General features: G+C 65.3%; 50 protein-coding genes and 1 other RNA gene (1 of these 51 cut by a window edge). 28 read left to right on the forward strand and 23 right to left on the reverse strand.

Features of this window, described 5'->3' with window-relative positions; genetic code table 11:
- A partial coding sequence (locus tag EYW47_RS18140) for a YadA family autotransporter adhesin (RefSeq protein ID WP_205710098.1) occupies window positions 1-2,845 on the forward strand: 2,845 nt, incomplete at its 5' end.
- 164 nt (window positions 2,846-3,009) lie between these two features.
- Here the strand turns inward: EYW47_RS18140 and EYW47_RS18145 are convergent.
- The gene (locus tag EYW47_RS18145; protein ID WP_133196215.1) at window positions 3,010-3,867 is read right to left on the reverse strand and encodes a MurR/RpiR family transcriptional regulator; all 858 of its coding nucleotides are present in this window, start codon (window positions 3,865-3,867) and stop codon (window positions 3,010-3,012) included.
- 276 nt (window positions 3,868-4,143) lie between these two features.
- On the opposite strand from EYW47_RS18145, the gene edd reads away from it, so the two are divergent.
- From edd to EYW47_RS18165, 4 genes are all read left to right on the forward strand, one after another.
- Complete coding sequence (edd, locus tag EYW47_RS18150; RefSeq protein ID WP_133196216.1) at window positions 4,144-6,045, forward strand: phosphogluconate dehydratase; 1,902 nt, start codon at window positions 4,144-4,146, stop codon at window positions 6,043-6,045.
- Window positions 6,046-6,080: 35 nt separating this feature from the next.
- Window positions 6,081-6,722, forward strand: a complete 642-nt coding sequence (gene eda / locus EYW47_RS18155; protein ID WP_133196217.1) for a bifunctional 4-hydroxy-2-oxoglutarate aldolase/2-dehydro-3-deoxy-phosphogluconate aldolase — start codon at window positions 6,081-6,083, stop codon at window positions 6,720-6,722.
- Window positions 6,723-7,149: 427 nt separating this feature from the next.
- Window positions 7,150-8,511: a GntT/GntP/DsdX family permease gene (locus EYW47_RS18160; RefSeq protein WP_133196326.1), complete on the forward strand. Its 1,362-nt coding sequence runs from the start codon at window positions 7,150-7,152 to the stop codon at window positions 8,509-8,511.
- A gap of 80 nt (window positions 8,512-8,591) precedes the next feature.
- Window positions 8,592-9,095: a gluconokinase gene (locus EYW47_RS18165; RefSeq protein ID WP_133196218.1), complete on the forward strand. Its 504-nt coding sequence runs from the start codon at window positions 8,592-8,594 to the stop codon at window positions 9,093-9,095.
- Window positions 9,096-9,219: 124 nt separating this feature from the next.
- Here the strand turns inward: EYW47_RS18165 and purB are convergent, their stop codons facing one another.
- Window positions 9,220-10,608: an adenylosuccinate lyase gene (purB, locus tag EYW47_RS18170; RefSeq protein WP_133196219.1), complete on the reverse strand. Its 1,389-nt coding sequence runs from the start codon at window positions 10,606-10,608 to the stop codon at window positions 9,220-9,222.
- 280 nt (window positions 10,609-10,888) lie between these two features.
- Between purB and EYW47_RS18175 the strand changes: the two genes are divergently transcribed.
- From EYW47_RS18175 to EYW47_RS18205, 7 genes are all read left to right on the forward strand, one after another.
- Window positions 10,889-12,703: a tetratricopeptide repeat protein gene (locus EYW47_RS18175; RefSeq protein ID WP_165976605.1), complete on the forward strand. Its 1,815-nt coding sequence runs from the start codon at window positions 10,889-10,891 to the stop codon at window positions 12,701-12,703.
- Window positions 12,704-12,854: 151 nt separating this feature from the next.
- On the forward strand, window positions 12,855-13,805 hold the full coding sequence (locus tag EYW47_RS18180; protein WP_133196221.1) for a LysR family transcriptional regulator: 951 nt from the start codon (window positions 12,855-12,857) through the stop codon (window positions 13,803-13,805).
- A gap of 187 nt (window positions 13,806-13,992) precedes the next feature.
- Window positions 13,993-15,291 (forward strand): Glu/Leu/Phe/Val family dehydrogenase, encoded by a 1,299-nt coding sequence (locus tag EYW47_RS18185; protein WP_133196222.1) that lies wholly within the window; start codon window positions 13,993-13,995, stop codon window positions 15,289-15,291.
- A 207-nt stretch (window positions 15,292-15,498) separates the two neighbouring features.
- Window positions 15,499-16,392 (forward strand): glutamate/aspartate ABC transporter substrate-binding protein, encoded by an 894-nt coding sequence (locus EYW47_RS18190; protein ID WP_133196223.1) that lies wholly within the window; start codon window positions 15,499-15,501, stop codon window positions 16,390-16,392.
- Window positions 16,393-16,474: 82 nt separating this feature from the next.
- A complete protein-coding gene (locus tag EYW47_RS18195; protein WP_133196224.1) occupies window positions 16,475-17,215 on the forward strand; it encodes an amino acid ABC transporter permease in 741 nt (246 codons plus the stop codon).
- The gene (gltK, locus tag EYW47_RS18200) at window positions 17,215-17,892 is read left to right on the forward strand and encodes a glutamate/aspartate ABC transporter permease GltK (RefSeq protein ID WP_133196225.1); all 678 of its coding nucleotides are present in this window, start codon (window positions 17,215-17,217) and stop codon (window positions 17,890-17,892) included. The genes EYW47_RS18195 and gltK overlap by 1 nt, the downstream gene beginning before the upstream one ends.
- Window positions 17,889-18,614: an amino acid ABC transporter ATP-binding protein gene (locus EYW47_RS18205; protein ID WP_028216182.1), complete on the forward strand. Its 726-nt coding sequence runs from the start codon at window positions 17,889-17,891 to the stop codon at window positions 18,612-18,614. The genes gltK and EYW47_RS18205 overlap by 4 nt, the downstream gene beginning before the upstream one ends.
- Before the next feature lie 128 nt (window positions 18,615-18,742).
- Here the strand turns inward: EYW47_RS18205 and EYW47_RS18210 are convergent, their stop codons facing one another.
- Window positions 18,743-19,651 carry a class II glutamine amidotransferase gene (locus EYW47_RS18210; RefSeq protein WP_133196226.1) on the reverse strand — a complete coding sequence of 303 codons (909 nt, stop codon included), beginning with the start codon at window positions 19,649-19,651 and terminating at the stop codon, window positions 18,743-18,745.
- Between the two features lie 303 nt (window positions 19,652-19,954).
- On the opposite strand from EYW47_RS18210, the gene pyrC reads away from it, so the two are divergent.
- The 3 genes from pyrC to rnpB all read left to right on the forward strand — a co-directional run bounded on the left by pyrC (window position 19,955) and on the right by rnpB (window position 22,651).
- Window positions 19,955-21,010, forward strand: coding sequence for a dihydroorotase (pyrC, locus tag EYW47_RS18215; protein WP_133196227.1), 1,056 nt, complete (start codon window positions 19,955-19,957; stop codon window positions 21,008-21,010).
- A gap of 248 nt (window positions 21,011-21,258) precedes the next feature.
- The gene (locus tag EYW47_RS18225) at window positions 21,259-22,161 is read left to right on the forward strand and encodes a DUF3025 domain-containing protein (protein WP_240763775.1); all 903 of its coding nucleotides are present in this window, start codon (window positions 21,259-21,261) and stop codon (window positions 22,159-22,161) included.
- A gap of 79 nt (window positions 22,162-22,240) precedes the next feature.
- Window positions 22,241-22,651, forward strand: an RNA gene (gene rnpB, locus EYW47_RS18230) — RNase P RNA component class A.
- Window positions 22,652-22,761: 110 nt separating this feature from the next.
- Here the strand turns inward: rnpB and EYW47_RS18235 are convergent.
- The 5 genes from EYW47_RS18235 to EYW47_RS18255 all read right to left on the reverse strand — a co-directional run bounded on the left by EYW47_RS18235 (window position 22,762) and on the right by EYW47_RS18255 (window position 30,627).
- Window positions 22,762-23,184, reverse strand: a complete 423-nt coding sequence (locus tag EYW47_RS18235; protein WP_133196230.1) for an OsmC family protein — start codon at window positions 23,182-23,184, stop codon at window positions 22,762-22,764.
- A gap of 479 nt (window positions 23,185-23,663) precedes the next feature.
- On the reverse strand, window positions 23,664-25,880 hold the full coding sequence (locus EYW47_RS18240) for a fimbria/pilus outer membrane usher protein (protein ID WP_133196231.1): 2,217 nt from the start codon (window positions 25,878-25,880) through the stop codon (window positions 23,664-23,666).
- Between the two features lie 256 nt (window positions 25,881-26,136).
- Window positions 26,137-26,565: a DUF1090 domain-containing protein gene (locus EYW47_RS40925; RefSeq protein WP_165976606.1), complete on the reverse strand. Its 429-nt coding sequence runs from the start codon at window positions 26,563-26,565 to the stop codon at window positions 26,137-26,139.
- A gap of 149 nt (window positions 26,566-26,714) precedes the next feature.
- Window positions 26,715-29,915, reverse strand: coding sequence for an ATP-binding protein (locus tag EYW47_RS18250; protein WP_165976607.1), 3,201 nt, complete (start codon window positions 29,913-29,915; stop codon window positions 26,715-26,717).
- A gap of 58 nt (window positions 29,916-29,973) precedes the next feature.
- The gene (locus EYW47_RS18255) at window positions 29,974-30,627 is read right to left on the reverse strand and encodes a LuxR C-terminal-related transcriptional regulator (protein WP_165976608.1); all 654 of its coding nucleotides are present in this window, start codon (window positions 30,625-30,627) and stop codon (window positions 29,974-29,976) included.
- Window positions 30,628-30,949: 322 nt separating this feature from the next.
- On the opposite strand from EYW47_RS18255, the gene rplM reads away from it, so the two are divergent.
- The 3 genes from rplM (at window position 30,950) to erpA (ending at window position 32,387) form a co-directional block, all read left to right on the forward strand.
- Window positions 30,950-31,378, forward strand: a complete 429-nt coding sequence (gene rplM / locus EYW47_RS18260; RefSeq protein ID WP_027795838.1) for a 50S ribosomal protein L13 — start codon at window positions 30,950-30,952, stop codon at window positions 31,376-31,378.
- Window positions 31,379-31,389: 11 nt separating this feature from the next.
- Window positions 31,390-31,782 (forward strand): 30S ribosomal protein S9, encoded by a 393-nt coding sequence (rpsI, locus tag EYW47_RS18265; protein ID WP_133196235.1) that lies wholly within the window; start codon window positions 31,390-31,392, stop codon window positions 31,780-31,782.
- A gap of 239 nt (window positions 31,783-32,021) precedes the next feature.
- A complete protein-coding gene (gene erpA, locus EYW47_RS18270) occupies window positions 32,022-32,387 on the forward strand; it encodes an iron-sulfur cluster insertion protein ErpA (protein WP_133196236.1) in 366 nt (121 codons plus the stop codon).
- An 80-nt stretch (window positions 32,388-32,467) separates the two neighbouring features.
- On the opposite strand, the gene EYW47_RS18275 is transcribed toward erpA, so the two are convergent.
- A complete protein-coding gene (locus EYW47_RS18275) occupies window positions 32,468-33,622 on the reverse strand; it encodes an anhydro-N-acetylmuramic acid kinase (RefSeq protein ID WP_133196237.1) in 1,155 nt (384 codons plus the stop codon).
- 291 nt (window positions 33,623-33,913) lie between these two features.
- Between EYW47_RS18275 and EYW47_RS18280 the strand changes: the two genes are divergently transcribed.
- The 6 genes from EYW47_RS18280 to EYW47_RS18305 all read left to right on the forward strand — a co-directional run bounded on the left by EYW47_RS18280 (window position 33,914) and on the right by EYW47_RS18305 (window position 38,661).
- Window positions 33,914-34,192: a type II toxin-antitoxin system RelE/ParE family toxin gene (locus EYW47_RS18280; RefSeq protein ID WP_133196238.1), complete on the forward strand. Its 279-nt coding sequence runs from the start codon at window positions 33,914-33,916 to the stop codon at window positions 34,190-34,192.
- Window positions 34,193-34,213: 21 nt separating this feature from the next.
- Window positions 34,214-34,516 (forward strand): HigA family addiction module antitoxin, encoded by a 303-nt coding sequence (locus EYW47_RS18285; protein WP_133196327.1) that lies wholly within the window; start codon window positions 34,214-34,216, stop codon window positions 34,514-34,516.
- Window positions 34,517-34,665: 149 nt separating this feature from the next.
- The gene (gene tyrS / locus EYW47_RS18290) at window positions 34,666-35,919 is read left to right on the forward strand and encodes a tyrosine--tRNA ligase (RefSeq protein ID WP_133196239.1); all 1,254 of its coding nucleotides are present in this window, start codon (window positions 34,666-34,668) and stop codon (window positions 35,917-35,919) included.
- 64 nt (window positions 35,920-35,983) lie between these two features.
- Window positions 35,984-36,454 (forward strand): D-aminoacyl-tRNA deacylase, encoded by a 471-nt coding sequence (gene dtd, locus EYW47_RS18295; protein ID WP_133196240.1) that lies wholly within the window; start codon window positions 35,984-35,986, stop codon window positions 36,452-36,454.
- Window positions 36,455-36,457: 3 nt separating this feature from the next.
- Complete coding sequence (locus tag EYW47_RS18300; protein WP_133196241.1) at window positions 36,458-37,177, forward strand: histidine phosphatase family protein; 720 nt, start codon at window positions 36,458-36,460, stop codon at window positions 37,175-37,177.
- Window positions 37,178-37,515: 338 nt separating this feature from the next.
- A complete protein-coding gene (locus EYW47_RS18305) occupies window positions 37,516-38,661 on the forward strand; it encodes a branched-chain amino acid ABC transporter substrate-binding protein (protein ID WP_133196242.1) in 1,146 nt (381 codons plus the stop codon).
- Between the two features lie 105 nt (window positions 38,662-38,766).
- Here EYW47_RS18305 and EYW47_RS18310 read toward each other — a convergent pair whose 3' ends face one another.
- The 11 genes from EYW47_RS18310 to EYW47_RS18360 all read right to left on the reverse strand — a co-directional run bounded on the left by EYW47_RS18310 (window position 38,767) and on the right by EYW47_RS18360 (window position 49,284).
- Complete coding sequence (locus EYW47_RS18310) at window positions 38,767-39,633, reverse strand: oxygenase MpaB family protein (RefSeq protein ID WP_240763779.1); 867 nt, start codon at window positions 39,631-39,633, stop codon at window positions 38,767-38,769.
- A gap of 116 nt (window positions 39,634-39,749) precedes the next feature.
- On the reverse strand, window positions 39,750-40,826 hold the full coding sequence (gene ruvB / locus EYW47_RS18315; protein ID WP_133196244.1) for a Holliday junction branch migration DNA helicase RuvB: 1,077 nt from the start codon (window positions 40,824-40,826) through the stop codon (window positions 39,750-39,752).
- Between the two features lie 43 nt (window positions 40,827-40,869).
- A complete protein-coding gene (gene ruvA, locus EYW47_RS18320) occupies window positions 40,870-41,451 on the reverse strand; it encodes a Holliday junction branch migration protein RuvA (protein WP_133196245.1) in 582 nt (193 codons plus the stop codon).
- A gap of 153 nt (window positions 41,452-41,604) precedes the next feature.
- Window positions 41,605-42,147: a crossover junction endodeoxyribonuclease RuvC gene (ruvC, locus tag EYW47_RS18325; protein WP_133196246.1), complete on the reverse strand. Its 543-nt coding sequence runs from the start codon at window positions 42,145-42,147 to the stop codon at window positions 41,605-41,607.
- Between the two features lie 175 nt (window positions 42,148-42,322).
- A complete protein-coding gene (gene purH / locus EYW47_RS18330) occupies window positions 42,323-43,888 on the reverse strand; it encodes a bifunctional phosphoribosylaminoimidazolecarboxamide formyltransferase/IMP cyclohydrolase (RefSeq protein WP_133196247.1) in 1,566 nt (521 codons plus the stop codon).
- 82 nt (window positions 43,889-43,970) lie between these two features.
- Window positions 43,971-44,204 carry a Fis family transcriptional regulator gene (locus EYW47_RS18335; RefSeq protein WP_028216158.1) on the reverse strand — a complete coding sequence of 78 codons (234 nt, stop codon included), beginning with the start codon at window positions 44,202-44,204 and terminating at the stop codon, window positions 43,971-43,973.
- Window positions 44,201-45,265, reverse strand: a complete 1,065-nt coding sequence (dusB, locus tag EYW47_RS18340; protein WP_133196248.1) for a tRNA dihydrouridine synthase DusB — start codon at window positions 45,263-45,265, stop codon at window positions 44,201-44,203. Before dusB ends, EYW47_RS18335 begins: the two co-directional genes overlap by 4 nt.
- A gap of 252 nt (window positions 45,266-45,517) precedes the next feature.
- A complete protein-coding gene (locus tag EYW47_RS18345; RefSeq protein WP_133196249.1) occupies window positions 45,518-45,916 on the reverse strand; it encodes a type II toxin-antitoxin system VapC family toxin in 399 nt (132 codons plus the stop codon).
- The gene (locus tag EYW47_RS18350) at window positions 45,913-46,155 is read right to left on the reverse strand and encodes an antitoxin (RefSeq protein ID WP_133196250.1); all 243 of its coding nucleotides are present in this window, start codon (window positions 46,153-46,155) and stop codon (window positions 45,913-45,915) included. The genes EYW47_RS18345 and EYW47_RS18350 overlap by 4 nt, the downstream gene beginning before the upstream one ends.
- Window positions 46,156-46,253: 98 nt before the next feature.
- Window positions 46,254-47,657 carry a UbiH/UbiF/VisC/COQ6 family ubiquinone biosynthesis hydroxylase gene (locus EYW47_RS18355; RefSeq protein WP_133196251.1) on the reverse strand — a complete coding sequence of 468 codons (1,404 nt, stop codon included), beginning with the start codon at window positions 47,655-47,657 and terminating at the stop codon, window positions 46,254-46,256.
- Between the two features lie 106 nt (window positions 47,658-47,763).
- On the reverse strand, window positions 47,764-49,284 hold the full coding sequence (locus EYW47_RS18360; RefSeq protein WP_205710099.1) for an aminopeptidase P N-terminal domain-containing protein: 1,521 nt from the start codon (window positions 49,282-49,284) through the stop codon (window positions 47,764-47,766).
- A gap of 161 nt (window positions 49,285-49,445) precedes the next feature.
- Between EYW47_RS18360 and EYW47_RS18365 the strand changes: the two genes are divergently transcribed.
- Window positions 49,446-50,057 (forward strand): glutathione S-transferase, encoded by a 612-nt coding sequence (locus EYW47_RS18365; RefSeq protein ID WP_133196253.1) that lies wholly within the window; start codon window positions 49,446-49,448, stop codon window positions 50,055-50,057.
- 132 nt (window positions 50,058-50,189) lie between these two features.
- Here EYW47_RS18365 and EYW47_RS18370 read toward each other — a convergent pair whose 3' ends face one another.
- From EYW47_RS18370 to EYW47_RS18380, 3 genes are all read right to left on the reverse strand, one after another.
- Window positions 50,190-51,797, reverse strand: a complete 1,608-nt coding sequence (locus EYW47_RS18370; RefSeq protein WP_133196254.1) for an FMN-binding glutamate synthase family protein — start codon at window positions 51,795-51,797, stop codon at window positions 50,190-50,192.
- Between the two features lie 374 nt (window positions 51,798-52,171).
- Window positions 52,172-53,404: a tRNA 2-thiouridine(34) synthase MnmA gene (gene mnmA, locus EYW47_RS18375; protein WP_133196255.1), complete on the reverse strand. Its 1,233-nt coding sequence runs from the start codon at window positions 53,402-53,404 to the stop codon at window positions 52,172-52,174.
- Window positions 53,405-53,428: 24 nt separating this feature from the next.
- Window positions 53,429-53,932 (reverse strand): NUDIX hydrolase, encoded by a 504-nt coding sequence (locus EYW47_RS18380; RefSeq protein WP_133196256.1) that lies wholly within the window; start codon window positions 53,930-53,932, stop codon window positions 53,429-53,431.
- Between the two features lie 311 nt (window positions 53,933-54,243).
- Between EYW47_RS18380 and EYW47_RS18385 the strand changes: the two genes are divergently transcribed.
- The 3 genes in view from EYW47_RS18385 to EYW47_RS18395 are tightly spaced (at most 14 nt apart) and all read left to right on the forward strand, a layout consistent with a single transcriptional unit that may run on beyond the window.
- Entirely contained in the window at window positions 54,244-55,395 is a 1,152-nt protein-coding gene (locus EYW47_RS18385) for a Re/Si-specific NAD(P)(+) transhydrogenase subunit alpha (RefSeq protein WP_133196257.1), read from the forward strand.
- Between the two features lie 14 nt (window positions 55,396-55,409).
- Entirely contained in the window at window positions 55,410-55,730 is a 321-nt protein-coding gene (locus EYW47_RS18390) for an NAD(P) transhydrogenase subunit alpha part 2 (RefSeq protein ID WP_133196258.1), read from the forward strand.
- A 14-nt stretch (window positions 55,731-55,744) separates the two neighbouring features.
- Window positions 55,745-56,830: the 5' portion of an NAD(P)(+) transhydrogenase (Re/Si-specific) subunit beta gene (locus EYW47_RS18395; RefSeq protein ID WP_133196328.1), read on the forward strand. Its footprint extends 369 nt past the window's final position; the window shows 1,086 of its 1,455 coding nt (coding positions 1-1,086); the start codon lies at window positions 55,745-55,747; the stop codon falls past the right edge of the window.

A 56,830-nucleotide genomic window follows, 5' to 3' on the forward strand; every position in this document is an offset into this window, starting at 1 on the left:
CGACTCGTCTGCGCACGACAAGATCACGCTGGGTGGCCAAAACTCCACCGTTCCTGTGCAAGTGACGAACCTCGCGAACGCCACGCAGGCAAGCGACGCCGTGAACCTCGCACAGCTCCAGGCGATGGGCATGAACGTCGACACCTCGGGCAACGTGACGAACGCGTTCGTTGCGTACGACGACACGTCGAAGAGCAAGATCACGCTGGGTGCCGATGGCGCGACCACGCCGACGGCGCTGACCAATGTTGCCAATGGCACGCTGGACGCATCGAGCACGGATGCAGTGAACGGTGCACAGCTGTTCGCAACGAACCAGAACGTGTCGAACCTCGCGGGCGATGTGACCAGCATCGCGGGCGATGTGACAAACCTGTACGGCAAGGTGGCGGATGCGGTGCTGTACGACTCGTCGTCGCACGACTCCGTGACCTTCGGCGGCAAGGGCTCGACCACGCCGGTGGCGCTGCACAACGTCGCAAACGGCGCGGTGAGCGTAGCGAGCCTGGATGCGGTGAACGGCTCGCAGCTTTACGGTCTGGCATCGAGCACGGCAACGGCATTGGGCGGCTCGACCGTCGTGAATCCGAATGGCTCGATCAGTGCGCCGACCTATGCTCTTTCGGGCTCGACTTACCACGACGTTGGGTCGGCACTGGATGCCATCGACGCGAAGGCCGGCACGGGTTCGCCGGACGGCGTGAAGTACGACACGTCGGCGCACAACAAGGTGACGTTTGGCGGCACGAATGCTACGGACCCCGTTGCCTTGACGAATGTGGCGAATGGCACGCTGGACGCGTCGAGTTCCGACGCGGTGAACGGTGCGCAACTGTTCGCAACGAACCAGAACGTGTCGAACCTCGCGGGTGATGTGACCAACATCGCGGGCGATGTAACGAACCTGTATGGCAAGGTGGCGGACGCGGTGCAGTACGACTCGTCGGCACACGACTCCGTGACCTTCGGCGGCAAGGGTTCGACCACGCCGGTGGCACTGCATAACGTGGCAAACGGTGTGGTGAGCCCGACGAGCCTGGACGCGGTGAACGGCTCGCAGCTCTTCGGCCTGGCCGACTCGACGGCCGCCGCGCTTGGCGGCCAGACGAAGGCTAATCCTGACGGCACGATCAGTACCCCGACCTATGTCGTTCAAGGCAGTTCGTTCCACGACGTCGGCTCGGCGCTTAGTGCAGTCGAAGCGTACGCAGGCGGCGGTTCTGTTGACGCGGTGATGTATGACACGTCGGCACACGACAAGATCACGCTCGGCGGCAGCAGTGCCTCCAAGGCGGTCAAGCTGACGAACCTCGCGAACGCCACGCAGGCAAGCGACGCCGTGAACCTCGCACAGCTTCAGGCGATGGGCATGAACGTCGACACTTCGGGCAACGTGACGAACGCGTTCGTCGCCTACGACGACACGTCGAAGAGCTCGGTGACGTTCGGTGGCGCGGGAGCGACCGCAGGTGTGGCGCTGCATAACGTTGCGGCCGGCGCGCAGGATCTGGACGCCGTCAACGTTGCACAGTTGAAGGCCGCAGGCCTGAACGTCGATACCTCGGGCAATGTCCTGAACGCCTTCGTGGCCTATGACGACACGTCGAAGTCGTCGATCACGCTGGGTGGCGCTGGTTCGACCACGCCGGTTGCCATCCATAATGTGGCGAACGGAGCGGCAGCCAACGACGCGGTGAACGTCTCGCAACTCCAGGCAATGGGTGCGATCGTGGACAGCTCGGGCAACGTGACGAACTCGTTCGTTGCTTACGACGACTCCACGAAGGGCTCCGTCACGTTCGGCGGCCTTGGCTCGACCACGCCGGTCAAGCTGCACAACGTCGCGGCGGGTGCCGTTACGGCAAACAGCACCGACGCAGTCAACGGCGCACAGCTGTACAACGTCGCGTCGAGCACGGCCGACTCGCTGGGCGGTGGTTCGACGGTCAACTCGGACGGTTCGATCTCCGCACCGACCTACAACATTGGCGGCAATAGCTACAACAATGTTGGTGGTGCGCTTACGAACCTCGATGGCCGCGTGACGAACATCGAGAACACGGTGACCAACATCGCGGGCACGGTGGCCAATGCGGTTCAGTACGACACGTCGGCACACGACAAGATCACGCTGGGCGGCACGGACGCGTCTACGGCGGTGAAGCTGACCAACCTGCAGGACGGTGAGCTCTCGGCCAGCAGCACGGACGCGGTCACGGGCGCGCAGTTGTACGCGACGAACGTGGAGGTCTCGAACCTGAACCAGGCAATTCAGAACATCAACATCAACGGTTCTGAATACATGTCGACCAACTCGACGAGCGGCCCGGCTTCGGCCACGGGCACCAACTCGATCGCGGCGGGCGGCGGTGCAACGGCTTCGGGTGCGAACTCGACGGCGATGGGCGACAAGGCCTCGGCTTCGGGCAATAACTCGGTCGCGCTGGGTGCGAACTCGGTGGCGGACCAGGACAACACCGTGTCCGTGGGCTCGGCGGGTAACGAACGCCGGATCACGAACGTTGCGAGCGGTGTCAACCCGACCGATGCGGTGAACGTGGGTCAGCTCCAGAGCGGCTTGAACTCGCTCCAGGGCAACGTCAACTCCGTGGCGCGTAACGCTTACGGCGGCGTCGCGGCGGCAACCGCGCTGACGATGATTCCGGATGTCGATCAGGGCAAGACCATCGCGGTTGGTGTGGGCACGGCCAACTTCCAGGGCTACCAGGCCGTGGCGCTCGGCGCATCGGCTCGCATCACCCAGAACCTCAAGGTGAAGTTGGGCGGTGGTTATGCCTCGGGTGGCGGTGCTACGTACGGCGGCGGTATGGCGTACCAGTGGTAAGCGTCTGATGGCAATCCAGGAGCGGCGCGGCCGCTTCTGGTGAGCCCAGATCCTTATCATTGCCCGGCTGCGTAGTTCAGGCCGAAACGCAAAGCGGGCTCCTTCGGGAGCCCGCTTTTTTATTTTGGCGCGAGATCTTCGACACGCCCTGCCATGCGACGCGTTCAGCCGTTCGAGTCCAGCCTCCGCCGCGCGATGATGTCCTTCGCGCTGGCGAGCTTTTCCGCAAGCTCAGGCCCACACTGCAGCGCCACGCCCACCGCAAGAATGTCGCCTATCGCGAGATGTGACGTACGGGACGTCATCGGCGAGAAAATGTCGGTGTCTTCGTCGACGTTCGCGTGCAGCCCCACGCTCGCAAGGCGTGCGAGCGGCGAAGTGCCGTGCGTGATGGCGATTACCTTCGCGCCCCGGTCGAGCGCCGTTTGCGCTGCATCCACCACGTCGCGTGTACGCCCCGTATTCGAGATGGCGACGACCACGTCGCCTGGCCCGAGCAGCGCCGCTGACATCAGGAAAGTGTGCGGGTCCGAATAGGCGACGCTCGGCATGCCGAGCCGAAAGAACTTGTGCTGCATATCCTGCGCCGCGATGCCCGAGCCGCCCGCTCCATAGAACTCGATGCGCGAAGCCTTGGCGAGCAAGTCGATGGCGGCGCCGAGCGCGTCCGTGGACAAATTGTTGCGCACCTGCACGAGTGCGCCGATCGTCCGGTCGAGCACCTTTGCGGCGACGCCGGACACCGCTTCGTCCGGGCGCACGTCGCGGTAGACGGCGGGCATCTCCGTGGGCAGATCGCCGGCCACGGCCTGCGCGAGCCGGATCTTGAACTCGCGAAAGCCCGAGAACCCGAGCGCGTGGCAGAAGCGCGCGATGGTCGGCTGGCTCACGCCGGCGCGCTGGGCGACCTCGGTCATCGAAAGGTCGAGCAGCTCGCGCGGCGCCTCGACGATGTAATCGGCGAGCTTGCGCTCGGAGGGGCGCAATTGCTCGCGCATGGCCTTCACCTGGGACAGCAGCATCGGGAAACTCGCACTATGCTGAAAGATCCGTGGACTATAGCGGATCGATGGATATGTACAAAAACTACAAGAATCAATGTGCAGATGCAAGGGGGAGGTGACTGCGGCGAGAAAAATCCCGGTAAACATGGGAATTTTCAGCGTTCACATGATTCGCCCTCAGGGCAAAACCGGGATTGCGATCTTGTAGTTTTTCTACTAACATCGCCCCATCGCTGACCGGATCGCGTAATGCGTCCCCGAGCGCCCCGCGAGATAAAAAAGGAAGGAGATTCGATGGTTTCCCCGCATTCGCAGTTGATGAAGGTCACGCGACGCGTGATCGAGCGCAGCAAGCCGACGCGCGAGGCCTATCTCGCGCGCATCGCGGCGGCGCAGGACCGTTTCCCGGCGCGCGGCGCGCTTTCGTGCGCGAACCTCGCCCACGGCTTCGCCGGTCTCGAGGGGCGCGACAAGATCGCCATCAAGGCGATCCGCGAACCGAACGTCGGCATCGTCTCGGCCTATAACGAGATGCTTTCGGCCCACGCGCCCTACAAGGATTTCCCCGACATCATCAAGAAAGCGGCCCGTGAAGTCGGCGGCGTCGCGCAGTTCGCGGGTGGCGTGCCCGCGATGTGCGACGGCGTCACGCAAGGCAATGCCGGCATGGAGCTGTCGCTGTTCTCGCGCGAAGTGATCGCGATGAGTACGGCTGTTGCGCTCACGCACAACATGTTCGACGCGGCGCTGTGCCTTGGCGTGTGCGACAAGATCGTGCCGGGGCTTGTGATTGGTGCGCTGCAATTCGGCCATCTGCCCACGATTTTCGTGCCCGCCGGTCCGATGACGAGCGGCATCTCGAACGACGACAAAGCCAAGGTGCGCCAAAAATTTGCGACCGGCCAGTGCGACCGCGAGGCCCTGCTCGAATCCGAGGCAGCCGCATACCACGGCCACGGCACCTGCACGTTCTACGGCACGGCCAACAGTAACCAGATGCTGATGGAGATCATGGGCCTGCATCTGCCGGGTTCGGCCTTCATCCATCCGCACACGCCGCTGCGCGACGAGCTCACTGCGGCCGCGGCGCGCCGTGTGCTCGAGCTTACCGTCGAGCGCGGCAACTACACGCCCATCGGCCATGTGGTCGACGAGAAGGCGGTGATCAACGGCATCGTCGCGCTGATGGCGACGGGCGGCTCGACCAACCATACGCTGCACCTCGTGGCGATGGCGCGCGCGGCGGGCATCCTCATCGACTGGAACGATTTCGACGAGCTGTCGGCCGCGGTGCCGCTGCTCGCGCGCGTCTATCCGAACGGCAAGGCCGATGTGAATCATTTCCACGCGGCGGGCGGCATTGCGTTCCTCGTGCGCGAGCTGCTCGACGGCGGCCTGCTGCACGAAGACGTGAAAACGGTGGCGGGCGAGGGCCTGCGCCACTACACCGAAGAGCCGAAGCTGCTCGACGGCAAGCTCACGTGGGTGCCGGCGGTCGAGAAGAGCGCCGACACGGCCGTGCTGCGCCCGCTTCCCGAGCCGTTCCAGCCGGACGGCGGCCTGCGTCTGATGCAAGGCCGCATTGGCCGTGGCGTCATCAAGATTTCGGCGGTGGCGCCCGATCATCGACTGGTGCGCGCGCCGGCCGTGGTTTTCGATTCGCAGGAAGCCGTGCAGGAAGCGTTCGACCGCGGCGAGCTCGAGCGCGATTTCGTGGCCGTCGTGCGCTTCCAGGGCGCACGCGCCAATGGTATGCCGGAGCTGCACCGCCTCACGCCGCTGCTCGGCGTGCTGCAGGACAAGGGCTTCCACGTCGCGCTCGTGACCGACGGGCGCATGTCGGGCGCCTCGGGCAAGGTGCCGGCCGTGATCCACGTCTCGCCGGAAACGCTGCTGCATGGGCCGATCGGCAAGGTGCGCGACGGCGACATCGTCGTGATCGATGCGGTCGCAGGCGTGCTGGACGTCGAGGTGGACGAGGCGGAATGGAATGCGCGTCCGGTCGCGCAGCCCGCCCATCAGGAAAGCAACGAAGTGGGCTTCGGCCGCGAGCTGTTCGGCGTATTCCGCGCCGCTGCCGCGCCTGCGGAGCTGGGCGCGTCGGTGTTCGGCCCGCTCGTCGGCGAAGTGCCGGCCACGCCGCACGCGAGCGCACCGGCTGCCACGCCGGTGGCCGCCTCACAGACGACGCACTGAGCGACAAACTGAATTCATCATCAAGGAGCCTGATCATGGCAACAAGCACGGTGGCCGACATTGTCCGCCTCGGCCCGGTGATTCCGGTGCTGGCATTCGATACGCCCGAGCAGGGCGAGCACGTTTCGCGCGCGCTGCACGCGGGCGGGGTGAAGGTGCTGGAAATCACGCTGCGCACGGCGGCTGGCCTCGAGGCGATCGAGCGCGCTGCGAAGATCGCGCCGGATATCGTCGTGGGCGTGGGCACGATCACGAAGCCCGAGCACTGCGCGCTCGCGAAAAAAGCCGGCGCACAGTTCGGCGTCTCGCCGGGCCTCACGCGCGACATCCATCAAGCATCGCTCGACGCGGGCCTGCCGCTGCTGCCTGGCGTCATGACGCCGTCCGACATCATCGCGGCAATGGAGTTTGGCTACGAGATCGTCAAGTTCTTCCCGGCGGTGCCCGCGGGCGGCATCAACATGCTGCAGGCTTTCCACGGTCCGTTCCCGACGCTCAAGTTCTGCCCCACGGGCGGCATCACCGCCGAATCCGCGATCAACTTCCTCGCGCTGCCCAATGTGGTCTGCGTGGGCGGTTCGTGGCTCACACCGAAGGCGGCAGTTGCCGCCCAGGACTGGGCCGAGGTGACGCGCCTCGCGCACGCCGCGGGTGAGCTGGCGCGCCCCGTACGCTGAGGTCGCATGCGGCGGACGGTATTCCGGGGCTTCGCGCCCTGAATGCCGTCGCTGCCTGAGTGACTTGAAAGTTTGTCTCAACCCGAGCTAAAGGCAACTAACTGACAAACGTTTGAAGAAGATCGGCGTGTCGCGCAGGATGGGGTGGCCCATCTGGGCTGGCCCATTGGGGCTAACCCATTGGGGCTGGCCCTTTGGATCACGCTTCGTCCTGACGCATCCACGAGCCGCGCAGGCCGCGCCCTTTGGGCGCATGGCTTGCGCGGCTCGCTCGTCTTCCGCTCGTTTTTCAGGCACAGGGCGCCGAAAGCCGCTATAACCTCTACAATCTCGGCCCTTCGACGGCCGGGCCCTTCCGCGTGGCGCGCCAGTGGCGCTCCCAAGTGGCCGCGGAAGGACAATGAACAACTCACTGGAGAAGAGCCTCATGGGAGTGGCCCACGGCAGCACGCTGCTGATTTATGCGCTCATCGCGATTGTGGCGCTGATTTTCATGATCACGCGCTGGAAGGTCTATCCGTTTCTGGTCCTCATCATCGTTTCGCTGCTGCTCGGCCTCGCTGCCGGCATGCCGATGGATCAGATCGTCAAATCGTTCGAAACCGGCAACGGCAACACGCTCGGTCACATCGCCATCGTCGTGGGCCTGGGCACCATGCTCGGCAAGATGATGGCGGAATCGGGCGGCGCCGAGCGCGTCGCCACGACGCTGATCCGCTGGTTCGGCGAGAAGAACATCCACTGGGCGATGATGTTCGTCGCCATCATCGTGGGCTTGCCGGTGTTCTTCGAAGTCGGCTTCGTGCTGCTGATTCCGATTGCGTTCAACGTCGCCAAGCGCACCGGCAAGTCGCTGCTGCTCGTTGGCTTGCCGATGGTGGCGGGGCTTTCCGTCGTCCACGGTCTGATCCCGCCGCACCCGGCCGCGTTGCTCGCGGTGCAGGCCTATCACGCCGACATCGGCAGGACCATCGCCTACGGCCTGATCGTCGGGATTCCGACCGCGATCGTTGCCGGCCCGCTCTTCGCGCTGCTCATTCATCGCGCGATCAAGCTCAACGAGAACAATCCGCTCGCGGCGCAGTTCATTGGCGACATGAAGATCAAGTCCGATAGCGAATTGCCGAGCTTCGGCATTACGCTGTTCACGATCCTGCTGCCAGTGATCCTGATGCTGATCGGCAGCTGGGCCGACCTCGTGTTCACGCCCAAGACCCTGCCGAACAATCTGCTGCGCTTCGTTGGCACTTCCGATGTCGCGCTGCTGATCGCCGTGCTGGTGAGTTTCTGGACTTTCGGCGCGCGACGCGGTTTCAACCGTGCGCAAATCCAGAAGTTCTGCGGCGACTGCCTCGCGCCGATCGCGGGCATTACGCTCATCGTGGGCGCGGGCGGCGGCTTTGGCCGCGTGCTGATGGACAGCGGCATTTCGAAGGAGATCGTCGGCGTGGCGCAGTCGGCGCATCTTTCGCCGCTGCTGTTCGGCTGGTTCGTCGCGGCGCTCATTCGTCTCGCGACCGGCTCGGCCACCGTTGCCATGACGACAGCCTGCGGCATCGTCGCCCCGGTTGCCGCCGCGAGCGGTGCGGCGGTGAGCCCCGAACTGCTCGTGCTCGCGACGGGCTCGGGCTCGCTGATCTTCTCGCACGTCAACGACGGCGGCTTCTGGCTGATCAAGGAATACTTCGGCATGACCGTCGGCCAGACGTTCAAGACCTGGTCGCTCTGCGAGACGATTATTTCGCTGATGGGCCTCGGGCTGACGTTCGCGCTGGCGACCGTGGTGTAAAGCGCAACGATGTTGCGAGCATGTTGCATGGGACCGGGGGCAGTGCTGAAGCAGCCACTCCGGTCGACAAGGAGCAGTCAATGATTTTGATCGCAATGGGTGTGTCGGGTGCGGGCAAGACACGCATCGGCGAGATGCTCGCCGAGCGCCTGCACTGCAGCTTCACCGACGGTGACGCTTTCCACAGCGAAGCCAACAAGAAGAAGATGCACGACGGCATCCCGCTCACCGACGACGACCGCTGGCCGTGGCTGCGCACGATACGCGCGGCCATCGAGGAAAAGCAGCGCGCGCACGAGACGGCCGTGTTCACGTGCTCGTCGCTCAAACGCGCGTATCGCGAGATTCTGCGCGGCAGCGACCGCGACGTGTGCTTCGTGTACCTGATGGGCACGTTCGAGGTGCTGCATGAGCGCCTCGCGTCGCGCACGGGCCACTTCTTCGATCCGTCGCTGCTGCAAAGCCAGCTAGACACGCTCGAAGAGCCGGGCGCGGATGAGGCGATCGTGGTCAGCATCGAGCTCACGCCCGAGCAGATCGTCGATGAAGTGATCAAGCAACTGGCCACGCGCGACGCGATCTGATCGTCGCGCGCGCCGTCCAGCGCGGATGCAAAAAAAGGCGCTTCGTTCGCGATGAACGAAGCGCCTTTTTGCTGCGTGTGATTAGCGCCGATGCGGCAAGCGCCGCCGGCGCAACGCAACGTGCTTACGAAATGCGCTTGGCCAGTTCCGCCGCCTTGCCGACATACGACGCGGGCGTCATTTCGAGCAGACGCTGCTTCGCGTCTTCGGGAATCGCGAGCCCGCCGACGAACGTCTGCAGCGCGTCGCGCGTGATGCCCTTGCCGCGTGTGAGCTCCTTCAACTGCTCGTACGGGTTCTCGATGCCGTAGCGGCGCATGACCGTCTGCACCGGCTCGGCCAGCACTTCCCACGTGGCGTCGAGGTCGTCGTTCAGGCGCTGCGGGTTCACTTCGAGCTTGTCGAGACCTCGGATCAGCGCGTCGTACGCGAGCAGCGAGTAGCCGAACGCGACGCCGATGTTGCGCAGGACCGTCGAGTCGGTGAGGTCGCGCTGCCAGCGCGAAACCGGCAGTTTGTCCGCGAGGTGGCGCAGCGTGGCGTTCGCGAGGCCGAGGTTGCCTTCCGAGTTCTCGAAGTCGATCGGGTTCACCTTGTGCGGCATCGTCGACGAGCCGATTTCGCCGGCCTTGGTCTTCTGCTTGAAGTAGCCGAGCGAGATGTAGCCCCACACGTCGCGATCGAGGTCGAGCAGGATCGTGTTCGCGCGCGCGATGGCGTCGAACAGTTCCGCCATGTAGTCGTGCGGCTCGATCTGGATCGTGTACGGGTTGAAGGTGAGCTTCAGGCGCTGTTCGACGACTTCCTTCGAGAACGCTTCCCAGTCGAATTCCGGATACGCCGAAAGGTGCGCGTTGAAGTTGCCGACCGCGCCGTTCATCTTGCCGAGCAGCTCGACCTTCTCGATGCGCTGGATCGCACGCGCGAGACGCGCGGCGACGTTGGCGATTTCCTTGCCGAGCGTGGTCGGGCTCGCGGGCTGACCATGCGTGCGCGAGAGCATCGGCTGGTCGGCGTGCGCGTGCGCGAGTTTGACGAGACGCTCGTAGACCGAGCGCAGCGCCGGCAGGATCACGTGTTCGCGGGCACCCGCGAGCATCAGGCCGTGCGAGGTGTTGTTGATGTCTTCCGAGGTGCAGGCGAAGTGGATGAATTCGCTCGCGCGCTCGAGTTCCGGCTGGCCCTTCACCGATTCCTTGAGCCAGTACTCGACGGCCTTCACGTCGTGGTTCGTCACGCGCTCGATGTCCTTGATGCGCGCGGCGTCGTGCGCCGTGAAGTTCTCGGCCAGCTTGAGCAGGAACTGCTCCGAGGCTTGCGAGAAGCGCGGCACTTCCGCGAAGCCGGCTTGCGAGAGCGCGATCAGCCAGTGGATTTCGACTTTCACGCGGTGGCGCATGAATGCGGCTTCCGAGAGCCAGTCGCGCAGGGCTTCGGTTTTCGAGGCGTAGCGGCCGTCGAGTGGGGAGAGCGCGGTGAGTGCGAAGAGCGTATCGGGACGGGTGTCGGACATGATGGGGACGTAACGTGTGGCGTTACGATCAGAAAGGAACCGGGGGGAACCGCGTATTTTATCACCACGCTGACAGTGGCCGGAGCGATTGCCCGGGCTGCGCGCGACGAGCCGCGGGCAGCTCAGGCAATCGCTATTCTGCTCCCGGCTGCGTGGAGCCCTTCGGCCCGGGCCACATCGGCCTGGGCCACATCGGCCACTTAATGCGATGGTGATATACAAGACGGGTATAGAGTGGTGCGCTTTGCAGCAACGGCTGCTTCCCGGCCTTTCACGTCGCATGAACCACGATTCCCCTTCGGGGCTTCACAATGAGATCGCCACGCTCCTCGAAACCGGTCTCGCGCATCACCGCGCGGGACGGCTCGACGACGCGCAGGCGTTCTATCGGCGCATTCTCGAGCTGCAGCCCGACCATTCCGCCGCGCTGCACTACTCCGGCGTGCTGGCGCTCGGTGAAGGCGACCACGCGCGGGCCGCGCAATTGATGGATGGCGCCCTTGCGCAGGCGCCCGGCGATGCCGAATTGCTGGGCAACCGCGGCGTGGTCGCGGCGCGGCTAGGCGACCATGCCGCCGCCGCCGCGCTGCAGCGCAAGGCCATCGAGATCGCGCCCGACTTCGCGAACGCGCACAACAATCTCGGCAACGCGCTGATGGAGCTTGGCGATCTCGCCTGCGCGGAACAGCACTACCGGCGCGCGCGCAAGCTCAACCCGCGCTCGGCGCATTTCGCGTTCAACCTGGGCCGCGCGCTCGAAAAGGCCGGCCGTGCGCCGGAGGCGATCGCGCAGTATCAGGACGCGCGCGACCTCGAGCCGGACGACACGCAAACGCTCATGCATCTCGGCAAGCTCCTGCGCGCGGCCGGCGACCATGCGCAGGCAGCCGCCTGCTTCGAGCGGATCGTCGTGCAGGAGCCGGAGAACCCCACCGCGCACTTCGAGCTGGGTTACGTCTATGACGCGATGCACCGGTATGAGGAAGCGATCCCTCTCTACCGGCGCGCGGTGGCGCTCAAGCCCGACGCAGCGGGCGCCGTGAACAATCTCGCGTTCGCGCTTACGGCGCTTGCACGCTACGACGAAGCGCAGGCGTACTATCGCCGCGCGCTCGAACTCAGCCCAGGCCTGCCGGAGCCGCAGTTCCAGCTCGGCATGCTGTTGCTGCGGCGCGGAGAATATGCCGAGGGCTGGCCGCTCTTCGAGAGCCGCAAGACTACGACGATCGGCAAGCCCAACTACCGCAAGCGGGCGTGCGCCGAATGGCAGGGCGAGCCGCTTGCGGGCAAGCGTTTTCTGATTGCGCGCGAGCAGGGCGTGGGCGACCAGATCCAGTTCGTGCGCTACGCGGGTCTGCTTGCCGGGATGGGCGCGCAGGTCGACGCGTGGGTCGCGCCGGAACTGGCCTCGCTCGCCGCGACGGTACCGGGTGTCGCGCGCGTTCTCGACGCCGCGCCCAGCGACGAGAGCATCGCTGCGCGCTACGACTACTGGTGCGACGTGATGAGCCTGCCGCTGAAGTTTCCGGGCCGGCCGATCTATGCACCGGTGCCCTATATGCGTGCCGACGCCACGCAGGCTGCCGCCTGGCGCGATCGGGTAGACACACTGGCGGGCGTCGCGCGGCGCCGCATCGGGCTCGTCTGGGCCGGCAACCCGCGCCACCTTTTCGACGCGTTCCGTTCCGTGCCGCTCACGTCCTTGTTGCCGCTCGCTGCGCTCGAGGGCAATGCGTGGTTCGCAATCCAGAAGGGGCCGGGCGCTACGCAGCTCGCAGACGTGGCGGGGCGCTGGCCCCTGCATGCGCTCGGCGACGATCTCCACGATTTCGCGAGCACGGCTGCGCTCATCGAGAGCCTCGATCTCGTGATCACCGTCGATACCTCGGTCGCCCATCTGGCGGGCGCGCTCGGCAGGCCTGTGTGGGTGCTGCTCGCCGCGCAGCCCGACTGGCGCTGGGGCATGGAGCGTACCGATTCGGTCTGGTACCCGTCGGCGCGGCTGTTCCGGCAGCCTGCGCTCGGCGACTGGAGCGCGGTGGTGAGCGCGCTGGAGGCCGCACTTGCGACCGAACCGGGCGCGGCATCGAACTGACGGATCTCCTCGAAGTTCGACTCCAGCGGCGCCCTGGTCAGCGCGAATGCCATCTCGCCACCGCGCGGATGAAGCCGGGCCAACCGAAAGAGACCCAGGTGGGCGAGCGCGGGCCTAGAATGCGGACTTCTCATCCGCATACTGCCTCCGCATGGAACTCAAATGGCTCGAAGACTTCGTTTCGCTCGCGGAAACGCATAGTTTCAGCCGCTCGGCCGAGCTGCGGCACGTGACGCAGCCGGCATTCTCGCGTCGAATTCAGGCGCTCGAAGCGTGGCTCGGCACCGAACTGATCGATCGTTCGGTCTATCCCACGCGGCTTACCTCGGCGGGCCAGGTTTTTTACGAGCAGGCGCTCGCGATGCTTTCGCAGTTTCACGAGGCGCGCACGCTGCTGCGCGGCCACACGGACACGCCTGCCGCGACGATCGAATTCGCGGTGCCGCACACGCTCTCGCTCACCTATTTCCCGCGCTGGCTGCAGCGCATCGAAGCGAAGCTCGGCCGGATCCACACGCGCTTGCGCGCGCTGAACGTGCACGACGCGGTGCTCTCGCTCGTGGAGGGCGGCTGCGATCTCGTGATGGGCTATCACCATCCGAGCCACCCGGTGACACTCGATCCGGCGCGCTACGACACGCTCACGCTCGGCATCGAACCGATCAGCCCGTACTCCGCGCCGCAGCGCGCGGGCCGCGCGCGCTACACGCTGCCCGGCACGCCCGATGCGCCCACGCCGTATCTCTCCTATACGCCGAACGCCTATCTGGGCCGCATGACCGAGGTGATCGTCGGCAATGCGCCGGCGCGGCTGTACCTCGACCGCGTCTACGAGACCGACATGGCCGAGGGCCTCAAGGCGATGGCGCTAGCGGGGCACGGCATCGCGTTCCTGCCGCACAGCGCCGTGGAGGACGCCGTCGCGCAAGGCAAGCTGATCCGGCTCGATCGCGGCACGCGCGGCGTGCCCGAGGGGCAGTTCACGCTCGACATGGAGATCCGCCTCTACCGCGACAAGTTCGCCTCGCAGGGCGCCGACGCGCGTGAAGCGCTCGTGCGCGCGCTGTGGGACGTCGTGAGCGACGAGGTCGCGCGCGCCTAGTACGCGCTCGGGACGACCCGCCGGCGGGTCCGGGGCTTACTGCGCCGTAAATACGGTCGTCCGCGACACATACTTTCGATTTTGGGAACGTTATGCACGAAAAGCATAACGGGATGAGCAAACGGCATTGGATTTCGTGTGGGCGTTTTCTGACAATGGCACCACTTCATCGATAGCTGGAGCATAAATGTCCTCCCAAATGCAGTCCGCAGTGTCTTCGGTTCCGTCCTACCTTCACGCGGACGATCTCGGTCCGTGGGGCAACTATCTTCGTCAGGTCGACCGCGTAGCGCCGTATCTCGGCTCGCTCTCGCGCTGGCTCGAGACGCTCAAGCGTCCGAAGCGGATTCTGATCGTCGACTGCCCGATCGAACTCGATAACGGCACTGTTGCGCACTTCGAAGGCTATCGCGTGCAGCACAACGTCTCGCGCGGTCCCGGCAAGGGCGGTGTGCGTTACCACCAGGACGTTACGCTCTCCGAAGTGATGGCGCTGTCCGCGTGGATGTCGGTGAAGAACGCAGCGGTGAACGTGCCGTACGGCGGCGCGAAGGGCGGTATCCGCGTCGACCCGCGCACGCTTTCGCGTGGTGAGCTCGAGCGCGTGACGCGCCGCTACACCAGCGAAATCGGCATCATCATCGGACCGAACACCGACATTCCCGCTCCGGACGTGAACACGAACGAGCAGATCATGGCGTGGATGATGGACACGTACTCGATGAACCAGGGCCAAACGGCCACGGGCGTCGTGACGGGCAAGCCCATCTCGCTCGGCGGCTCGCTTGGCCGTCGCGAGGCAACGGGCCGTGGCGTGTTCGTCGTGGGCTGCGAAGCGGCGCGCCGCAAGGGTGTGTCGATCGAAGGCGCACGCATCGCCGTGCAGGGCTTCGGCAACGTGGGCGGCATCGCCGCGCGTCTGTTCCAGGAAGCGGGCTCGAAGATCGTCGCCGTGCAGGACCACACGGGCTCGCTCTACAAGTCGACCGGCCTCGACTCAGCGGCGCTGCTCGAGCACGTCGCGAAGACGGGCGGCGTGGCGGGCTTCTCCGGCGCTGACATGCTCAGCAACGAAGAATTCTGGACCATCGAAACCGATATCCTGATTCCGGCCGCGCTGGAAAACCAGATCACGGAGCACAACGCGGGCAAGATCCGCACGAAGATCATCGTGGAAGGCGCGAACGGCCCGACCACGACGGCTGCCGACGACATCCTGCACGACAAGGGCGTCCTCGTGATTCCGGACGTGGTGGCGAACGCGGGTGGTGTGACCGTTTCGTACTTCGAGTGGGTGCAGGACTTCTCGAGCTTCTTCTGGACCGAGTCCGAGATCAACGAGCGTCTTGAGCGCGTGATGCGCGAAGCGTTCACGGCGGTCTGGCAAGTCGCGAGCGAGCAGGGCGTGTCGATGCGTACCGCGGCGTTCATCGTGGCATGCAAGCGCATCCTGATGGCGCGCGAAATGCGCGGCCTGTACCCCTGATCGACGCGCGAACGCGAAGAGCAAGGCGAACAAGCCATTTAGCAGCGGTAAAAGTTACGCTTTAGACCGTTGCTGAAAGTAAGCGGGCGGCCCCCAAAAGGGGCCGCCCGTTTTTGCATTTCACGCCTGCAACGCCAGGGTCCACCTTAATTCTTTCAATAAAATTACTTTGCTACACTGGCGACGATTCTTGCCAAGGAGATCAAGATGAAAATCAAAAAGGCCGCGCTCGTTCTCGCTACCCTCGGTTTCGTTGCTGCAAGTGCCTATGCACAGGATTCGGGGACGCTCAAGAAGATCAAGGACACGGGCGTGATCGTGCTGGGCCACCGCGAATCGTCGATTCCGTTTTCGTACTATGACGACAAGCAGAACGTGGTCGGCTACTCGCAAGAATTCGCGATGAAGGTCGTCGAGGCGGTCAAGCAGAAGCTCAACATGCCTAACCTCAAGGTCAAGATGGTGCCCATCACCTCGCAGAACCGCATTCCGCTCGTGCAGAACGGCACGATCGACATCGAGTGCGGCTCCACGACCAACAACGCAGAACGTCAGCAGCAGGCCGCCTTCACGGACACGATTTTCGTGATCGGCACGCGCCTCATGACGAAGAAGGATTCGGGCATCAAGGACTTCGCCGATCTCAAGGGCAAGACCGTCGTGACGACAGCCGGCACGACGTCCGAGCGCATCCTGCGCAAGATGAACCAGGACAAGAGCATGGGCATGAGCATCATCAGCGCGAAGGACCACGGCGAGTCGTTCATGACGCTCTCCACGGGCCGCGCGGTGGCGTTCATGATGGACGATGCGCTGCTCGCGGGCGAGCGCGCGAAGTCGAACAATCCCGGCGATTTCGTGATCGTCGGCACGCCGCAATCACGTGAGGCTTACGGCTGCATGCTGCGCAAGAACGACCCCGAGTTCAAGAAGGTCGCCGACGAGGCCATCGCGAAGGTCGAGACCTCGGGCGAAGCCGACGCAATCTACAAGAAGTGGTTCGAATCGCCGATTCCGCCGAAGGGTCTCAACCTGAACTTCCCGGAAAGCGACGACATGAAGGCGCTCTTCAAGAGCCCGAACGACAAGGCAATCGACTGATTCACGGCGAGAAGCCTGATCGGCGTGTAAAACGGAACGGAAGAAGCCGCGCTTCTTCCGTTCTTTTTGTTGGAGGCTCTTCATGTCCTACCACTGGAACTGGGGCATATTGCTCAGCCCCGTCTCGACGGGCGAACCCACCACCTATCTCGGCTGGCTCATCTCGGGTCTCTGGGTGACGGTCTCGGTGTCGCTTTGCGCGTGGGTGATTGCGCTCATCGTCGGCTCGTTCTTCGGCGTGCTGCGCACGCTGCCGAACAAGTACGCCGCCGGTGCGGGCACGGTCTATGTCGCGATCTTCCGCAACATACCGCTCATCGCGCAGTTCTTCATCTGGTACTTCGTGCTGCCGGAAATCGTGCCGCCCTCGCTTGGCAACGCGTTCAAGCAACTGCCGCCCGGCGTGCAGTTCTTCTCCGCGTCGGTCATTTGTCTCGGGCTCTTCACGGCGGCGCGCGTGTGCGAGCAGGTGCGCTCGGGCATCAACGCGCTGCCGCGCGGTCAGCGTGCCGCCGGTTTCGCGATGGGCTTAACGCAGTGGCAGACGTATCGTTACGTACTGCTGCCGGTTGCCTATCGCATCATCGTGCCGCCGCTCACTTCCGAGTTTCTCAACATCTTTAAGAACTCGGCGGTTGCGTCGACCATCGGCCTGCTCGATCTTTCCGCGCAGGCGCGCCAGCTCGTCGATTACACGGCGCAAAGCTATGAGTCGTTCATCTCGGTCACGCTCGCCTACGTGCTGATCAACTTGATCGTCATGACGCTGATGCGCTGGGTCGAGGCGAGATCCCGGCTGCCCGGCTATATCGGAGGCAAGTGATGCATCATTTCGACTGGAGCGGTATTCCGGGCGCGCTGCCGACCTTGTGGACGGGCGCGATCGTTACCTTCAAGATCACGGTCTGCGCGATCGTCGTGGGCATTCTGTGGGGGACGCTGATCGCGCTCATGCGCCTGTCGGGCGTGAAGCTGCTCGCATGGTTCGCTCAGGGCTACGTCACGGTATTCCGCTCGATCCCGCTCGTGATGGTCCTGCTGTGGTTCTTCCTGATCGTGCCGCAGTTGTTGCAGAATCTGCTCGGTCTCTCGCCCGATATCGACATCCGTCTCGCTTCGGCGATGATCGCGTTTTCGCTGTTCGAGGCCGCGTATTATTCGGAGATCATCCGCGCGGGCATTCAGGCGGTGCCGCGCGGGCAGGTGAATGCGTCGTTCGCGCTCGGCATGCGCTATGGCCAGGCCATGCACTACGTGGTGCTGCCGCAGGCGTTTCGCGCGATGGTGCCGCTCTTGCTCACGCAGGCCATCGTGCTCTTTCAGGACACCTCGCTCGTCTATGTGATCAGCCTCGCCGACTTCTTCCGCACCGCCACCAATATCGGCGATCGTGACGGGACGATGGTCGAGATGGTACTGTTCGCGGGCGCATGCTATTTCGTGGTCTGCGTGATCGCATCGGGCCTTGTGAAAGGTCTTCAGAAAAAGGTCGCAAGATGATTTCAATTAAGAACGTTTCGAAGTGGTACGGCCAGTTCCAGGTGCTGACCGACTGCACGACGGAAGTGAAAAAGGGTGAAGTGGTGGTGGTGTGCGGGCCGTCGGGCTCGGGCAAGTCCACGCTCATCAAGACCGTCAACGGGCTCGAGCCGTTCCAGCAGGGTGAGATCCTCGTCAACGGCCAGTCGGTGGGCGACAAGCGCACCAATCTCTCGAAGCTGCGCGCGAAAGTGGGCATGGTGTTCCAGCACTTCGAGCTGTTCCCGCATCTGTCGATCACCGAGAACCTCACGCTCGCGCAGATCAAGGTGCTCGGCCGCGGCAAGGACGAAGCCATGCAGAAGGGCCTGAAGCTGCTCGACCGCGTGGGCCTGCGCGCGCATGCCGATAAATACCCGGGCCAGCTCTCGGGCGGTCAGCAACAACGCGTGGCGATCGCGCGAGCGCTTTCGATGGACCCCATCGCGATGCTGTTCGACGAGCCTACCTCCGCGCTCGACCCCGAGATGATCAACGAGGTGCTCGACGTGATGGTGGAGCTCGCGCAGGAAGGCATGACTATGATGTGCGTGACGCACGAAATGGGCTTTGCGAAGAAGGTCGCGCACCGCGTGATCTTCATGGACAAGGGCTTTATCGTGGAGGACGACCAGAAGGATGCGTTCTTCGCCAGCCCGAAGTCGGACCGCGCTAAGGATTTTCTTGCGAAGATCCTGCACTAAGTGCCGCGCTCGACGCGCGAGGCATGAAAAAACCGCGCAGGCCTTTGGGCCTTGCGCGGTTTTTTTTGTTCGGGCGGCGGGGGGCTTCGCGCGCGTCAGACCGGCGTTAGCCCGGCCTTATCGCGGCGTCATTCGCCCCAGGTCTGCAAGGCGGCAACGGCTTCCGGGTCCACAGCGCCCGGCTCGGCCACGCGCGATGCGCTGGCCGACGCATCGGTCGACGGATTCCTGAGCTTGTCGAGCACCTTCTGGGGCACCGGCACGCTCGTGCGTGCAGCGACGTCGCCGTGCTGGAACATCAATAGTTCGCCAGGGGCGAAGCGGGTCCAGACTTCGTTGTCGGTGAGCGGCGCGGTGGCGATCACGGACACGCGGTCTTCGGGCGTGGTGTACTTCGCGAAGTCGATCGACACGTCCGCATCGACCAGATGCGCCGTGGAAAACGGCCAGCTGCGCACGAGGTAGTAGAGATGCGTCGAGCAATGCGCGAACAACGCCTGGCCGTTCGACATCAGGAAGTTGAACACGCCGAACTGCGTGATCTCGCGCGTGAGCGACTCCAGTGTCGCGAAAAGCTCGTCGAGCGGCGGCTGAGACCCCGGAAACGCCTTGCGCAGACCTTGCAGCAGCGTGCAAAAGGCGAGTTCGCTATCGGTCGTCCCGACCGGCTGGTAGACGCCCGACATGTCCGGATTGAAGTCCTGCAGGTCGCCGTTGTGCGCAAAGATCCAGTGGCGGCCCCACAGCTCGCGCTGGAACGGGTGGCAGTTCTCGAGCGACGTATGCCCCTGCGTGGCCTTGCGGATGTGCGCGATGGTGTTGCGCGACTTGATCGGGTAGCGCTTGACCATCTCGGCGATGGGCGAGCGCGCCGAGGCCTCGTGATCGATGAAGAGGCGGCAGGCCTTGTCCTCGAAGAATGCGATGCCCCAGCCGTCGGCGTGGTGGTCGGTGGCGCCGCCGCGCGCCGCGAATCCTGTAAAGGAGAACGTGACGTCCGTTGGCGCGGCGCAGTTCATTCCGAGAAGTTGGCACATGGTGCTTATAGTACGTAACGCGGGTACCCGGTGCGGCGTATGAGGCATGACGCGCGACCCGGTACAATGATGATTTTCCAAGCATATCACCGGGCTGCGGCGCGCCAATACGAAATTTGTCGGATGCATTCCCGGCTGGCGCGAAAGCGCGCCAGCGGGACATTCGCGCGTGGCGGGTGTCGTGCGCACGCGACGCCGCACCGGCCGTTTCACCGCCTTGCCGCCTCGTTGCCTTGCAGCTCGAGCTTTGCTGGCCCATTTCGCTGTCCGATCATCCGCTGCGCAACACGCCTCACACTAGCCATGAACGCTTCCACTCCCACGACTCTCACGCTCGCCCGCCCCGACGACTGGCATCTGCATGTGCGCGACGGCGCGATGCTCGCGGCGGTGCTGCCGCATACGGCCCGCCAGTTCGGGCGCGCGATCATCATGCCGAACCTGAAGCCGCCGGTCACGACGACCGAGCAGGCCGCGGCGTACCGCGAGCGCATTCTCGCGGCGCTGCCCGAGGGCGCGAAGTTCGAGCCGCTGATGACGCTCTATCTCACCGACAACACGCCGCCCGAGGAAATCCGCCGCGCGAAGGCGAGCGGCTTCGTGCATGGCGTGAAGCTTTACCCGGCGGGCGCGACCACCAACTCGGACGCGGGCGTGACCGACATCCGCAAGTGCGCGCAGACGCTCGAGGCGATGCAGGAAGTGGGTATGCCGCTGCTGGTGCACGGCGAAGTGACGAACGCCGACATCGACCTGTTCGACCGCGAGAAGGTCTTCATCGACCGCGTGATGACGCCGCTGCGCCGCGATTTCCCGGCGCTGAAGGTGGTGTTCGAGCACATCACGACGAAGGACGCTGTCGATTACATTCGCGCCGATCACTCTGCTCCGGGCCTGCTGGGCGCGACGATCACGGCGCATCACCTGCTGTACAACCGCAACGCGATCTTCCAGGGCGGCATCCGCCCGCATTACTACTGCTTGCCGGTACTCAAGCGCGAGACGCATCGCGTGGCGCTGGTCGAGGCGGCGATTTCGGGCGACGCGCGTTTCTTCCTCGGCACCGACAGCGCGCCGCATCCGAAGGGCTTGAAGGAGCACGCATGCGGCTGTGCGGGCTGCTATACGGCGCTGCACGCGCTCGAACTCTACGCCGAGGCGTTCGACAACGCCGGCGCGCTCGACAAGCTCGAAGGCTTTGCGAGCTTTTTCGGCGCGGACTTCTACGGCCTGCCGCGTAGCGCGGAAACGGTCACGCTGCGCCGTGAAGAGTGGACGCTCCCGGCGGAAGTGAACGCCGGCGACGCGCCTGTCGTGCCGCTGCGTGGCGGTGAGACGATCGGCTGGAAGCTGGTTTGAGCGTTGCGCCGCCCGGCATGACGACGTCTGGCATGACGACGTCCGGCATGACGACGCCCGGCGCAGGAACGCCCGGCGCAGGAATGCCCGGCGCAGGAATGCCCGGCGCAGGAACGCCTGGCGTGGAGCAGCTTGCTGGCGGCGGCTGTGCTGCGGCCGGCTCTGATGCGACGGATCCGGTTGCAGCCGCCGCTTGCGGGGCCACCCAAAGCGTGAGCCGACCCGGCGCATTCGATGCGGACACACCGATGCGCACGGGCGCGCCGCGCCGCACCTTGCCCGAGGGCAGCTTCGCCGACATCGACTGGGCGCGCCCCTGGTTCGCCCAGCACGAGGCGCGCGGCCGGCGCTGGCAGCAGGCCGCGCTGGCGGGCTACGCCCGCTATCTCGACGAGCTGAACGCCGACGCCCACGCCGCGCAACATCGCACCGGCCGTGGCCAAACGCTGGGCTTCATTGCGCAGGACGATCTGCCGGAGGGCGCGGCCTACGAGGCGCACATCGCCGCGACGGGTTGCGTGCCCACGCGCCACAACCTCCACGACTTTTTCAACGCGCTCGCCTGGTTCGCGTTTCCACGCATCAAGGCGACGCTCAACGCGCGCCAGGCGGCGGCGATCGACGTGCTGGGCGTCGGGCCGACGCGCGGCGGCGTGCGCGACGCGCTCACGTTGTTCGACGAAAACGCTGTGCTGTTCGCGAGCGCCGATTCAGCCCTCACGCAGGCGCTACGCGGCTTCGATTGGCACGCGCTGTTCGTCGCGGGACGGGCGGCATGGGAGACGGCGGACGGCGAGACGGCAGGGACGACGGCCGCCGTGGCGCACGACCCGGCGAACAGCCCGGCGCGCTGCGAAGTGCATGTATTCGGCCATGCGCTGCTCGAAAAGCTGATCGCGCCCTATGCGGCCTGCACGGCGCACGCCTGGGTGGTCGATGTGCCGCCGGCATACTTCGCGTGGCCGCGCGCGCAGCGCAACGCGTATCTGGACGAAACGGTGAGCGCGGCGCTTGCCGCCAACGCACATCTGAACGGGCGCAGCTTCTCGCCGCTGCCGGTGCTGGGCATTCCGGGCTGGTGGGCGCCAAACGAAGCCCCGGCGTTCTACGACGATGCCACCGTTTTCCGTCCGGGCCGGCGCGCGCGCTGAGTGTGCCGCGCGAGGCGTCGTGCCCGACGCCTCGTGCATCCGGCGCGATGCGTCTACCCGTGCTAATATCGCGCCTCGCAAAGCAGGCCAGGCAGTCGCGGCCCCGAGGTTTCGGCCAAGGGGGCGAGGAAAGTCCGGACTCCACAGGGCAGGGTGATGGCTAACGGCCATCCGTGGCGACACGCGGAACAGGGCAACAGAGAACAGACCGCCGATGGCCCGATTTCGGTCGGGATCAGGTAAGGGTGAAACGGTGCGGTAAGAGCGCACCGCGTCTGCGGCGACGTAGACGGCACGGTAACCTCCACCCGGAGCAATTCCAAGTAGGCAGGCGCGCATCTTCGGGATGCAGGATGGGGCCCCCATTCCGTCTGCGGGTAGGAAGCTTGAGCGCGTCAGCAATGGCGCGCCTAGAGGAATGGCTGCCACGTGCGGCGCGTCTTCGGACGCGGCGCGTGCACAGAATCCGGCTTATCGGCCTGCTTTGCCACCTCATTCCCACCGCGTTTTCGATCAAAACGACGGCAAAAAGCCGGCGCACTCCATTGGAGCGCGCCGGCTTTTCTTTTACGCCGATACCGCGAGTCGAGTGGGCGCGACTTAAGCCGCGACGATCTCGAACGAGTGCGTGATCTCGGCCGTCTTGCCGATCATGATCGACGCCGAGCAATACTTGTCATGCGAGAGAGTGATCGCGCGCTCGACGGTGGCGGGGTTCAGGTTCTTGCCGGTCACGGTGAAGTGGAAGTGGATCTTCGTGAAGACCTTGGGGTCTTCGCTCGCGCGCTCGGCCTTGAGCGTCACGTTGCAGCCGGCCACTTCCTGGCGGCTCTTTTTCAGAATCAGGACCACATCGTAGGCCGTGCAGCCGCCCGTGCCGAGGAGCACCATTTCCATCGGGCGCGGCGCGAGATTGTGGCCACCGCCTTCCGGCGCGCCATCCATGTTGACGAGATGGCCGCTACCCGTTTCGGCGGCGAACGCCATGCCGTCCTGACCCATCCAGCTCACTTTGCATTCCATGCGTTTGCCCCTGCGCAAGTTTTTCGATTCAACAGGCATTGTAGCCCCTGCCTACTGGTATGTCCGGGGGGACAGGGCGCATGCGGATGAGGCGCCCAGCTTGAATGTTGCGACGCGACATCTTACGAACAAGTCCGATTTCCCTCGTGCAATTAGGGGTTTTGCTCTAGTCAATACGCGCCGCCTGTCTGTGGGAAAGCCATAACGCATTGATTTTTATTGATAATTTATTCGTGCGTGCATCGCTTTGTGATTTCACATTACGGTGTTGATTTTCACAATGCAAATCTTCTTGCGTCGCACAAGGTCGATCCGTATAATTCGTTGCATTGGTTGTCGTGCTTCACGACACCTCAGCATGTCTCCTCCACCCTCCTCCAAGAGGTGGATTAAGCCCGAACAAACGCGTTCGGGCTTTTTTTATTTCTCCAGCCGCAGTTTCCTGCGGCACCCGATTCGTTCTCCGCCGATCCCGGTTGTCAGCCTGGAGGGAGCATCCGTTGCGGACGGATCGGCACGTAGATCACGGCGCCCAATGTTGGCGCAACTTCGCGAAACAGCGAGGTGTAGTCGAGGTCGTCGCCGAGCTCGAGCCCATCGAGCCCGACCCGATTGACCCTGTAAGGTGTCAGATGCGAGATGACCGCGCGGCCGTCTGAATTTATTCGCGTCCCAAGCTGGCCGTCTACGCTCGCGTCCGCATAGCCCGGTGCATCGACCACGGCAATGGTCTCGCCGAGCGATTGGCCAGCCACTACGCCGCCGCGATACCCCACCACGCCGCCCGCGAGTGCAAGGTCAGTCTTGTGGTAGCCGCGTCCTTTTTCATAGCCGGCGTCGATACGGCCTGCATCGGCCTGGTAACCCACGCGCGCGCCGTACTGATTGCCCGTGTCGGAGGAACGCTGCTGGCTCAACGAATAGCTGAGCCGGTAGTCGCGCAGGGCGGAGCCCGACAACTGGTTGCCCCATGTGAGCGCACCGTCGTCGTCGCGGTTCAGCGACGCGGCGTAGCGCAGACTGCTTTTTTTCCAGCCGATCGATAGCGGAATGGACAGCGTGGCCATGAGCGCCACATTGCTTTGATTCGCGAAACGATTCCATCCGGCCTGCAAGTCGATATCGAAGCGCTCGCCGTACCAGCTCGCGCCAATTTGCGTCGATAGCCGCGAGGGCGAGTGGCCGGTGTAGCGGTAGGCGCTGAGGGTTGCGTACAAATTGGCCGTATCGCCGAAATTCTGCCGGACATCGAGCCGCAACTGGCTTTGGCGTTTGGCCTCGGCTGGCGCATCCGGGGCATCGTCGCCAAAGAGTTCGCGCCAGAAGGCCCGCTCGGCATTCCGCTGCAACTGGTCTGCAAGCGTGCGGAAACCTTCGCCTGTGAAGCGCCGCCAATCGACGCTGATGCCCGTGCCGCTGCTTGCGAACGTTTTCGCGTAGCGGGCCCGGATGCGATAGCCGCTTGTCGTGGTGCCGCTGGGTTGCGCTGCATTCGAGCGCGCGACATCGAGCGAAGCTGCGCCGGCAGCGCCCAGGCTCCACCCGGCGCCGGCGGCCGTGCTGCGATACCCGCGCGCCTCGACGATGCCGGCGAACGCACTGAGGCCGAGCGGCAACCCGAAACCGAGCGTCGCCTGCATGAACTCGGGTTGTGCATAGCGTTCATAGGTGCTTTCACGCCGGTAGCGGCCCACGTTGAACGCGTACTTGACGTCCCGGTCGTGCAGGAGCAGCGGCATGGAGATGTACGGGATGATCGACACGCGCTCGGTCCCATCCGCTTCCCGGACCGTTACGTTGAGATCGCCGCTACTCGACGGCGGGTGCACGTCATGGAGCGCGAAGGGGCCTGGCGTCACGTTCGCGTGATAGATGAGCACGCCGCGCTGGCGCACGAAGACCTCGGCGTTGCCGAGCGCCATGCCGCGTACCACGGGTGCGTAGCTCGTCAGATAGTCCGGTCGCAGATCGTCTTCGGACGTCAGTTGCACGCCGGTGAACGGCACGCCGTCGAACAGCAGGCTGTCAGTCGTGCCTTCCCCAATCAGCAGCCTTGCGCGCAAAGAGGCGATATCGCGTTGGAGCCATGTGCCGAGGTTTTCCCACTGTGGCGGCCCCACCGTCCCGCGTGAATAGACCTGGCGGGTGCGAAAGCGCCAGGGGCCGAAATTGGCACCCGCATTGATATTGCCGTACAGCGTGGTGGATCGTCCGTTGGCGGGTACGTTGGTGCCTTCGCTGCGCGACGCGCTGAACTGGTAATCGAGCAGGAGCGCCGATACGCCATGGTCAAGGCGTGCAGGCTGCACGGAGCCGCGCGAGTGGCTCAGCAACGACGCGTCGATGCGCACCGTCATTCGCTGCCGGCTCGCGTCGTAACTCAGCCGCACCGTTTCGTCTTCGTCGCCGGGCGTGTCCGGCTGCGCGCTGGCGGGTGCGCGCTGGGGCTGCACGCATTGCATCTCGCCCGCGTTGCCATCCGGCACGAACCGCGCATCTTCTGCGACGCCCCATTCCAGCCAGTCTGAGACCGGCACGCAAAACAGGCCGTCGTCACGCACGGTCAACGAGTAATAGCCGTTCCAGCGACCGTTCACATAGACGCCAGCCTTGATCGGCTCCAACTGCGGCCGCTCTTCATCGTTGGCAGGCGATACAGGCGCATCGGCGTCGTGTTCATTGGGAACGGCGGGCATAAAGCCGGGCCCGGGCGGGGTAGCGTCACGCGCAGCGCTTTCAAGATCGTCGCCCGAAAGATACGGCTCGCCTGCATACCCGGTAAGAGGTGCAAACAGTAGCGCTACGCCGCAGACCGGAAACAGCGATCCTCTAATAGCCACCAACAGCCACCAACGTCGTGCTCGATCAATGAAAAAAGGACAGGGGGCGGCTGCCACCTGTCCCTGTATCAGAGGGGGCGCTTCGACTACGCGCGAAGCGCCGTTATACCCCTTAGCCCTTCAGCGCGGCGAGATCGGCTTGCGCCACGCGCAGCTTGTCCATTTTTTCGCGCAGCTTGTCCTGCTTGTCGGCGAGCTTTTCCTGGGCGCTCTGGATTTTCTTTGCGTCGCCGCGGCTTTGTGCATCGCGCAGCTTGTCGGAGGCTTCTGCCACTTCGGCCTGAGCCTTGCGAACGTCTTCCTGCTTCTGCTGGACATCGCGCTGGGCGCGCTCGATCTGATTCGTGTCCTTGCAGTTCGCCTGCACGTTCGCCAGCGAGCGCTCGAGACCTGCGACCTGGTTGACGTTACCCCATTGCTTGGCGTTCTGGATCTGCGTCTGGATTGCGTTGATGCGGGTTGCGCAATCCTGCGCGCCAGCAAACGTAGCAGTGCTGATGAAGATGAAAGGCAGGGCAGACGCGACGATGATTTTTTTCATGATGAATTTCTTCACTCCGTGAGTTGTGAGCGGCGCTGTGTGCCGCTCGTTGATACTGTGCCCCAGCTCGTCGCAGGCGCGCATCGAATTTATTCGAGAGTTGTCGTGCGAGTTGCCGCGCTTGCCCGCCCCATGCGGCGCGGCTTGCGTTAGCGAGCGGCATGCGGGCGCAAGAGTGCGGTGACGCGCGCGCCTTGCGCCCGAAGTTTTTCCGGGCCGGTATGGCCAGATCTTCTCGCGAGCATTTCGAGTACCAGGCATGCCTGATCGATATCGGCGTCGGCGAGCGTGCAGGCGAGTACGCCGCGCAGGCGGTGTGCGAGATCGGCGACTTCGAGCCATGCGTGCGCGGCGAGGGCGCGCTCCAGCGCCGCGCAGTCGTCTCGCAGGCTGTTCGCCAGCTCCGTTTCGATTCGCGGCGATGCGGGTGCGTCGGGCCAGGCCGCCTGCGCTGGCCGGTCGGTCTGGGTCGCGAACCAGCGCGCGAGGACACGGCCGATCTGCGTAACGTCGAGCGGTTTGACGAGCACCTCGTCCATGCCCACCTGCAGGCAGGCAGCGCGCGCCTCGGGCAGCGCATTTGCGGTGTAGCCGACGATCGGGCAGCGGGTGCTCGAGCGCGCGGCTTCGTCGGCCCGGATGTGGCGTGCAAGCTCGATGCCGGAAACGACGGGCATGTTGCAGTCGGTGAGCACCAGGTCGACGCCGGCCTGCTGCAGGTGCAGGGCTTCTTGCGCGCCGGACGCCTCGATGGGCGTGTAGCCGAGCCAGGCAAGCTGGTCGGCGAGGATGCGCCGGTTGACGGGATGGTCGTCCACGATGAGGATGCGGTGCGATGCTGCGGCAAAGAGCAGTGGCGTTTGCTCTGCTGCGTCGCCCGACACGCTGCGGCAAGGCACCTCGAAGCTCACGCAAGTGCCGTCGCCCGGATTGCTCGCGAGTTCGATGCGCCCGCCCATCAGCGTAATGAGCCGTTTGACGATGCCAAGCCCGAGTCCTGTGCCCATATGGGCGGCCGGCGACGACGCCTGCCTGAACGGCTCGAAGAGCGTCGGCAGGTCGGCGGCGGGAATGCCGCTACCGGTGTCGCGCACGACGATGCGTAAAAGCGGCGAGGCTTCCCGGCTCTCATCTTCGGCCACTGGCCCGGCCGCGACGAGGCTTGCCTGGAGCTCGATTTCGCCGTGCGCGGTGAACTTGAGTGCGTTCGAGAGCAGATTGGAGATCGCCTGGCGCAGTCTTACCGGATCGAACGCGGCCCATTCGGGCACGTCGGCCGCCACGCCGTGCGAGAGGCGCAGTCCCTTGAGCTCGGCAGCGTAGCGAAACAGCGTCACCGTGTCGGCCAGCAGTGCGCGCAGTTGCACGGCGCACGGCGAGAGCGTCAGCTCGCCGGCCTCCGCCTTGCGCAGGTCGAGCAGGTCGCCGACCAGATCGAGCAAGCCGCGCGCCGATGACTCGGCGAGCGCGAGCGCCTGCTCGTCGGCCACGCCCGCCTGGGCACGCCGATGCGCAAGCTCTAGCAGGCCGATCACCGCGCTCATCGGCGTACGGATCTCGTGGCTCATGACCGCGAGAAAGTCGCTCTTGGCCGTGTTCGCGCGTTCTGCCTCGTCGCGCGCTGCGCGCAACTCGCGTTCGAGCTGCTTGCGGCGGCGGATCTGATAGCGCAGCAGGCTGTTCCACGCGAGCGCAAGCCCAAGTGCGCCTAGCGCCCACGGCAGCCAGTGGAACACCTGGCGGCGCAGGTTCTCCCACGTACTGCTTGGATAGTTGATGTTGACGAGCCATTTCGAGGCGATGCTGGCGCGCTCGGCGGGCGTGATGCCAGCCAGCGTTTTGTTCAGGATGCCGAGCAGTTCCGGCGAATGGGCTTCTACGCCGAAGCGTGCCTGATCCGGGCCGCCGAATGCGGTCGCGGCAATCCGCAGCTGATTGGGAAAATACCGCTCGACCGTGTAGCTGGCGTTCGCCATGCTGAGCAGCGCCGCATCGGCGTGGCCTTGCGCAACCTGAACCAGCGCGTCGTTGGGCGTGGACGCGAACACGAGCGCGATGTCGGGGTGGAGCGCGCGCAGCGTGCCGGCCAGCCCGTGACCGCGTGTCAGCGCGAGGCGCTTGCCGCGCAGGGCCTCGAGCCCATCGAGTCCGTCGAACACCGCGAGCGGCGTCGTGCCCGCGCTCGCCGTGCCGCGCCGCTCGACGAGCGCCCAGATCATGGGGGCAATGTCCTCGCTGAAATCCAGAAAGCCGCGCCGCTCGGGGGTGGGCATCAAGGTCGTCACGAGTTGCGTGCGTTGGGCGCGCAGATCGTCCTCGAGCCCGGCGGTCGACGCGCGCGCGGACACTTCGAAGCGCAGCCCGGTGCGCCGGCTGATCAGCTTGAGCAGGTCGGCGTACATGCCGGTGAACTCGCCCGCGGAGTCGATGAAGGTATAGGGAGCTTCGGTCGTGTTGACGCCCACCCGCACCACGGGATGCGCCTCGAGCCAACGTTGTTCGGCGGCGCTCAGCTGTGGCCGGCCAACGATGTCGGGCACCGCGCCCGCCGTCCAGCGGCGCAGGATGCTGCGGCGCATCCATGCCGGAACCGCGTCGATGCCGGCGCCGACGACGCGCCGCAGAGCGGGCCGGTCCGCTGCGATGGCGAGGGCGAGCGTGGTTTCCTCGCTTTCGACACGCACGACGCGCAGGTTCAGGAAGATGCCCTGTTCGACGTAATAGGTGGCGCTGATCAGGTCGCCCACATAGAAGTCGGCCTGGCCGAGCGACACGGCTTCGAGCGCGTCAAAGAGCGTTGCCTTGCCGGTTGCCTCTAGCCGCTGCTTTTGCAGGGCGGCGAGAGGTTCTGGCTCGTTGTCTTTGACGACACCGCGCCCGTCCCATGCGCCGTTGCTTGCGAGCATGGGGCCCGCGCGGCGCACGGTGGCGAGCGGCATGTGCAGGCAGGGCACGGCGTAGGGCGCGTCGGGTTGCACGAAAGGTGCCGAGCCGATCTCGCCCAGCACGTCGATTTCATGCGCGCGCAGTGCGGCGAGCGCGGCGCTGCGATTGGCGAACCAGCGCACCCGCACGGGCCGTTGCAGCGCGTTGCCGAGCAGCGCCAGATAGTCGACCGTGATGCCTTTGACGGTGTCGTTGTCCGAGCGAAACTGGAACGGCGCGTAATCGCCGCCGTACAGGCCCGCGACGAGCGTGCCGTGGCGGGCCAGCCAACCGGTTTCTTGCGCGGACAAATCGACAGGGAAGCGAGCGCGCGTGAGCGGACTCGCGAGAGCAAGCTCGGCAACCGGAGCGGGCTGCGCCGCGAATGCCGTGCCCGCCCAGCTCATGGCGCACAGGCTCAGCACGATCCACAGCCGGAGCAACGGGGCTAGGAGGGCACGCCACCGCGGCGTGGCGCACACGCTATCGGACGATCCCGACGTCGTAGGCATAGCAGATCAGATCGGCGTTATTCGCTATGCCGAGTTTGTGCATGGCGTTCTGCTTGTGCGTGGCGACCGTGCTTTTCGCACGCTGAAGATTGGCGGCGATTTCGTCCAGCGTCTGGCCCTGCGCGAACAGGCGCACCACGTCGAGCTCGCGCTGGCTGAGCGCGGCGAGGTCGTTGCACGCGGGCTTGACCGATTTGAGCGGCTCATAGAGCCAGCCGCGCAGGCTGGGCGAGCGCCAGGGCAGTTTGGCGCCCGCCTCGATGGCGCGCAGCGCCCGCAGCACTTCGTGGCGCTCGTCGTTCTTGCTGACGATCCCATGTACGCCCAGTTGCGCGAGCTGCCCGCACAGCGCGGGGTTCGACAACATCGTGAAGACCACCAGCCGAAGCGGCGCGAACTGCCGCAATACGCGCTCGATCAGGGCAAGCCCGTCGCCGCCTGGCGCGCCCTGCGTCATCGAGTAGTCGGTCACGACGTATTCGCACGGACAGGTGCGCAAGGCGTCCAGCAGCTGTTCGCCGGTGCGTACCTTGAAGGCGATCTCGAATTCGCCCGTTTCGAGCAGCGCCGCTTCCAGCGCATCCATGATGATGGGGTGATCGTCGGCCAAACCGATCCTGCGCATGATCATTCCCTGAAATGGATCGTAGACGCGTCACTCTACCCAAATCGGGCGCCGCATCTGTCTAAATAGGGGTGATATGCGTCAAATAGATGGGAGAACGGGGTGGGATGCGCGCAAAAAGCGTACAAATCGCCGCACGATGGCGGCCGGCACTTGCGCGCGGCACCAAAAACTTGGCTCGGCCCGATTTTTTCCTTTATAATCGTGGGTTTCCCGCATCCATGCCCGCGGGGGAAGAACAGGGAGAGCCTGCGCCGGCGCCAACGAGCGTCACCATACAAGCAGGACAGAATCAGGGCACAGCATTTTTTTTGGATCGATCATGAAGACTTTTTCCGCCAAGGCACATGAAGTGCAGCGCGAATGGTACGTGATTGACGCGACGGATAAGGTTCTCGGCCGTGTCGCCAGCGAAGTGGCACGCCGTCTTCGCGGCAAGCACAAGCCTGAGTTCACCCCGCACGTCGACACTGGTGATTTCATCATCATCATCAACGCCGGCAAGCTGAAGGTCACGGGCAACAAGACCACCGACAAGAAGTACTACCGTCACTCGGGCTACCCGGGCGGTATCTACGAAACGACGTTCGGCAAGATGCAAGAACGCTTCCCGGGCCGCGCGCTCGAGAAAGCCGTGAAGGGCATGCTGCCGAAGGGCCCGCTCGGTTACGCGATGATCAAGAAGCTCAAGGTCTACGCAGACGCAACGCATCCGCACTCGGCGCAACAGCCGAAGGCGCTCGAGATCTAAGGGGAGCCCACATGATCGGTAACTGGAATTACGGTACGGGCCGCCGCAAGAGCGCAGTCGCTCGTGTCTTCATCAAGTCGGGCAAGGGCGACATCATCGTCAATGGCAAGCCTATCGCTGACTACTTCTCGCGCGAAACGTCGCTGATGATCGTGCGTCAACCGCTGGAACTCACGAACCACGGCACGACGTTCGACATCAAGGTGAACGTGACGGGCGGCGGCGAAACCGGCCAGGCCGGCGCAGTTCGCCACGGCATCACGCGCGCGCTGATGGACTACGACGCGACGCTCAAGCCGGCACTGTCGCAAGCTGGCTTCGTCACCCGTGACGCACGTGAAGTGGAACGTAAGAAGGTCGGTTTCCACAAGGCACGTCGCCGCAAGCAGTTCTCGAAGCGTTAATACGCTTTGGATTGCACCCTTTCCTTCGCGGAATCGGGCGCAATGCAACTGCAAAAGCCGTCCGCGCTCATTGCGCCGGGCGGCTTTTTCGTTTGGTTTCTGGTTTGTTCGGCAACGATGCCCGAAATGTGTAGCACCAGCCGCAAGAAAGTGGCGAGAAACCCTTGATTTTCTGGGCTTAAGCACGATCTGCGGAAGAGCCCTACAATAGCGGCTAGAAGCTTTTTTGGAGAGTTCGAATGAGCGCTGTCACTGAGACCCCCGTGACTGAAATGCCCGGTCCCTTCGTCTTTACCGACGCAGCGGCTGACAAGGTCAAGCAACTGATCGACGAGGAAGGCAATCCGGAGCTGAAGCTGCGTGTGTTCGTGCAGGGCGGCGGCTGTTCGGGCTTCCAGTACGGATTCACGTTCGACGAGACCGTCAACGAAGACGACACCGTGATGAACAAAAACGGCGTCCAACTGCTGATCGACTCGATGAGCTATCAGTACCTCGTCGGCGCCGAGATCGACTACAAGGACGATCTGAATGGCGCGCAGTTCGTCATCAAGAACCCGAATGCCTCGACCACCTGTGGTTGCGGTTCGTCGTTCTCGGTTTGAGCGGACACGCCAGGCATTGAAAAACGGGGCATCACGCCCCGTTTTTCTTTTCCAGGCTCACGTTCTTTATCGCGCGTTTTTTATCGCGGATAGATCGCGCCCAGCACGCGCTCTCCCGCCGCGCCCGTCACGGTCGGCAGATTGCCCGGCTCGCGCGCGACGCAGCGCATCGCAAGCCACGCGAAGGCTAGCGGCTCCACCTGCTGGGGCGGCACGCCCAGCGCGTCGGTGGTCGTGACCGGCACGCCCGCCACGCCGCCCGTCTCCAGCGCTTTTTGCAGCGCGCCCATCAACGCACGGTTGCGTGCGCCACCGCCACAGACATAAACCGCGCGGCAGTCTCCCGCATGACGCTCGATTTCGCGTGCGACGCTCACCGCGGTGAGCGCGACGAGCGTGGCCTGCACGTCGGCGGGCGCGAGCGATTCGAAGCCCTTGAGCTTTGCGTCGAGCCACGCGGCGTTGAAGAGATCGCGGCCCGTGCTCTTGGGCGGCTGTTGCTCGAAGAACGGCTCGTCGAGCAGCAGGTTCAGGAGCGGCTGGTGCAGATTGCCACTCGCCGCGAACTGGCCGTTCTCGTCGTAGGGCTTGCCCAGATGCCGCTCGGCCCACAGATCGAGCAGCGCGTTGGCCGGGCCGCAGTCGAAGCCGCGCACCGCGCCCGTCGCCGCGAGGATCGTGATGTTGCTGATGCCGCCGAGATTGCAGACGACGCGGGTTTCCTCATGCGAGCCGAATAGCGTCGCGTGAAACGCCGGCACGAGCGGCGCGCCCTGGCCGCCCGAGGCGACGTCGCGGCTGCGGAAGTCGGCGATCACGTCGATGTGCGCAAGCTCCGCGAGCAGCGCGGGGTTCTGGATCTGCACCGTGAAGCCTTTCTCGGGCCGATGACGGATGGTCTGGCCGTGGGCGCCGATGGCGCGCACCTCGCTGGCGGAGACATTGCCGGCGCGCAGCAACTCGTGGCAGCAGACCGCATAGCGCGCCGTGAGCGCATTGCCTGCGAGCGACGCGCGCTCGATCTCGTTTTCGCCGGGCTGCTGGAGCGAAAAGAGCGCCTCGCGCAGGCTCTGCGCGAAGCCCACGAAGGCCTCGGCCAGCACTACGGGCCGCTTGCCGTGCTCGAAGCGCACAGCGATGCCGTCCACGCCGTCCATGCTGGTGCCTGACATCAGACCGAAATACACACCGTCGGCCGGATGTGCGCTGTCTTTACGTGCGTCGCGTGGCGCCACGTTTGTGCTCCTTTCGTGAGTGCGAAGAAGGGATTCTGACGGTGATTATCGGGGCAATGGCCATTCAGCGTAAGCCGATCGGATGAATTGAGCCGAACGCGCCTGGCATGTGACCCTATGGACCTGTCTGGCTCGTGTGGGCACGGGCGGAACCTCGATTCGATCAAGCTTCGTGCTCGAGCACGTTGATTGTGCCAATCGCGGATTGTATAGTGAGCCTATACGCTATACAGATCGTCCGGCGCCCACGAACCGAGCTATCCATGTTCGTTTCGCTTTGTCAGGGGCACCATGATCAAGTCGTGGAAACACAAAGGGCTCAAAGCGTTCTTTTTCGACGGTACGCAAGCGGGCGTGCGGCCCGACCACGCACCTCGGCTGCGTCGCCAGCTCGCGCGGCTGGACGAGGCCGAGTCCGCGCGGGACATGAACGTGCCGGGATGGCGCTGCCATGCGCTGGCGGGTTCGCTCGAGGGCCATCACGCGGTATGCGTGAACGGCAGCTGGCGGTTGACCTTCGCGTTCGAGGGCAGCCATGCGGTGCTCGTCGATTACCGCGATTACCACTGAGGCACATTGAAGATGAACGAGATCATCCGCATGCATAACCCGCCGCACCCGGGCGAGACGCTTCGCGAGGACATCCTTCCGGCGCTCGGGCTGAGCGTGACCGAGGCCGCGGCGCAGCTCGGCGTCACGCGTGTGGCGCTCTCGCGCGTGCTCAACGCTCGCGCGGGTATTTCGCAGGAAATGGCGCTGCGGCTCGAAGCGTGGCTCGGCGAGGAGCACGGCGGCCGCGCCGATCTCTGGCTCGCGCAGCAGGCTGCCTACGACCTTTGGCAGGCGCGCTCGAAGGGCGCGCCGCGCGTCGAGCGAGCGGTCGCTCGCTCGTGAGCGGCGCGGCTGCGTCGTGACCCAGCTCGTGCTTGCCCGCGCCGCCTCATGTGGACCCGCGCCGCACGAGCCGTGTTCACGCGCAAACTTCGGCCTCGCGAGTCGAATCACGTAAAATCGCGGTCTAGACCCAACGAGACGATCGAAGCATGAGCACCGAGTCCACTCCCAACAGCGGCGCCAAAGACGCCTTTCCGGTCACCGACGAAGTCCGTCACGCGCTTGCCGTCACGAAGCGCGGCGTCGACGAACTGCTGATCGAAGAAGAATTCCAGCAAAAGCTTGCGAAGAGCGCCGCCACTGGCAAGCCGCTGCGCATCAAGCTCGGGCTCGATCCGACCGCGCCCGACATCCACATCGGCCACACGGTCGTGCTCAACAAGATGCGCCAGCTTCAGGATCTCGGCCACAACGTGATCTTCCTGATCGGCGACTTCACCTCGCTGATCGGCGACCCGTCGGGCCGCAACGCCACGCGCCCGCCGCTCACGCGCGAGCAGATCGAGTCGAACGCGAAAACGTATTTCGAGCAGGCCGCGCTCGTGCTCGACCGCGAGAAGACCGAGATCCGCTACAACAGCGAATGGTCGATGCCGCTCGGCGCCGACGGCATGATCAAGCTCGCGTCGCGCTACACGGTCGCGCGCATTCTCGAGCGCGAGGACTTCACCAAGCGCTTCCAGGGCGGCGTGCCGATCTCGATTCACGAATTCCTCTACCCGCTGATGCAGGGCTACGACTCGGTCGCGCTCAATGCCGACCTCGAGCTCGGCGGCACGGACCAGAAGTTCAACCTGCTCGTGGGCCGCGAGCTGCAGAAGCAGTACGGGCAGGAACAGCAGTGCATTCTCACGATGCCGCTGCTCGAAGGACTCGACGGCGTCGAGAAGATGTCGAAGTCGAAGAACAACTACGTCGGCATCAGCGAGAAGCCCAACGACATGTTCGGCAAGCTCATGAGCATCTCCGACGTGCTGATGTGGCGTTACTTCGAACTGCTCTCGTTCCGTCCGATGGCGGAAATCGAAGGCTTCAAGCGCGAAATCGAGGCGGGCCGCAACCCGCGCGATTTCAAGGTGCTGCTCGCGCAGGAGATCGTCGCGCGCTTCCACTCGCAGGCCGACGCCGGGCGCGCGCTCGAAGACTTCAACCACCGTGCGAAGGGCGGCGTGCCCGACGACATCCCGTCGGTCACGCTCGCGGGCGCGCCGCTCGCCATCGGCCAGCTGCTCAAGCAGGCGGGGCTCGTGCCCTCCACGAGCGAGGCGCTGCGCAATATCGAGCAGGGTGGCGTGAAGATCGACGGTGCGACCGTGTCCGACAAGGGACTGAAGGTCGAGCCGGGTGAGTTCATCGTGCAGGTCGGCAAGCGGCGCTTTGCGCGCGTGACGCTCACCGCGTGATGACGGTTCGTGTTTTTGCCTGCATGGGCGCGATGCGCGTGTGCGCGCTGAAGGAGCGCACGCGATGATCGCGCTGATTCAACGCGTGCGCCGCGCGGAAGTGCGCGTCGCTGATGGCCAAACTGAGCGCGTGACCGGCGCGATTGGCCAGGGCCTGCTCGCGCTCGTCTGCGCGGAGCGCGGCGACACCGAAGCGAATGCCGACAAGCTGCTCGCGAAGCTGCTGGGCTACCGCGTGTTCAGCGACGCAGCAGGCAAGATGAACCTGCCGGTGCAGAACATCGACGGCAACGGCGCGGCCGGCGGCCTGCTGCTGGTCTCGCAGTTCACGCTCGCCGCCGATACCAACAGCGGCCTGCGTCCGAGCTTTACACCTGCGGCGCCGCCCGACGAGGGACGGCGTCTGTTCGACTACTTCGTCGCCGCCGCGCGAGAAAAGCACCCGATGGTCGAGACCGGCGAGTTCGGCGCTGATATGCAGGTCTCGCTCGTGAACGACGGCCCCGTCACGTTCTGGCTGCAGGTGCGCAATTAATCCATGACTACGCAGATTCTCTTCATCCGCCACGGCGAAACGGCCTGGAACCGCATCAAGCGCATTCAGGGGCACATCGATATTCCGCTTGCGGAGAGCGGCGTCGAGCAGGCTCAATTGCTCGGCGCGCGTTTTGCCCATGAGGCGCGCGAGGTCCATGAGGTGCATGAGGCGCATGTGGCACGTAAAGGCGCACGCCTCGACGCGATTTGGTCGAGCGACCTGATGCGCGCGCAACAAACCGCGCAGCCCATTGCTGCTGCGCTCGGGTTGCCGCTTCAGCTCACCGAAGGCCTGCGCGAGCGTAACTACGGCGCCTTCCAGGGCCACGACAGCGACCAGATCGCCGAACGCTTTCCCGACGAATACGCGCACTGGCAAACGCGCGACCCCGGTTTCGCGCCGCCCGAGGGCGAGTCGCAGCGCGCGTTCTACCACCGCGTGCTGCACGCGCTGGAGCCAATCCTCGTGAAGCATCCCGAAGGGCGCATCGCCTGCGTTGCACATGGTGGCGTGCTCGATTGCATCTATCGTTTCGCGAACGGGCTCGCGCTCGACGCGCCGCGTGCCTGGCCGCTTTTCAACACGAGCGTGAACGTCGTCGACTTCGAGCGCGACGGGCCGGTGACGCAAGCGCGGGTGGTCGCGTGGGGCGACGTCACGCATCTGCCGAGCGTAAGCGCCGACGACAGCTTCAAGCGCACGCCCGAAGCGAGCCGTTAAACGCTGGGCAGTAAAAGTGCCGTTCGCCGCACGAGCAGCGCTTTTACCGCCTACAGCGTTCGGCCCAGGCGTCAAGTCTCTTACCCGCGACTTTCAACTGCTTTCCAAAGGCCAACCGTAAAACGGGTGCGCCTGATACCATTTATCAGACCTTTGCGCTTTGCCACGCTGGTGGGGTGACGGTGCGTATCTTGCAGCGATTCTCAACCATCCTTGCGAGCGCCGGCCGCGCGTTGAAGAGGGACGCGCGCGCACCACGTGCAGGCGGTGTCGGCGAAGCCGGGGTCATGAAAATCGAAAGGCAGTTTCCAGAAAGAACAAGTCGCAGGAGATTCTCAATGACGTTCAAGCTTCACAAGCTGTTGCCGGTGAGCGCCGCTGTCGTGGCGTTCGCTGCACTGTCGGCCAACGCTGGCGCGGACCAGGTCGTGAAGATCGGTCACGTGGGCCCGCTCACGGGTGGCTCGGCACACCTCGGCAAGGACAACGAAAACGGCGCGCGTCTCGCGATCGAAGAGATCAACGCGAAGGGCCTCACGATCGGCGGCCAGAAGGTCACGCTCGCGCTCGACGGCCAGGACGACGCGGCCGACCCGCGCCAGGCCACCCAGGTGGCGCAGAAGCTCGTCGACGACAAGGTCGTGGCCGTGATCGGCCACCTGAACTCGGGCGCGTCGATTCCGGCTTCGAAGATCTATAGCGACGCGGGCATCGTGCAGATCTCGCCCTCGTCGACGAACCCGGCCTATACGCAGCAAGGCTTCAAGACGACCTATCGCGTGGTCGCGACCGATGCGCAGCAAGGCCCCGCGCTCGCCGACTACGCCGCGAAAAGCCTGAACGTGAAGACCGTTGCCGTGGTCGACGATTCGACCGCCTATGGCCAGGGCCTCGCGAACGAGTTCGAGAAGACCGCGAAGTCGCTCGGCATGAAGGTCGTTTCGCACGATGCGACCAACGACAAGGCCGTCGATTTCCGCGCGATCCTCACGAAGATCAAGGGCGAGAACCCGGACGCGATCATGTACGGCGGCATGGACGCCACCGGCGGCCCGTTCGCCAAGCAGGCGCGGCAGCTCGGCCTGCGCGCGAAGGTGCTGGCGGGCGACGGCGTGTGCACGGAAAGCCTCGCGCAGCTCGCGGGCACGGCGGCCGACAACATCGTCTGCTCGCAGGCCGGCATGGCGCTCGAGCGCATGGAAGGCGGCGCGGCGTTCTCGGCGAAGTACCAGAAGCGCTTTGGCCATCCGGTCGAATACGATGCGCCGTTCACCTACGACGCGGTGTACATCGTCGTCGACGCCATGAAGCGCGCGAGCTCGACTGACGCTGCGAAGGTCCTCGCGCAGATCCCGGGCACCGATTACAAAGGCGTGATCGGCGAAACGGTGTTCGATTCGAAGGGCGATCTGAAGCATGGCGTGATCTCGCTCTACGCCTACAAGGCGGGCAAGAAGACGCTGCTCGACGTGGTGAAGATGTAAGAAGCGCCCGGTCTCGCACCGGTCGACGTTTCCTGCCAAACGAAAACGGCCAGCCTGCTCAAGCAGTCTGGCCGTTTTTCGTTGCGCGCGGGACGAGGAGGGTGTTCAGCGCGCCGCAGGGGCGGCCGCACGCCGGCGCGCGCGCTTCGAGACGCCGTTGACGAGCGCCCAGCGCAACACGGGCGCGACCGCGCGCATGCCCGGCTGCACCATCGCGCGGCGTGCCAGGGCGAAGCGGTCGAAGCCGAGCATCTGCTGGGCGAACGGCGGCAGGAGATTGATGCCCGCATGGCGCATCAGCGCGCCGGCGGGGCGCATTGCCGGACGCGGCACGGGCGCTTCCATCAGCACGCGCACGACTTCGCGCGTACGCTCGCTCGCTACGAGCTCGGGCTGCATCGCTTCCAGATACGCGGTGACTTCGGCGCGCGAGCGGGGTACTTCGGTTGCGCCCAGCAACTGCGCGATAAGCGCGACCTCGGCGTAGTACTGGTCTTGCGTTTCGCCGGGCAGTGCGGGATTCACGTAGCGCAGATACGCGGCGAGAAAGCTCGACACCTCGGCCACGTGCACCCAGGTGAGCAACGCGGGATCGCTCGCGCGATAGGGGCGGCCATCGGGGCCGGTGCCCGTCACCGCGAGGTGGATCGTCTTCACGCGCTCGATGAGTGCGAGCGCGTCTGCGCGGCAGCCGTAGGTGGTGCCGGCAATGAAGGTCGCGGTGCGGCGCAGGCGGCCGAGAATGTCGGCGCGAAACGTCGAGTGGTCCCACACGCCCGCGAGCGCGAGCGGGTGCAAGGCTTGCAGCAGCAGCGCGCTGATGCCACCCGCCATCATCCCGGCGAAATCGGCATGCACTTTCCAGCAGACGGTGTCAGGGCCGAAGAGGCCGGGGTCGCCGGGCGGCGACGAGTAGTCGAGCTTCGGGCCGCTGCCCGTGGTGAGATGCGTGACGTTTTCGGCGAGCGTCATGCGCAGGCGCCGCGCGAGCTGGCCAACGAGGCCAGTCGGCTCGGGAGCGTTGGGAGGCAGGCCGGCGTGATCGGACATCGTGCTTTCGCTCGTGCTGCGTGGCGCCCTGCCGCGCCTTACGACGCGTCCGGGGTCCAGTCGCCGCCGGTCGATGCGTCGTCGGGCACGGTGAGGCCGAAGTGGCGGTAGGTGAGCTGCGTGGCCACGCGTCCGCGTGGCGTGCGCTGCAGGAAGCCTTGCTGGATCAGGTAGGGCTCCAGCACGTCCTCGATCGTGTCGCGCTCTTCGCCGATGGCCGCTGCGAGGTTGTCCACGCCCACCGGGCCGCCGTCGAACTTGTGCAGGATCGCTTCGAGCAGCTTGCGGTCCATCAGGTCGAAGCCCACCGGATCGACGTCCAGCATCTTGAGCGCGGCGTCGGCGACTTGCGCGGTGATTGCGCCGTCGGCCTTCACCTCGGCGTAATCGCGCACGCGGCGCAGCAGGCGATTGGCGATACGCGGCGTGCCGCGCGAGCGGCGCGCGATTTCGAGCGCGCCGTTGGGATGGATCTGCGCGCCGAGCAGCGCGGCCGAGCGCTGCACGATGCGCGAGAGCTCGCTCGCGTTGTAGAACTCGAGCCGCGAGACGATGCCGAAGCGGTCGCGCAGCGGATTCGTGAGCATGCCCGCGCGCGTGGTCGCGCCCACGAGCGTGAACGGCTGCAGGTCGAGCTTCACGCTGCGCGCGGCCGGCCCTTCGCCGATCATGATGTCGATCTGATAGTCCTCGAGCGCCGGATACAGAATTTCCTCGACGACCGGCGAGAGCCGGTGAATTTCGTCGATGAAGAGCACGTCGTTCGCTTCGAGGTTGGTGAGCAGCGCCGCAAGGTCGCCCGCGCGTTCGAGCACGGGGCCCGAGGTCTGCCGCAGATTGACCCCCATTTCGCGCGCGATGATGTGCGCGAGGGTGGTCTTGCCGAGGCCGGGCGGCCCGAACAGCAGGACGTGGTCGAGCGGTTCCGAGCGGCGCTTGGCGGCCTCGATGAAGATTTCGAGCTGCCCGCGCACCTTTTCCTGGCCGACGTATTCGTCGAGCTGGCGCGGGCGCAAGGCGCGCTCGAACGCCTCCTCTTTGGACGAGGCCGGCGTGGCGGCGATCACGCGGTTTTCGCCCGCACGGTCTGCGGCGAGTTTGTCGGTTTCGATCATGCAGCGATTGTACCGCGCGCCATCGGCCCGGGCGGCGGCGCCGTCAAGCCTTCGACAGCACCTTCAGCGCGAGCTTGATGCCTTCGGAGACGCCCGTGCCGGCTGGCACGCTCTTGATGGCGGCGAGCGCTTCCTTCTCCGAATAGCCGAGCGCGAGCAGCGCGTTGAGGATGTCGTTCGCGTGATCCGAGGGCGATGCCGCCGCGGCCATCGCGCCCAGGTCGGCGCCGAGCTTGCCCTTGAGTTCGAGCAGCAGGCGCTCGGCGGTTTTCTTGCCGATGCCGGGCACCCGCGTTAGACGCGCAGAATCCTGCAGCGTCACGGCCTGCGAGAGATCGTGCACGCTCATGCCCGAGAGCACGGCCAGCGCCATGCGCGCGCCGATGCCGGTGATCTTGAGCAGCTCGCGAAACGTCGCGCGTTCCTGCGCCGTGCCGAAGCCGTAGAGCAGATGCGCGTCCTCTCGCACGATCATCTGCGTGAGCAGCACGATCTTTTCGCCGGCCCCGGGCAGGTTGTAGAACGTGCTCATCGGCACGTCGACTTCGTAGCCGACGCCGTTGCAGTCGATGAGCAGGTGCGGCGGGTTCTTTTCCAGCAATACGCCGGCAATGCGACCGATCATGGCGGATTCAGTGATGAGGGAAAGGGCAGAGTGTAGCGGAGCGCGCCGCGCCGCGGCGTGCTTTCCGGGCACGTTGGCCTTCTGGCCAGGGGTGTCGTCGTGAAACCCGTTGCGCAGCCAGGTGCGCCGCAAACCGTGCTGCTAACCGTGCGTTTAACCAATCAGGCGTCCGCGCCGCACGCGCAAGCCCTTCTTCGCGAGCGCGGGTGCGATGCCGCCGAGCGTGGCGAGCGCGTCGCCGCTGTGCGCGTGGCAGATCGCCATGCCGAGCGCGTCGGCGGCGTCGGTGCCGGGCGTGCCCGTGAGCGAGAGCAGGCGCACGACCATCTGCTGCATCTGCTCCTTGGTCGCGCGGCCATAGCCCACCACGGCCTGCTTCAGTTGCAGCGCGGTGTACTCGGCCACCGGCACGCCGCCCGAAACGAGCCCGCAGATGGCTGCGCCGCGTGCCTGGCCGAGCAGCAGCGTCGACTGCGGATTGACGTTGACGAAGACTTTTTCGATCGCGGACTGGTCGGGCGCGTGCTGGCGGATCAGCGTGGAGACGCCTTCGAAGATGGTGCCGAGGCGCGTGGGCAGATCGGCGTCGGCGGTGCGGATGACGCCGCTTGCGACATACGTGAGCTGATGGCCGTGACGCTCGATCACGCCAAAGCCGGTCACGCGCAAGCCGGGGTCGATGCCGAGAATTCTCATGAATTGCGGGAAAAACGAATGTGCTTGCGATGGTACAACGAACGACACAGGGCCTGCGAGCGCTGACTCGCCATGCGCATGGCGCACACGGCAAACAAAAAGCCCGCAGAACGCGTGTCCGGCGGGCTTTGCAGCGAGGCGGCGCAGCGTGCAGCGCGCACGCCGCACGCGAGGATCAGTGACGGAAGTGGCGGATGCCCGTCATCACCATGGCGATGTTGTGCTCGTCGGCGGCGGCGATCACTTCGTCGTCACGCATCGAGCCGCCCGGCTGGATCACGCAGGTCGCGCCCGCGTTGACCACGACGTCGAGGCCGTCACGGAACGGGAAGAACGCATCCGAGGCGACTGCCGTGCCCGCGAGCTTCAGGCCCGCGTTCTCTGCCTTGATGCTGGCGATGCGCGCCGAGTCCACGCGGCTCATCTGGCCCGCGCCCACGCCCATCGTCATGCCGTTGGCGCAGAACACGATGGCATTGGACTTCACGAACTTCGCGACGCGCCATGCGAACAGCAGGTCGTCCATTTCCTTGGGCGTCGGGTGGCGCTTCGTGACCACGCGCAGCTCGTGCGGCTGCACGTTCTTCGCGTCGAGCGACTGCACCAGCAGGCCGCCGCCCACGCGCTTCAGATCGAACGCGTTATGGCCTTCGCCCAGCGCGATTTCGAGCAGACGCACGTTTTGCTTCGCCGCGAACACGGCCTTGGCGGCGTCCGAGAACGACGGGGCGATCAGCACTTCGACGAACTGCTTCGCCACGGCTTGTGCCGCCGCTTCGTCCACTTCGCGGTTGAACGCGATGATGCCGCCGAACGCCGAGGTCGGATCGGTCTGAAACGCCTTCGAGTACGCTTCGTGCGCGTTCGCGCCGATCGCCACGCCGCACGGATTCGCGTGCTTGATGATCACGCAGGCCGGCGCGTCGAAGGTCTTCACGCATTCCCATGCCGCGTCCGAGTCGGCGATGTTGTTGTACGAGAGCTCCTTGCCCTGGATCTGCTTGTAGTTGGCGAGCGCGCCGGCGGGCGTTTGCAGGTCGCGGTAGAACGCGGCGCTCTGGTGCGGGTTCTCGCCGTAGCGCAGGTCCTGGACCTTGTCGAACGCGAGGTTCAGCACGGCCGGGTAAGTGTTGCGCGCCTTGTGATCGAGCTCTTCAGTGAGGCTCGTGAGGTAGTTCGTGATCGCGCCGTCGTACTGCGCCGTGTGCGAGAACACCTTGGTCGCGAGGCGAAAGTTGGTGGCGTAGCTCACGGTGTTGCCGCTCGCGCGCATCTCTTCGAGCACCTTTGCGTAGTCGGCCGGATCGACCACGACGGTCACGTCGCGATGGTTCTTCGCCGCCGAGCGCAGCATGGTCGGGCCGCCGATGTCGATGTTCTCGATCGCGTCTTCCAGCGTGCACTCGTCCTTCGACACCGTCTGGACGAACGGGTAGAGGTTCACGACCAGCAGGTCGATCGTCGGGATGTCGTGCTTTTCGAGCGCGGCCATGTGCTCGGGCAGGTCGCGGCGCGCGAGGATGCCGCCGTGGACCTTCGGGTGCAGCGTCTTCACGCGCCCATCGAGCATTTCCGGGAAGCCGGTGTAGTCGGCCACTTCGGTGACGGGAAGGCCCGCGTCCGCGAGCAGTTTCGCGGTGCCGCCGGTCGACAGGATCTTGACGCCGAGGTCCGACAGCGATTTCGCGAAATCGACGATACCGGCCTTGTCGGAAACGGAGATGAGCGCTTGCTTGATCATGATGGGGGAGAAGTTGCCGAGGGATCGAGGAGTCCGCGCCAGAAGCCCAGTGCCAGTAAGGTGCGAAGAGCGGCGACGGCCGTTACAGCAGGCCGTGCTGCTGAAGCTTCTTGCGCAGCGTGTTGCGGTTGATGCCGAGATACTCGGCGGCCAGCGACTGATTGCCGCCTGCCTGCTCGAGCACCACCTCGAGCATCGGTTTTTCGACGCACGCCATCACCATTTCGTAGACGTCGTGCGGATTGCTGCCATCGAGATCCTGGAAGTAGATGCCCAGACTCTCGCGGACGGATTGTTCGATGTTGTGCTTGCTCATGCTGCCAGTCGATCGGTGGGTTCGCGCTCGCCGTCTGCGCCGTTTTCGTCGTCGACATAGACGAGGCGCTCGGAAACGGCCTTTTGCTCGTCGAAGAACTGGTTGACGGCGGCGAGCTGTTCGCGTGTGGTGTCCAGCGTGTTCATGCGATGCCGGAACGCATTGGCGCCACAAAGGCCGCGAGTGTACCAGCCGATATGCTTGCGCGCAGTACGCACGCCCGTAAACTCGCCATAAAACGCGTAGTGGTCCTCCAGATGCTCGTTCATGATCGTCTGGATTTCATCGACGCGCGGGGGCGGCAGCAGCTCGCCCGTGGCGAGGAAATGCTCGATTTCACGAAAGAGCCACGGCCGGCCCTGCGCCGCGCGGCCGATCATGATGGCGTCGGCGCCCGTCACGGCGAGCACTTCGCGCGCCTTCTGCGGCTTCGTGATGTCGCCGTTGGCGACCACTGGAATGCGCGCGGCGGCTTTGACCGCTGCAATCGTTTCGTACTCCGCTTCCCCGTGATAGAGGTCGGCGCGCGTGCGCCCGTGCACTGTCAGCATCGAAATGCCGCTGTCTTCGGCGATGCGCGCGACGCTGAGCGCGTTGCGGTTCTCGCGGTCCCAGCCCGTGCGGATCTTGAGCGTGACGGGCACGGCATCGGGGCCGATGCCCACGGCGTCCACCACGGCCTTCACGATGCGCGCGACGAGCGGTTCGTTTTGCAGGAGCGCGGAGCCGGCCGCCACGTTGCAGACCTTCTTGGCCGGACAACCCATGTTGATGTCGATGATCTGCGCGCCGTTGGCGACGTTATAGCGCGCCGCTTCGGCCATCATCTCGGGGTCGGCGCCGGCGATCTGCACGGCGATGGGCTCGACCTCGCCCGCGTGGTTGGCGCGGCGCATGGTCTTTTCGCTCTTCCAGAGCTGCGCATTGGACGCGACCATCTCCGAGACCGCGTAGCCGGCGCCCAGGCGCTTGCACAGCTGGCGGAACGGCCGGTCCGTGACGCCCGCCATAGGGGCGACGAACAGGTTGTTACGCAGGGTGTGGCGGCCGATTGTGAACATGATGCGCGGACGAAAGCAGCGCCGCGCCCGGCTGGCTTCGACGGGTGTCGAAGGCGTTGGCGCGGCTGCGGCTCGAAATGGGGAAACGCATATTTTAGCGTTAACGAGATGTGGGGTCTCGGCTTGCGGACCCTGGTGTTGTTGTGGGCAAGGCTTCGGAAGCGCAGGTGGTCTCTACAAAAACCCTGACCCTTATATTTGTTGGGTGGCTTGGGGCGCTGTCCCGGGCGCAGGCTCGCAGGCGAACTTTACCTAGGCATGAGCTTGCCAGTCCTCAACGCGCAACCCGTCCACGCGTGCAAACTCGCGCACATTGTGTGTGACGAGCGTCAGTCGACGGGCACGCGCTTGCCCCGCTATCAGCGCATCGTAGGGGCCGATTGGCGTGCCAGCGGCTGCCAGTCGGGCGCGGATCTCGCCAGCGTGTTGGGCGTCTTCCGCATCGAATGCAACGACCTCAAACTGCAGCGCTTCGACGCGTGCCAGATTTTGCGTCGAACGCTGGCTCTTGTAGGCGCCGTAATACAGTTCGTGAGCCACGATTGAGGGCAATCCAAAGTCGACCGGCAAGTACGCACGCAACTGCGCCAGCATCGATGTTTCGCCCTTGAGCATGGCGATCACGGCGTTCGTGTCCAGCAGGAATTTCATTCGAACAGATCCAGACCGGGCCGCAGTTGCTCGGCGGGTTGCGTGGTGGCCGCACTTTCGAAGTCGGTGTCGACCGGTCCGATCAGCTGGGTTAGCCAGGCCCAGTCTTGCGGAACAGGCTCGAGAATCACGGCGGTGCCGTGTCGGCGAATCCGGACCTCTTCTGCATCGAAGCGGAATTCCTTCGGTAGCCGGACGGCTTGCGACCCGCCATGCTTGAAGATCTTGGCGATATCCATGTACGCCTCCCTGTGAATATCTACAAATCGTAGATATTTTACCGCATGTATCGAAGCGCGCGGCTACGGCTCGAAGATCGGATTTGAAACCGACCCGATCAGCTCCGCTGCCCGAACATCATCTGCCGCGCTAGCGCCGCTTTCACCGGCGGCGCGAATTCCAGCGCCGTGAGCGCAAGCCCGCGCAGCGTCGCGAGCGGCGCGAAATCGATGGTGAACAGGCGCGCGAGAGTATCCGTCGCCCCAATCGTCATGCGGCGGTCGAAGGCGCGGCGGCCCGCGAAGTCGGCGAGCGCGAGCGGCGTGGCGCCGTGCTGCGCGAGGGCGTCGACGAGCGCATGAGCGTCGCGCAAGCCGAGATTCAGCCCTTGGCCCGCAACCGGATGCAGCGTCTGCGCGGCGTTGCCCACTGCCGCGATGCGGTTGTGGCCCGAGACCAGCGTGTCGAGCGCGTTCAGGCCGAGCGGAAATGCCGCGCGGCCGTGAATTTGCGTAAAGCGGCCCATCCGGGCGCCGAAGGCGGTGCCGAGCTCGGCGAGGAAATCGGCGTCGGAAAGCTGGGCGCGGCGCTCGGCCTCGACCGGTGCCGAGCACCATACGAGTGCGTAGTCCGCGCCGCGCACGCCACCCATCGGCAAAAGCGCGATCGGGCCTTCTTCCGTGAAGCGCTCCCAGGCCACGTGCGGCTGCGGAGCCGAGACCGTCACCACGCCGACGAGCGCGGTCTGGCCGTAGTCGCGGGTACGCTTGGGCGCATGCTTTGGCGTTTGTGCGGGCAGGGCGCTCTCGCGCGCGTCCGTGGTGGCGCCTGCCGCATCTGCCTCGCCCGAAGTCTCGGCGGGTGCGGCGTGGCGCGCATCGGCAGAGCGTTGGCGTGCCGCGCCTGCCGCTGATTCAGCCCGATTTTCATCGTGGTCTTCGTCCTGTTGCGCCTCGGCGCGCGGCCGCTTGTGCCCGGACTGCGCTCGATAAAGGCCGCCTTCCGCGTTCACGAGAATGCGCGCGCGCAGCGTGCGCGCGACGCCCGCGCTTTCTACGGGCAGCGTGACGCCGTCGCGTTCGACGACCGGCTCGTGCGCGTGCGTGTGATGCAGCCAGTGCACGCGCGTGCCGCGCACCGCATGCGCGAGCGTCTGCACGATCGCGCCATAGCGCGCGACATAGCCGAGCGCGGGCAAGTCGTAGTCGTGCCGGTCGATGAGCGTGCGGCCGAAGTGCCCGCGCTGCGAAACGTGGATGCGCTCGATGGGCGTCGCGTCCTGCGGCCACGCGAGCGCCTGCAGCAGCGTGCGGCTGCCCTGCGAGACGGCGATGGCGCGCGGGTCGCCGACGCTGTCGTCCGGGTCGCGCGCGTCGATCAGCGCGATCGAGAGCGCAGCCGTCGCGCTGCGCCGCGCGAGCCAGCCGGCGAGCGCGAGCCCGACCGGCCCCGCGCCGACGATGATGACGTCATACTCGTTGGGCGCGTGGCCGGTCCCGCTTACTGGGTTCACTGCATTCATGTCGCTGCGTTCACTTCAGATCGTTGGCTTTTCCAGCTCGTTCGCGAGGCGCGCGGGCGGCCCGCCAGGCATTGGGCGCGCCTGCCGCCGGCGTCACTCGCATGGCTCATGGGCCGCGGCGCGCGTCCTGCATCAGCGCCTCGATTTCGTCGGCGGCCACGGGCACGCCGCGCGTGATCAGCTCGCAGCCCGTGTCGGTGACGATGGCGTCGTCCTCGATACGGATGCCGATGTCCCAGTAGCGCTCGGGCACGTCTTCGGCGGCGCGCACATAGAGGCCCGGCTCGATCGTGAGCGTCATGCCGGGCCGCAGCGTGCGCCAGGGCGGCGCAGTGGGGGCGCCCGGCGCGCTAGCGGAGTTCGCGCTGCTCGTAGTGCTGGTGGCGCTGGCCTGCGCATCGCGCTCGCGGTAGTCGCCGGCGTCGTGCACGTCCATGCCGAGCCAATGGCCTGTGCGATGCATGTAGAAGCGCGCATAGGCGCGCTCGGCGATCACGTCGTCGACGCTCGCGTAGCGCTGCTTGTCCAAAATGCCCGTGTCGAGCAGCCCTTGCGCGAGCACGCGCACGGCGGCCTCGTGCGGCGCCTCGAAGTTCACGCCCGCGCGCGTGGCGTCGATGGCGGCCTGCTGGGCCGCGAGCACGATCTCGTAGAGCTCGCGCTGGGCGCTGGTATAGCGGCCGCTCGCGGGAAAGGTGCGGGTGATGTCGGAGGCATAGCCGTTCAGCTCGCACGCGGCGTCGATCAGGATCAAGTCGCCTTCGCGCACCACCGCGTTGCCGGCCGGATAGTGCAGCACGCAGGCGTTCGCGCCTGTCGCGACGATCGAACCATACGCGGGCGCCTGGGCGCCGTGCTTGCGGAACGTGTAGAGCAGCTCGGCTTCGATTTCGTATTCGCGCATGCCGGGGCGGCACGCCTGCATCGCGCGCACGTGCGCGAGCGCCGAGATCTTCGCGGCACGGCGCATGGTGTCGAGCTCGTGCGCGTCCTTGACGATGCGCATGTCGTCGAGCAGCGGCACGAGGTCGTACGCGGCGGCCGGCGCGGCGACGCCGCTGCGCGATTGCGCGCGCACGGCGTCGATCCAGCGCTTCACTTGCGCGTCGAAGCGGGCGTTGGCCGCGAGCGCGTAGTGCAGCGCCGGGCGATCGGCGATGAGGCGGGGCACCTGGCTGTCGACTTCGTCGATGGCAAACGCGGCGTCCAGGCCGAACGCCTCGCGCGCGCCGTCCGGCCCGAAGCGAAAGCCTTCCCACGTTTCGCGCTCGACATTCTTCGCGCGGCAGAACAGGATCGCGGCGGGCTGGTTCTCGCCGGCGCTCGCGTCGAGCACCAGCAGCGCTTCGGGCTCGGTGAAGCCGGTGAGGTAGTAGAAGTAGCTGTCGTGCCGATACGGATATTCGGCGTCGCGGTTGCGCAGCGCCTCGGGCGCGGTGGGCACCAGCGCCACGCCGCCGCCTTTGGCGCGCAATGCGGCGAGCACGCGCTCGCGGCGCGCGCGGTACAGCGCGGCGCCGCCATCGGGGCCGCGCGGCGCATCGGCAGCGGCGCGCGAGGCGGCCGAGGCGCTTTCCGTGAGGGTCGTGTCCATCGTGCGATTGTAGCGCCTGTGTAGAACCCGCATCGGCCAGCCAGCGCCGCGGCGCAAGCCCACTCGCGCAAGACGACGCTGTTGCATCGAGCCGACAGCGCGGATCGGATAAATCCGGTGCCAACGAAGGCGACCCGTCAGAATTGGGTCATTCCAACGTATACTTCCGCCGGATTCCAGAAAAGGCAGGTGCGATGAAACTTATCGGTTCGCTCGGCAGCCCGTATGTCCGCAAGGCGCGGATCATGCTCGCCGAAAAGAAAATCGACTACAAGCTGGTGCTTGAAAACGTGTGGGGCGCCGAGACGGCAATCCACGATTTCAACCCGCTCGGCAAGGTGCCGTGTCTCGTGATGGAGGACGGCGAAGCCGTGTTCGACTCGCGCGTGATCTGCGAATACGTGGACATGCTCTCGCCGGTCGGCAAGCTGATTCCGCAGGGCGGGCGCGAGCGCGTGGAGGTGCGGTGCTGGGAGGCGCTTGCCGACGGCATGCTCGACGCCGCCGTGCTGATTCGCACGGAGGGCACGCAGCGTACGCCCGAGCAGCGCTGCGAGGCATGGGTCGCGCGCCAGGAGCGCAAGATTCGCGAGGGACTGAATGCGATGGCCAAGGGCCTCGCGGGCAATGCGTGGTGCGCGGGCAACCGCTATACGCTCGCCGACATCGCGGTGGGCTGTGCGCTCGGCTACCTCGACTTCCGCATGCCGGAGCTCGACTGGCGCGAGCCGCATCCCAATCTCGCGCGGCATTTTGAAAAACTCATGCAGCGGCAGTCGTTCGCGGATACGGTGCCGCAGGCGTAATGCCCGCGGGCGGCGGCGTGCCGTCGCCTGCATGAAGACGTAAAAAAGCGCGCAAACAAGGCTTGCGCGCTTTTTTTCGCGCCGCCGCCGGGCATGGGCCCGGGCGGCAAGCGGCGCGCAACCATCAAACCATCAAACGATCTTTTCCACATTCGGCGCGAACGAGTCGCTGCGCGCGACCGGCCACCATTTCTCATACAGCTGATAGCGATAGCGGCCTTCGACCAGGTCGCCAGGCTTCAGGTACTTGAGCAACTCCGACATCAGCTTCACTTCATACGATGACACGCGCCTCACGATGTGGTGCGCGCGCAGATCGGAGGGGCTCTCGAGGCCCGCGGCCTGGAGAATTTCTTGCAGCGCGTGCAGCGTGTTGCGATGGAAGTAGTAGACGCGCTCGCCCTTGTCGGGCACGTTCAGCGCGCGCTGGCGCGCCGGGTCCTGGGTGGCGACGCCGGTGGGGCAGCGGTCCGAGTGGCACTTTTGCGCCTGGATGCAGCCCACCGCGAACATGAAGCCGCGCGCCGAGTTGACCCAATCCGCGCCGATCGCGAGCGTCTTGGCGATATCGAACGCGGTGATGATCTTGCCGCTCGCGCCAATCTTGATCTTGTCTCGCAGGCCAATGCCCACGAGCGTGTTGTGCACGAGCAAGAGGCCTTCCTGCAGCGGCGTGCCGATGTGATCGGTGAACTCGATCGGCGCCGCGCCCGTGCCGCCCTCGGCACCGTCCACGACGATGAAGTCGGGCAGGATGCCCGTCTCGAGCATGGCCTTGGCGATGCCGAAGAACTCCCACGGATGGCCGATGCACAGCTTGAACCCGGTCGGCTTGCCGCCCGAGAGCTTGCGCAGGCGCTCGACGAATTCGAGCAGGCCGCGCGGCGTGGAGAACTCCGAGTGGCGCGCCGGCGAGACGCAGTCCTGACCCATCGGAATGCCGCGCGTTTCGGCAATCTCGGGCGTGACCTTCGCGGCCAGCAGCATGCCGCCGTGGCCCGGCTTCGCGCCTTGCGAGAGCTTCACTTCGATCATCTTCACCTGCGGCTCGTTGGCGAGGCGCTGGAATTTATCGGCGCTGAAGGTGCCGTCGTCGTTGCGGCAGCCGAAGTAGCCCGAGGCGATCTCCCAGATGATGTCGCCGCCGTTTTCGCGGTGATACTTCGACATCGAGCCTTCACCGGTGTCGTGCGCGAAGCCGCCTTTCTTCGCGCCCAGATTGAGCGCGCGGATCGCGTTGGCCGAGAGCGCGCCGAAGCTCATCGCCGAGATGTTGAAGATCGACATCGAGTACGGCTGCTCGCGCTGCTCGCCCACCAGCACGCGGAAGTCGCTGCCGGCGAGCTTCGTTGGCGCGAGCGAATGGCTGATCCATTCGTGGCCGACCGCCTTCACGTCGAGCTCGGTGCCGTACGGGCGGCTGTCGACGGTGTTCTTCGCACGCTGGTAGACCACGCTGCGCTGCACGAGCGAGAAGGGCTTTTCGTCGGTGTCGTCTTCGACGAAGTACTGGCGGATCTCGGGCCGCACGAATTCGAACAGGAAGCGCAGATGGCCCCAGAGCGGATAGTTGCGCAGGATGGCGTGGCGCTGCTGGGTCATGTCGTAGATGCCGAGCGCGACGATGAGCGCGGGCACGATGGCGCACAGCCACGACAGATGATGGAACGCCGCTGCGAGAACACAGGCCGCCAACAGCAGCACTGCACACCACATGGCGAGATAACGTCGGGAAAACATGGGGGACTCCTCGATCTCTTGATTCGCTGCGCGTGGCCGGTGGGGCCGCCCGGGTCAGGGGCCGCCCGGGTCAGGGCCGCGCGCGCCGGCCGCGCCCGGGTGAGGCGCCAGCGTGCCCGAATGATGCCGCAAGTTTGTGAATTTGGCCGGCAGAAAGGCAACAGCCGGGCATGAAACCGGGAATGAAACCGGGGATGGAACAACGTATCGCGCGTGGCGAGGATCGCACAGAGGCGATGGGGGAAGGCCGCGCGCGGCGGGCGAGGGCCGACGAGAGGGGCGGTCGAGTCCAGTCGGGCGCGGATGGCTTCGGATGCGGCTGGAAGGGAGGGAGGTGAAAAACGCGCGACGCGAGGTGCGCCGCGCGCGTGAGCTTACGCCTGGCCTTGCGCCGCCGATGCGGCGAACTGCGCGGACTTCTTGCGCGGCGTGCGCTTTTTCTTCGGCGCGACGGGTGGCGGCACCGCGGGCACGTGCGGCTCCAGCGTCGTCACGGCTTCGATGATGCCGCCGCCGAGGCACACGTCACCGTCGTAGAGCACGGCCGACTGGCCTGGCGTCACGGCCCATTGCGCTGCGGGGAAGTGCAGCGCGAACTGGCCTGCGTCGCCGTCGACGCCATCCACGCCCGAGGGCGCGGACCTGAACGAGCAGGGTGCGTCGGCCTGGCGATAGCGCGTTTTCGAGCCGCACGCGTGGCCGTCGGCGGGCGGCTCGCCCGCGACCCAGCTCACATTGCCCGCGCGCAGCTCGTGCGCGAGCAGCCACGTGTGATCGTGGCCCTGCACGACGTAGAGCGTATTGGTGGCCATGTCCTTGCCCGCGACGAACCACGGGTCGCCGCTGCCGTCCTTGCTGCCGCCAAGGCCGATGCCCTTTCTCTGCCCGAACGTATAGAACGCAAGGCCGATATGCTCGCCCACCACCTTGCCTTCGGGCGTCATCATCGGGCCGGGCTTTGTCGGCAGATAGCGGTTCAGGAAGTCGCGGAACGGCCGCTCGCCGATGAAGCAGATGCCGGTGGAATCCTTCTTCTTCGCGTTGGGCAAGCCGATCTGCGCGGCGATCTCGCGCACCTTCGTCTTCGGGATTTCGCCGAGCGGGAACATCGTCTTCGAAAGCTGCGCCTGATTCAGGCGATGCAGGAAGTACGACTGATCTTTCGTGTGATCGAGGGCCTTCAGCAGTTCGAAACGCCCGCCGCGTTCGTGGTTCTGGCGCACGCGCGCGTAGTGGCCCGTGGCGATGGTCTCGGCGCCCAGCGACATCGCGTGGTCGAGGAAGGCCTTGAACTTGATCTCGGCGTTGCAGAGCACGTCGGGGTTCGGCGTGCGGCCCGCCGAATATTCGCGCAGGAACTCCGCGAACACGCGGTCCTTGTACTCGGCGGCGAAGTTGACCGCCTCGACGTCGATGCCGATCAGGTCCGCGACCGACACTACGTCGATCCAGTCCTGGCGCGTCGAGCAGTACTCGCCGTCGTCGTCGTCTTCCCAGTTCTTCATGAAGAGACCGACGACGTCGAACCCCTGCTCCTTGAGCAGCCATGCGGTAACCGACGAATCGACGCCGCCCGACATGCCTACCACGACCTTACGTTTGCTCATTTGTCTGCTGCCTTGTTGCTGCTTTCAGCCTTTGGGTCCTGCCTTGGGTTCCGCTTTGGGTCCAACCGCGTGCGTGCGTACGAACTCGAGCGGCACGCGCTTGCCCGCGAGGTAATCGTCGACGCACTGCATGACGAGCGGCGTGCGATGGCGCTCGCTCGCGGCGCGCAGTTCGTCGGCGCTCAGCCACAGCGTGCGGACGATGTCGGGATCGAGCGCGCGCTTTTGCGGCTCGCTCGCGACGCTGCCACAGTACGTGAAGCGCAGATACGTCGTGCCGCTTTCACCGGGCTTGCCGAAATGGGTCATGTACATGCCGACCAGCGCGTCGGGCGCGAACGCATACGCGGTTTCTTCCAGCGTCTCGCGCACGACGGCCTCATGGAGCGTCTCGCCGGCTTCGAGATGCCCGGCGGGCTGGTTCAGGCGCAAGCCGGCCGGCGTGTGCTCCTCGACGAGCAGAAAACGCCCGTCGCGCTCGACGATCGCCGCCACGGTGACGTGGGGGGCCCAGGTTTCATCATTCATGGGCCGCTATTTTACCGGGACGCGCGTCACGCTGCCCGGGGCCGGATCGCGCGCCCGGCAGCGCCATGCAGGCGGTATGCCGAACCCCACAGCAAGCCTGCGAGTGACATCGCCAACCGGCCGGTCGGACATCTAAAAGTGTTGTGTGCAGTGCACAAAAACGGGCGAATCGGGCTTCAACCGCGCGGTCGCTTTCGGTTAAAGTGGTGCGTCGTTTGCCGTTGCACCAGAAAGCCGGCGCGCCTCGTCGGCCTTACTCCGCTCGATTAGAGCCAGATTAGAAAGAAAAGCAGGTCGAGGAGGAAACAACGATGCATATTGGAGTGCCCGCGGAAACCCGGGCGAATGAAACCCGCGTGGCCGCGACACCGGAGACAGTGAAGAAGTACGTCGCGCAGGGTCACACGGTCACGATTCAGGCAGGCGCAGGCACCGGCGCGAGCTTTCCCGACGAAGCCTATACGGCCGCGGGCGCGCAGATCGCCGATGCGGCTACCGCCTTCGGCGCCGAGCTCGTGCTCAAGGTCCAGTCGCCTTCGGTCAGCGAGCTCGCGTTCATGAAACGCGGCGCGGTGCTGGTCGGCATGCTCGATCCCTTTAACGCGGAGAACGCGCAGAAGCTTGCCGAGGCGGGGCTCACGGCCTTCGCGCTCGAAGCCGCGCCGCGCACCACGCGCGCGCAGAGCCTCGACGTGCTGTCCTCGCAGGCCAACATCGCCGGCTACAAGGCGGTGCTCGTGGCGGCGAACCTCTATCCGCGCTTCATGCCGATGCTCATGACGGCTGCCGGCACCGTGAAGGCCGCGCGCGTGCTGATCCTGGGCGCGGGCGTGGCGGGCCTGCAGGCCATCGCCACGGCCAAGCGCATGGGCGCCGTGATCGAGGCCTCGGATGTGCGTCCTGCGGTGAAGGAGCAGATCGAGTCGCTGGGCGCGAAGTTCCTCGACGTGCCCTACGAAACCGATGAGGAGCGCGAAGCGGCGCAGGGCGTGGGCGGCTACGCGCGGCCCATGCCGCCCTCGTGGCTCGCGCGCCAGTCGGCGCTGGTGCACGAGCGCGCGAAGCAGGCCGATATCGTGATCTCCACGGCACTGATCCCGGGCCGCGACGCGCCCACGCTGCTGCCTTCGGAAACCGTGCAGGCGATGAAGCCGGGCTCCGTGGTGATCGACCTCGCGGCGGGACGCGGTCCCGTGGCCGATCCGGCAACGGGAAGGCGCGGCGGCAACTGCCCGCTCACCGAAGCGGACAAGGTGGTCACGCACCACGGCGTGCAGATCTGCGGCTACACGAACCTCGCGTCGATGGTGGCCGCCGATGCCTCGTCACTCTACGCGCGCAACCTGCTCGACTTCCTGAAGCTGATCGTGACCAAGGAAGGCGCGCTGAACATCGATCTCGCGGACGACATCGTCGCGGCCACGCTGCTGGCACGCGACGGCGCCGTCACGCGCAAGACCTGAGAGGAGACCCGGCAATGGAACTGATCAACCATACCGTCATCAACCTGATCATCTTCGTGCTGGCCGTGTACGTGGGCTATCACGTGGTGTGGAACGTTACGCCGGCGCTGCACACGCCGCTCATGGCCGTGACCAATGCGATCTCGGCCATCGTGATCGTGGGCGCGATGCTGGCCACCGGGCTCACGGTGGGCGGCCCGGGCAAGTTCTTCGGCACCTTCGCGGTGCTGCTCGCGGCTGTGAACGTGTTCGGCGGCTTCCTCGTCACGCGGCGCATGCTGGAGATGTTCCGCAAGAAAGAGCCGAAGAAGGCTGGCGCGAAGGAGGGTGCATGATGGGGCTTAACTTCGTGAGCATGAACGTCGTTACGCTGCTTTATCTGGTGGCGTCGGTCTGCTTCATCCAGGCGCTCAAGGGCTTGTCCAACCCGAAAAGCGCGCGTGCCGGCAACCTGTTCGGCATGGTGGGCATGGCCATCGCCATTCTCACCACCATCGCGCTGATCGCGAAGCAGTCCGCCCAGTTCGGCTCGAACCTCGGTCTCGGTCTCGCGCTGCTGTTCGGGGCGCTGGTGGTCGGCGGCGGGCTTGGTGCGTATGTGGCCGCGCGCGTCGAGATGACCAAGATGCCCGAACTCGTCGCGGCCATGCACTCGCTGATCGGTCTCGCGGCGGTGTGCATCGCGTATGCGGTGGTGTCCGAGCCGGCCGCGTTCGGGCTGGTTCCCCAGGATGCGCCGTACCCGGGCTTCCTGCCGTATGGCAACCGCATCGAGCTGTTCATCGGCACGTTCGTGGGCGCGATTACGTTCTCGGGTTCGGTGATCGCCTTCGGCAAGCTCTCTGGCAAGTACAAGTTCAGGCTCTTCCAGGGCGCACCCGTGGTCTACGCGGGCCAGCACCTGATCAACCTGATGCTCGCGCTCGGCATGATCGGTTTCGGCATCCTGTTCTTCCTGACGCAGTCGTGGCTGCCGTTCATCATCATGACGGCGATCGCGTTCGCGCTGGGCGTGCTGATCATCATCCCGATCGGCGGCGCGGACATGCCCGTGGTGGTGTCGATGCTGAACTCGTACTCGGGCTGGGCGGCGGCGGGCATCGGCTTTTCGCTGAACAACGCAATGCTGATCATCGCCGGGTCGCTGGTGGGTTCATCGGGTGCGATCCTCTCGTACATCATGTGCAAGGCGATGAACCGCTCGTTCTTCAACGTGCTGCTGGGCGGTTTTGGCGCCGAGGCGGGCGGGGCGGCGACGGGCGGCGCGCAGGAGCAGCGCCCGGTGAAGTCGGGGTCGGCCGACGATGCCGCGTTCATGCTCGGCAATGCTGAGAGTGTCGTGATCGTGCCGGGCTATGGCCTCGCGGTGGCGCGCGCGCAGCATGCATTGAAGGAGCTCACGGACAAGCTCGTGGAGAAGGGCGTGGACGTGCGC

Source organism: Paraburkholderia silviterrae (genome assembly GCF_004353915.1).
In the GTDB taxonomy this organism is placed as follows: domain Bacteria; phylum Pseudomonadota; class Gammaproteobacteria; order Burkholderiales; family Burkholderiaceae; genus Paraburkholderia; species Paraburkholderia silviterrae.

Coding starts and splice junctions, on each gene's coding strand:
- EYW47_RS18145 (WP_133196215.1), bottom strand. CDS start 3,867: ATGCTGCTGTCCCAGGTGAAGGCCATGCGCGAGCAATTGCGCCCCTCC.
- edd (WP_133196216.1), top strand. CDS start 4,144: ATGGTTTCCCCGCATTCGCAGTTGATGAAGGTCACGCGACGCGTGATC.
- eda (WP_133196217.1), top strand. CDS start 6,081: ATGGCAACAAGCACGGTGGCCGACATTGTCCGCCTCGGCCCGGTGATT.
- EYW47_RS18160 (WP_133196326.1), top strand. CDS start 7,150: ATGGGAGTGGCCCACGGCAGCACGCTGCTGATTTATGCGCTCATCGCG.
- EYW47_RS18165 (WP_133196218.1), top strand. CDS start 8,592: ATGATTTTGATCGCAATGGGTGTGTCGGGTGCGGGCAAGACACGCATC.
- purB (WP_133196219.1), bottom strand. CDS start 10,608: ATGTCCGACACCCGTCCCGATACGCTCTTCGCACTCACCGCGCTCTCC.
- EYW47_RS18175 (WP_165976605.1), top strand. CDS start 10,889: ATGAACCACGATTCCCCTTCGGGGCTTCACAATGAGATCGCCACGCTC.
- EYW47_RS18180 (WP_133196221.1), top strand. CDS start 12,855: ATGGAACTCAAATGGCTCGAAGACTTCGTTTCGCTCGCGGAAACGCAT.
- EYW47_RS18185 (WP_133196222.1), top strand. CDS start 13,993: ATGTCCTCCCAAATGCAGTCCGCAGTGTCTTCGGTTCCGTCCTACCTT.
- EYW47_RS18190 (WP_133196223.1), top strand. CDS start 15,499: ATGAAAATCAAAAAGGCCGCGCTCGTTCTCGCTACCCTCGGTTTCGTT.
- EYW47_RS18195 (WP_133196224.1), top strand. CDS start 16,475: ATGTCCTACCACTGGAACTGGGGCATATTGCTCAGCCCCGTCTCGACG.
- gltK (WP_133196225.1), top strand. CDS start 17,215: ATGCATCATTTCGACTGGAGCGGTATTCCGGGCGCGCTGCCGACCTTG.
- EYW47_RS18205 (WP_028216182.1), top strand. CDS start 17,889: ATGATTTCAATTAAGAACGTTTCGAAGTGGTACGGCCAGTTCCAGGTG.
- EYW47_RS18210 (WP_133196226.1), bottom strand. CDS start 19,651: ATGTGCCAACTTCTCGGAATGAACTGCGCCGCGCCAACGGACGTCACG.
- pyrC (WP_133196227.1), top strand. CDS start 19,955: ATGAACGCTTCCACTCCCACGACTCTCACGCTCGCCCGCCCCGACGAC.
- EYW47_RS18225 (WP_240763775.1), top strand. CDS start 21,259: ATGCGCACGGGCGCGCCGCGCCGCACCTTGCCCGAGGGCAGCTTCGCC.
- EYW47_RS18235 (WP_133196230.1), bottom strand. CDS start 23,184: ATGGAATGCAAAGTGAGCTGGATGGGTCAGGACGGCATGGCGTTCGCC.
- EYW47_RS18240 (WP_133196231.1), bottom strand. CDS start 25,880: ATGCCCGCCGTTCCCAATGAACACGACGCCGATGCGCCTGTATCGCCT.
- EYW47_RS40925 (WP_165976606.1), bottom strand. CDS start 26,565: ATGAAAAAAATCATCGTCGCGTCTGCCCTGCCTTTCATCTTCATCAGC.
- EYW47_RS18255 (WP_165976608.1), bottom strand. CDS start 30,627: ATGCGCAGGATCGGTTTGGCCGACGATCACCCCATCATCATGGATGCG.
- rplM (WP_027795838.1), top strand. CDS start 30,950: ATGAAGACTTTTTCCGCCAAGGCACATGAAGTGCAGCGCGAATGGTAC.
- rpsI (WP_133196235.1), top strand. CDS start 31,390: ATGATCGGTAACTGGAATTACGGTACGGGCCGCCGCAAGAGCGCAGTC.
- erpA (WP_133196236.1), top strand. CDS start 32,022: ATGAGCGCTGTCACTGAGACCCCCGTGACTGAAATGCCCGGTCCCTTC.
- EYW47_RS18280 (WP_133196238.1), top strand. CDS start 33,914: ATGATCAAGTCGTGGAAACACAAAGGGCTCAAAGCGTTCTTTTTCGAC.
- tyrS (WP_133196239.1), top strand. CDS start 34,666: ATGAGCACCGAGTCCACTCCCAACAGCGGCGCCAAAGACGCCTTTCCG.
- dtd (WP_133196240.1), top strand. CDS start 35,984: ATGATCGCGCTGATTCAACGCGTGCGCCGCGCGGAAGTGCGCGTCGCT.
- EYW47_RS18300 (WP_133196241.1), top strand. CDS start 36,458: ATGACTACGCAGATTCTCTTCATCCGCCACGGCGAAACGGCCTGGAAC.
- EYW47_RS18305 (WP_133196242.1), top strand. CDS start 37,516: ATGACGTTCAAGCTTCACAAGCTGTTGCCGGTGAGCGCCGCTGTCGTG.
- EYW47_RS18310 (WP_240763779.1), bottom strand. CDS start 39,633: ATGACGCTCGCCGAAAACGTCACGCATCTCACCACGGGCAGCGGCCCG.
- ruvB (WP_133196244.1), bottom strand. CDS start 40,826: ATGATCGAAACCGACAAACTCGCCGCAGACCGTGCGGGCGAAAACCGC.
- ruvA (WP_133196245.1), bottom strand. CDS start 41,451: ATGATCGGTCGCATTGCCGGCGTATTGCTGGAAAAGAACCCGCCGCAC.
- ruvC (WP_133196246.1), bottom strand. CDS start 42,147: ATGAGAATTCTCGGCATCGACCCCGGCTTGCGCGTGACCGGCTTTGGC.
- purH (WP_133196247.1), bottom strand. CDS start 43,888: ATGATCAAGCAAGCGCTCATCTCCGTTTCCGACAAGGCCGGTATCGTC.
- EYW47_RS18335 (WP_028216158.1), bottom strand. CDS start 44,204: ATGAGCAAGCACAACATCGAACAATCCGTCCGCGAGAGTCTGGGCATC.
- dusB (WP_133196248.1), bottom strand. CDS start 45,265: ATGTTCACAATCGGCCGCCACACCCTGCGTAACAACCTGTTCGTCGCC.
- EYW47_RS18345 (WP_133196249.1), bottom strand. CDS start 45,916: ATGAAATTCCTGCTGGACACGAACGCCGTGATCGCCATGCTCAAGGGC.
- EYW47_RS18350 (WP_133196250.1), bottom strand. CDS start 46,155: ATGGATATCGCCAAGATCTTCAAGCATGGCGGGTCGCAAGCCGTCCGG.
- EYW47_RS18355 (WP_133196251.1), bottom strand. CDS start 47,657: ATGAATGCAGTGAACCCAGTAAGCGGGACCGGCCACGCGCCCAACGAG.
- EYW47_RS18360 (WP_205710099.1), bottom strand. CDS start 49,284: ATGCGGGTTCTACACAGGCGCTACAATCGCACGATGGACACGACCCTC.
- EYW47_RS18365 (WP_133196253.1), top strand. CDS start 49,446: ATGAAACTTATCGGTTCGCTCGGCAGCCCGTATGTCCGCAAGGCGCGG.
- EYW47_RS18370 (WP_133196254.1), bottom strand. CDS start 51,797: ATGTTTTCCCGACGTTATCTCGCCATGTGGTGTGCAGTGCTGCTGTTG.
- mnmA (WP_133196255.1), bottom strand. CDS start 53,404: ATGAGCAAACGTAAGGTCGTGGTAGGCATGTCGGGCGGCGTCGATTCG.
- EYW47_RS18380 (WP_133196256.1), bottom strand. CDS start 53,932: ATGAATGATGAAACCTGGGCCCCCCACGTCACCGTGGCGGCGATCGTC.
- EYW47_RS18385 (WP_133196257.1), top strand. CDS start 54,244: ATGCATATTGGAGTGCCCGCGGAAACCCGGGCGAATGAAACCCGCGTG.
- EYW47_RS18390 (WP_133196258.1), top strand. CDS start 55,410: ATGGAACTGATCAACCATACCGTCATCAACCTGATCATCTTCGTGCTG.